Source organism: Streptomyces sp. NPDC001450, assembly GCF_053597295.1.
Genome location: NZ_JBSFHY010000007.1, coordinates 56,931 through 112,852, shown reverse-complemented (window position 1 = coordinate 112,852; position 55,922 = coordinate 56,931). Strand labels below are relative to the sequence as shown.

The 55,922-nt window shown below is 70.2% G+C and carries 53 protein-coding genes and 2 pseudogenes (2 of these 55 cut by a window edge); 21 read left to right on the top strand and 34 right to left on the bottom strand.

Translation table 11 applies throughout. The features are described 5' to 3' along the window. The 3 genes in view from ACWC5O_RS09705 to ACWC5O_RS09695 are tightly spaced (at most 43 nt apart) and all read left to right on the top strand, a layout consistent with a single transcriptional unit that may run on beyond the window. On the top strand, positions 1 to 1,142 hold the 3' portion of the coding sequence (locus tag ACWC5O_RS09705; RefSeq protein ID WP_450581002.1) for a magnesium transporter MgtE N-terminal domain-containing protein. 163 nt of this gene lie to the left of the window's left edge; the window shows 1,142 of its 1,305 coding nt (coding positions 164–1,305); its start codon lies beyond the left edge, outside the window; it ends in the stop codon at positions 1,140 to 1,142. Continuing rightward, on the top strand, positions 1,132 to 1,734 hold the full coding sequence (locus tag ACWC5O_RS09700; RefSeq protein ID WP_450581003.1) for a DUF1003 domain-containing protein: 603 nt from the start codon (positions 1,132 to 1,134) through the stop codon (positions 1,732 to 1,734). The genes ACWC5O_RS09705 and ACWC5O_RS09700 overlap by 11 nt, the downstream gene beginning before the upstream one ends. A gap of 43 nt (positions 1,735 to 1,777) precedes the next feature. Beyond that, positions 1,778 to 2,911 (top strand): Mrp/NBP35 family ATP-binding protein, encoded by a 1,134-nt coding sequence (locus ACWC5O_RS09695; RefSeq protein WP_450581004.1) that lies wholly within the window; start codon positions 1,778 to 1,780, stop codon positions 2,909 to 2,911. A gap of 350 nt (positions 2,912 to 3,261) precedes the next feature. Here ACWC5O_RS09695 and ACWC5O_RS09690 read toward each other — a convergent pair whose 3' ends face one another. Then, a complete protein-coding gene (locus tag ACWC5O_RS09690; RefSeq protein ID WP_450581005.1) occupies positions 3,262 to 3,726 on the bottom strand; it encodes a hypothetical protein in 465 nt (154 codons plus the stop codon). Between the two features lie 169 nt (positions 3,727 to 3,895). Between ACWC5O_RS09690 and ACWC5O_RS09685 the strand changes: the two genes are divergently transcribed. Next, a complete protein-coding gene (locus ACWC5O_RS09685) occupies positions 3,896 to 4,036 on the top strand; it encodes a DUF6185 family protein (RefSeq protein ID WP_450780952.1) in 141 nt (46 codons plus the stop codon). A 65-nt stretch (positions 4,037 to 4,101) separates the two neighbouring features. Here ACWC5O_RS09685 and ACWC5O_RS09680 read toward each other — a convergent pair whose 3' ends face one another. The 5 genes from ACWC5O_RS09680 to sigE form a co-directional block, all read right to left on the bottom strand. Beyond that, positions 4,102 to 4,773, bottom strand: coding sequence for a hypothetical protein (locus tag ACWC5O_RS09680; protein ID WP_450581006.1), 672 nt, complete (start codon positions 4,771 to 4,773; stop codon positions 4,102 to 4,104). A 222-nt stretch (positions 4,774 to 4,995) separates the two neighbouring features. Next, positions 4,996 to 5,436, bottom strand: coding sequence for a sec-independent translocase (locus ACWC5O_RS09675; protein WP_450581007.1), 441 nt, complete (start codon positions 5,434 to 5,436; stop codon positions 4,996 to 4,998). A gap of 86 nt (positions 5,437 to 5,522) precedes the next feature. Further along, complete coding sequence (locus ACWC5O_RS09670) at positions 5,523 to 7,424, bottom strand: trypsin-like peptidase domain-containing protein (RefSeq protein ID WP_450581008.1); 1,902 nt, start codon at positions 7,422 to 7,424, stop codon at positions 5,523 to 5,525. Between the two features lie 451 nt (positions 7,425 to 7,875). Then, positions 7,876 to 8,844 carry an anti-sigma factor family protein gene (locus tag ACWC5O_RS09665; RefSeq protein ID WP_450581009.1) on the bottom strand — a complete coding sequence of 323 codons (969 nt, stop codon included), beginning with the start codon at positions 8,842 to 8,844 and terminating at the stop codon, positions 7,876 to 7,878. Beyond that, positions 8,841 to 9,557: an RNA polymerase sigma factor SigE gene (gene sigE, locus ACWC5O_RS09660; protein WP_145884486.1), complete on the bottom strand. Its 717-nt coding sequence runs from the start codon at positions 9,555 to 9,557 to the stop codon at positions 8,841 to 8,843. The genes ACWC5O_RS09665 and sigE overlap by 4 nt, the downstream gene beginning before the upstream one ends. A gap of 234 nt (positions 9,558 to 9,791) precedes the next feature. Here sigE and ACWC5O_RS09655 point away from each other — a divergent pair, with 234 nt between their 5' ends. Continuing rightward, entirely contained in the window at positions 9,792 to 10,490 is a 699-nt protein-coding gene (locus ACWC5O_RS09655) for an O-methyltransferase (RefSeq protein ID WP_386578307.1), read from the top strand. Positions 10,491 to 10,577: 87 nt separating this feature from the next. Here ACWC5O_RS09655 and ACWC5O_RS09650 read toward each other — a convergent pair whose 3' ends face one another. Next, the gene (locus ACWC5O_RS09650) at positions 10,578 to 10,745 is read right to left on the bottom strand and encodes a DUF3117 domain-containing protein (protein WP_018544333.1); all 168 of its coding nucleotides are present in this window, start codon (positions 10,743 to 10,745) and stop codon (positions 10,578 to 10,580) included. Positions 10,746 to 11,119: 374 nt separating this feature from the next. Here ACWC5O_RS09650 and chcB point away from each other — a divergent pair, with 374 nt between their 5' ends. Further along, positions 11,120 to 11,923, top strand: a complete 804-nt coding sequence (chcB, locus tag ACWC5O_RS09645; RefSeq protein ID WP_450581010.1) for a 2-cyclohexenylcarbonyl CoA isomerase — start codon at positions 11,120 to 11,122, stop codon at positions 11,921 to 11,923. 232 nt (positions 11,924 to 12,155) lie between these two features. On the opposite strand, the gene ACWC5O_RS09640 is transcribed toward chcB, so the two are convergent. Further along, positions 12,156 to 12,752, bottom strand: a complete 597-nt coding sequence (locus ACWC5O_RS09640) for a DNA-3-methyladenine glycosylase I (protein ID WP_450581011.1) — start codon at positions 12,750 to 12,752, stop codon at positions 12,156 to 12,158. Further along, positions 12,749 to 13,102 (bottom strand): DivIVA domain-containing protein, encoded by a 354-nt coding sequence (locus ACWC5O_RS09635; protein ID WP_450581012.1) that lies wholly within the window; start codon positions 13,100 to 13,102, stop codon positions 12,749 to 12,751. Before ACWC5O_RS09635 ends, ACWC5O_RS09640 begins: the two co-directional genes overlap by 4 nt. 138 nt (positions 13,103 to 13,240) lie before the next feature. Here ACWC5O_RS09635 and folP point away from each other — a divergent pair, with 138 nt between their 5' ends. Next, positions 13,241 to 14,101, top strand: coding sequence for a dihydropteroate synthase (gene folP, locus ACWC5O_RS09630; RefSeq protein ID WP_450581013.1), 861 nt, complete (start codon positions 13,241 to 13,243; stop codon positions 14,099 to 14,101). 32 nt (positions 14,102 to 14,133) lie between these two features. Here folP and ACWC5O_RS09625 read toward each other — a convergent pair whose 3' ends face one another. Then, positions 14,134 to 14,892: an LOG family protein gene (locus ACWC5O_RS09625; protein ID WP_450581014.1), complete on the bottom strand. Its 759-nt coding sequence runs from the start codon at positions 14,890 to 14,892 to the stop codon at positions 14,134 to 14,136. Positions 14,893 to 14,996: 104 nt separating this feature from the next. Further along, the gene (gene dapE, locus ACWC5O_RS09620) at positions 14,997 to 16,076 is read right to left on the bottom strand and encodes a succinyl-diaminopimelate desuccinylase (RefSeq protein ID WP_450581015.1); all 1,080 of its coding nucleotides are present in this window, start codon (positions 16,074 to 16,076) and stop codon (positions 14,997 to 14,999) included. 167 nt (positions 16,077 to 16,243) lie between these two features. Between dapE and ACWC5O_RS09615 the strand changes: the two genes are divergently transcribed. Beyond that, a complete protein-coding gene (locus tag ACWC5O_RS09615; RefSeq protein ID WP_450581016.1) occupies positions 16,244 to 17,236 on the top strand; it encodes a heavy metal transporter in 993 nt (330 codons plus the stop codon). Between the two features lie 276 nt (positions 17,237 to 17,512). Continuing rightward, a complete protein-coding gene (locus ACWC5O_RS09610; RefSeq protein WP_450581017.1) occupies positions 17,513 to 17,995 on the top strand; it encodes an ATP-binding protein in 483 nt (160 codons plus the stop codon). 100 nt (positions 17,996 to 18,095) lie between these two features. Here the strand turns inward: ACWC5O_RS09610 and ACWC5O_RS09605 are convergent, their stop codons facing one another. Both ACWC5O_RS09605 and fdxA read right to left on the bottom strand, forming a co-directional pair. Next, complete coding sequence (locus tag ACWC5O_RS09605; RefSeq protein WP_450581018.1) at positions 18,096 to 19,193, bottom strand: bifunctional succinyldiaminopimelate transaminase/glutamate-prephenate aminotransferase; 1,098 nt, start codon at positions 19,191 to 19,193, stop codon at positions 18,096 to 18,098. A 158-nt stretch (positions 19,194 to 19,351) separates the two neighbouring features. Further along, positions 19,352 to 19,669 (bottom strand): ferredoxin, encoded by a 318-nt coding sequence (fdxA, locus tag ACWC5O_RS09600; RefSeq protein ID WP_010047804.1) that lies wholly within the window; start codon positions 19,667 to 19,669, stop codon positions 19,352 to 19,354. A 140-nt stretch (positions 19,670 to 19,809) separates the two neighbouring features. Here fdxA and ACWC5O_RS09595 point away from each other — a divergent pair, with 140 nt between their 5' ends. After that, positions 19,810 to 20,898: a GNAT family N-acetyltransferase gene (locus ACWC5O_RS09595; RefSeq protein ID WP_450581019.1), complete on the top strand. Its 1,089-nt coding sequence runs from the start codon at positions 19,810 to 19,812 to the stop codon at positions 20,896 to 20,898. A gap of 29 nt (positions 20,899 to 20,927) precedes the next feature. Next, entirely contained in the window at positions 20,928 to 21,794 is an 867-nt protein-coding gene (locus ACWC5O_RS09590; RefSeq protein ID WP_450581020.1) for a transglutaminase family protein, read from the top strand. A 3-nt stretch (positions 21,795 to 21,797) separates the two neighbouring features. On the opposite strand, the gene ACWC5O_RS09585 is transcribed toward ACWC5O_RS09590, so the two are convergent. The 10 genes and pseudogenes from ACWC5O_RS09585 to ACWC5O_RS09540 all read right to left on the bottom strand — a co-directional run bounded on the left by ACWC5O_RS09585 (position 21,798) and on the right by ACWC5O_RS09540 (position 30,678). Continuing rightward, the gene (locus ACWC5O_RS09585) at positions 21,798 to 22,412 is read right to left on the bottom strand and encodes a response regulator (protein WP_450581021.1); all 615 of its coding nucleotides are present in this window, start codon (positions 22,410 to 22,412) and stop codon (positions 21,798 to 21,800) included. Further along, positions 22,409 to 23,602 carry a sensor histidine kinase gene (locus ACWC5O_RS09580; protein ID WP_450581022.1) on the bottom strand — a complete coding sequence of 398 codons (1,194 nt, stop codon included), beginning with the start codon at positions 23,600 to 23,602 and terminating at the stop codon, positions 22,409 to 22,411. Before ACWC5O_RS09580 ends, ACWC5O_RS09585 begins: the two co-directional genes overlap by 4 nt. Continuing rightward, positions 23,599 to 24,339 (bottom strand): ABC transporter permease, encoded by a 741-nt coding sequence (locus tag ACWC5O_RS09575; RefSeq protein ID WP_450581023.1) that lies wholly within the window; start codon positions 24,337 to 24,339, stop codon positions 23,599 to 23,601. The genes ACWC5O_RS09580 and ACWC5O_RS09575 overlap by 4 nt, the downstream gene beginning before the upstream one ends. Further along, positions 24,336 to 25,289 carry an ABC transporter ATP-binding protein gene (locus ACWC5O_RS09570; RefSeq protein ID WP_450581024.1) on the bottom strand — a complete coding sequence of 318 codons (954 nt, stop codon included), beginning with the start codon at positions 25,287 to 25,289 and terminating at the stop codon, positions 24,336 to 24,338. The genes ACWC5O_RS09575 and ACWC5O_RS09570 overlap by 4 nt, the downstream gene beginning before the upstream one ends. Positions 25,290 to 25,442: 153 nt before the next feature. After that, a complete protein-coding gene (locus ACWC5O_RS09565) occupies positions 25,443 to 27,716 on the bottom strand; it encodes a hypothetical protein (RefSeq protein WP_450581025.1) in 2,274 nt (757 codons plus the stop codon). A gap of 155 nt (positions 27,717 to 27,871) precedes the next feature. Beyond that, complete coding sequence (locus tag ACWC5O_RS09560) at positions 27,872 to 28,288, bottom strand: DUF6113 family protein (RefSeq protein ID WP_450581026.1); 417 nt, start codon at positions 28,286 to 28,288, stop codon at positions 27,872 to 27,874. Further along, positions 28,285 to 29,145 (bottom strand): N-acetyl-1-D-myo-inositol-2-amino-2-deoxy-alpha-D-glucopyranoside deacetylase, encoded by an 861-nt coding sequence (gene mshB / locus ACWC5O_RS09555; protein WP_450581027.1) that lies wholly within the window; start codon positions 29,143 to 29,145, stop codon positions 28,285 to 28,287. The genes ACWC5O_RS09560 and mshB overlap by 4 nt, the downstream gene beginning before the upstream one ends. 9 nt (positions 29,146 to 29,154) lie before the next feature. Beyond that, complete coding sequence (locus ACWC5O_RS09550) at positions 29,155 to 29,763, bottom strand: Uma2 family endonuclease (RefSeq protein WP_450581028.1); 609 nt, start codon at positions 29,761 to 29,763, stop codon at positions 29,155 to 29,157. A gap of 52 nt (positions 29,764 to 29,815) precedes the next feature. Further along, a pseudogene (locus tag ACWC5O_RS09545) lies at positions 29,816 to 29,983 on the bottom strand (helix-turn-helix domain-containing protein); the annotation flags it as partial. Positions 29,984 to 30,483: 500 nt separating this feature from the next. Further along, positions 30,484 to 30,678, bottom strand: coding sequence for a hypothetical protein (locus ACWC5O_RS09540; protein WP_030346161.1), 195 nt, complete (start codon positions 30,676 to 30,678; stop codon positions 30,484 to 30,486). Positions 30,679 to 30,879: 201 nt separating this feature from the next. On the opposite strand from ACWC5O_RS09540, the gene ACWC5O_RS09535 reads away from it, so the two are divergent. Next, positions 30,880 to 33,009, top strand: coding sequence for an alpha/beta fold hydrolase (locus ACWC5O_RS09535; RefSeq protein ID WP_450581029.1), 2,130 nt, complete (start codon positions 30,880 to 30,882; stop codon positions 33,007 to 33,009). A gap of 110 nt (positions 33,010 to 33,119) precedes the next feature. Here the strand turns inward: ACWC5O_RS09535 and ACWC5O_RS09530 are convergent, their stop codons facing one another. The 5 genes from ACWC5O_RS09530 to ACWC5O_RS09510 are packed head-to-tail and all read right to left on the bottom strand — an operon-like array spanning position 33,120 to position 38,695. Further along, a complete protein-coding gene (locus tag ACWC5O_RS09530) occupies positions 33,120 to 34,178 on the bottom strand; it encodes an ABC transporter ATP-binding protein (protein ID WP_450581030.1) in 1,059 nt (352 codons plus the stop codon). Beyond that, positions 34,171 to 35,145: an ABC transporter ATP-binding protein gene (locus ACWC5O_RS09525; RefSeq protein ID WP_450581031.1), complete on the bottom strand. Its 975-nt coding sequence runs from the start codon at positions 35,143 to 35,145 to the stop codon at positions 34,171 to 34,173. Before ACWC5O_RS09525 ends, ACWC5O_RS09530 begins: the two co-directional genes overlap by 8 nt. Before the next feature lie 6 nt (positions 35,146 to 35,151). Next, positions 35,152 to 36,144, bottom strand: coding sequence for an ABC transporter permease (locus ACWC5O_RS09520; protein ID WP_450581032.1), 993 nt, complete (start codon positions 36,142 to 36,144; stop codon positions 35,152 to 35,154). Continuing rightward, the gene (locus tag ACWC5O_RS09515) at positions 36,137 to 37,060 is read right to left on the bottom strand and encodes an ABC transporter permease (protein WP_450581033.1); all 924 of its coding nucleotides are present in this window, start codon (positions 37,058 to 37,060) and stop codon (positions 36,137 to 36,139) included. Before ACWC5O_RS09515 ends, ACWC5O_RS09520 begins: the two co-directional genes overlap by 8 nt. Positions 37,061 to 37,066: 6 nt before the next feature. Further along, positions 37,067 to 38,695 (bottom strand): peptide ABC transporter substrate-binding protein, encoded by a 1,629-nt coding sequence (locus ACWC5O_RS09510; protein WP_450581034.1) that lies wholly within the window; start codon positions 38,693 to 38,695, stop codon positions 37,067 to 37,069. A gap of 512 nt (positions 38,696 to 39,207) precedes the next feature. On the opposite strand from ACWC5O_RS09510, the gene ACWC5O_RS09505 reads away from it, so the two are divergent. The 9 genes and pseudogenes from ACWC5O_RS09505 (at position 39,208) to ACWC5O_RS09465 (ending at position 48,262) form a co-directional block, all read left to right on the top strand. Beyond that, positions 39,208 to 40,197 (top strand): ABC transporter permease, encoded by a 990-nt coding sequence (locus tag ACWC5O_RS09505; RefSeq protein WP_450581035.1) that lies wholly within the window; start codon positions 39,208 to 39,210, stop codon positions 40,195 to 40,197. Positions 40,198 to 40,278: 81 nt separating this feature from the next. Further along, positions 40,279 to 42,036, top strand: a complete 1,758-nt coding sequence (locus ACWC5O_RS09500; RefSeq protein ID WP_450581036.1) for an ABC transporter substrate-binding protein — start codon at positions 40,279 to 40,281, stop codon at positions 42,034 to 42,036. Between the two features lie 99 nt (positions 42,037 to 42,135). Further along, a complete protein-coding gene (locus ACWC5O_RS09495) occupies positions 42,136 to 43,116 on the top strand; it encodes an ABC transporter permease (RefSeq protein ID WP_450581037.1) in 981 nt (326 codons plus the stop codon). 46 nt (positions 43,117 to 43,162) lie between these two features. Beyond that, positions 43,163 to 44,200, top strand: coding sequence for an ABC transporter ATP-binding protein (locus ACWC5O_RS09490; RefSeq protein WP_450581038.1), 1,038 nt, complete (start codon positions 43,163 to 43,165; stop codon positions 44,198 to 44,200). A gap of 26 nt (positions 44,201 to 44,226) precedes the next feature. Further along, positions 44,227 to 45,270 carry an ABC transporter ATP-binding protein gene (locus ACWC5O_RS09485; RefSeq protein WP_450581039.1) on the top strand — a complete coding sequence of 348 codons (1,044 nt, stop codon included), beginning with the start codon at positions 44,227 to 44,229 and terminating at the stop codon, positions 45,268 to 45,270. 144 nt (positions 45,271 to 45,414) lie between these two features. Continuing rightward, positions 45,415 to 45,895 (top strand): annotated as a pseudogene (locus ACWC5O_RS09480) (transposase); the annotation flags it as partial. Between the two features lie 120 nt (positions 45,896 to 46,015). After that, positions 46,016 to 46,546 (top strand): GNAT family N-acetyltransferase, encoded by a 531-nt coding sequence (locus ACWC5O_RS09475; RefSeq protein WP_450581040.1) that lies wholly within the window; start codon positions 46,016 to 46,018, stop codon positions 46,544 to 46,546. Between the two features lie 313 nt (positions 46,547 to 46,859). Beyond that, positions 46,860 to 47,075 carry a hypothetical protein gene (locus ACWC5O_RS09470; RefSeq protein WP_450780947.1) on the top strand — a complete coding sequence of 72 codons (216 nt, stop codon included), beginning with the start codon at positions 46,860 to 46,862 and terminating at the stop codon, positions 47,073 to 47,075. A gap of 365 nt (positions 47,076 to 47,440) precedes the next feature. After that, positions 47,441 to 48,262 (top strand): AfsR/SARP family transcriptional regulator, encoded by an 822-nt coding sequence (locus ACWC5O_RS09465; RefSeq protein ID WP_450581041.1) that lies wholly within the window; start codon positions 47,441 to 47,443, stop codon positions 48,260 to 48,262. Here the strand turns inward: ACWC5O_RS09465 and ACWC5O_RS09460 are convergent. The 6 genes from ACWC5O_RS09460 to ACWC5O_RS09435 form a co-directional block, all read right to left on the bottom strand. After that, positions 48,257 to 51,634 carry an AfsR/SARP family transcriptional regulator gene (locus ACWC5O_RS09460; protein ID WP_450581042.1) on the bottom strand — a complete coding sequence of 1,126 codons (3,378 nt, stop codon included), beginning with the start codon at positions 51,632 to 51,634 and terminating at the stop codon, positions 48,257 to 48,259. The genes ACWC5O_RS09465 and ACWC5O_RS09460 overlap by 6 nt on opposite strands. A 46-nt stretch (positions 51,635 to 51,680) precedes the next feature. Further along, positions 51,681 to 52,895: a hypothetical protein gene (locus tag ACWC5O_RS09455; RefSeq protein WP_450581043.1), complete on the bottom strand. Its 1,215-nt coding sequence runs from the start codon at positions 52,893 to 52,895 to the stop codon at positions 51,681 to 51,683. A 13-nt stretch (positions 52,896 to 52,908) separates the two neighbouring features. Next, positions 52,909 to 53,982 (bottom strand): HesA/MoeB/ThiF family protein, encoded by a 1,074-nt coding sequence (locus tag ACWC5O_RS09450; protein ID WP_450581044.1) that lies wholly within the window; start codon positions 53,980 to 53,982, stop codon positions 52,909 to 52,911. A 61-nt stretch (positions 53,983 to 54,043) separates the two neighbouring features. After that, positions 54,044 to 54,184: a hypothetical protein gene (locus ACWC5O_RS09445; protein ID WP_450581045.1), complete on the bottom strand. Its 141-nt coding sequence runs from the start codon at positions 54,182 to 54,184 to the stop codon at positions 54,044 to 54,046. Positions 54,185 to 54,259: 75 nt separating this feature from the next. Then, entirely contained in the window at positions 54,260 to 54,718 is a 459-nt protein-coding gene (locus ACWC5O_RS09440; protein ID WP_450581046.1) for a S26 family signal peptidase, read from the bottom strand. Then, positions 54,715 to 55,922, bottom strand: the 3' portion of a protein-coding gene (locus tag ACWC5O_RS09435) for an ABC transporter ATP-binding protein (protein ID WP_450581047.1). 694 nt of this gene lie beyond the right edge of the window; only the last 1,208 of its 1,902 coding nucleotides appear in the window; its start codon lies beyond the right edge, outside the window; the stop codon is at positions 54,715 to 54,717. Before ACWC5O_RS09435 ends, ACWC5O_RS09440 begins: the two co-directional genes overlap by 4 nt.

The window sequence follows — 55,922 nt, the reverse complement described above, 5'->3', positions numbered from 1 at the left end:
GGCGCCGTATCTTCCTGCCCATGACCCGGGTCACCGGCATCGAGTCCGGGCAGGTCATCACCACCGGCGTGCTCAACGTCCGCCGCTTCGAGCAGCGGCCCACCGAGCGGCTGGTCTTCGGGGAGCTGCTGGACCGGCGGGTGACGCTGGTGGAGACCGGCGAGGAGGTCACCGTCCTCGACGTGTCCGTGCAGCAGCTGCCCGCCCGCCGGGACTGGGAGGTCGACCGGGTCTTCGTCCGGAAGGGGAAGAAGGGCGGCGCCTTCCGGCGGGCGAAGGGCGAGACGCTGACCGTGGAGTGGTCGGCCGTCACCGGCTTCTCCCTGGAGGAGCACGGGCAGGGCGCGGAGAGCCTGCTCGCCACCTTCGAGCAGCTGCGCCCCGCCGACCTCGCCAACGTCCTGCACCACCTCTCCGCCAAGCGGCGGGCCGAGGTCGCCGCCGCCCTGGACGACGACCGTCTCGCCGACGTCCTGGAGGAGCTGCCCGAGGACGACCAGATCGAGATCCTCGGCAAGCTGAAGGAGGAGCGCGCGGCCGACGTCCTGGAGGCCATGGACCCCGACGACGCGGCCGACCTGCTCTCCGAACTCCCGGAGGAGGACAAGGAGCGGCTGCTGAGTCTGATGCAGCCCGCCGACGCGGCCGAGATGCGGCGCCTGATGTCGTACGAGGAGCACACCGCGGGCGGTCTGATGACCACCGAGCCGATCGTGCTGCGCCCGGACGCCACCGTCGCCGACGCGCTCGCCCGGGTCCGCAACCCCGACCTCTCCCCCGCCCTGGCCGCCCAGGTCTACGTCTGCCGGCCGCCCGACGAGACCCCGACCGGCAAGTACCTGGGCACCGTGCACTTCCAGCGGCTGTTGCGCGACCCCCCGTACACCCTGGTCAGCTCGCTGGTCGACGACGATCTGCAGCCCCTGGACCCCGACGCCACGCTGCCGGTCATCGCCGGGTTCTTCGCGACGTACGACATGGTCGCCGCGCCCGTGGTGGACGAGTCCGGTTCGCTGCTCGGGGCGGTGACCGTGGACGACGTGCTCGACCACATGCTGCCCGACGACTGGCGGGAGACGGAGTTCCATCTGAACGAGGAGAACGGGGCGGCGAGCGAGGGGGCGGGTGCACATGGCTCCTGAGCGTGAGAGCACCCGCGAGCGCACCCCGGTGGGCGCCACGGCCGCCACCCGGCCCCGCGCGCCCCGCCTGGACCAGCCGCGCCCGCCCCGGCGCCGGATCCTGCCCGAGTGGGACCCGGAGGCCTTCGGACGGCTGTCGGAGAAGATCGCCCGTTTCCTGGGCACGGGGCGCTTCATCGTCTGGATGACGGTAGTCATCATCCTGTGGGTGGTGTGGAACATCTTCGCGCCGGCCGCCCTGCGCTTCGACAACTACCCGTTCATCTTCCTGACCCTGATGCTGTCCCTGCAGGCCTCCTACGCGGCCCCGCTGATCCTGCTCGCGCAGAACAGGCAGGACGACCGCGACCGGGTCAACCTCGAACAGGACCGGAAGCAGAACGAGCGGTCCATCGCCGACACCGAATACCTGACCCGGGAGGTCGCGGCGCTCCGCATGGGCCTGGGCGAGGTGGCCACCCGCGACTGGATCCGCTCCGAGCTGCAGGACCTGGTCAAGGAGGTGGAGGAGCGACGACGCCACGACGGGCATGTCGTATTCCCGGCAGAACGGGCAGAACGGTCACCTGGACGTGACGCAGACGACCGCTGAGGGGCTACCCGGAGGCCCCTCGGCGCGCCGTACCATCGTCCTTATGGCTACGGAAGACGCGGTGCGCGAGGCACTGGCGACGGTGAACGACCCCGAGATCAACCGACCCATCACCGAACTGGGGATGGTCAAATCGGTGGAGATCGGCGCGGACGGAGCGGTCGCGGTGACCGTCTACCTGACCGTCTCCGGCTGCCCCATGCGCGACACGATCACCCAGCGGGTGACCGAGGCGGTCTCCCGCGTCGAGGGCGTCACCCGGGTCGACGTCACGCTGGACGTGATGAGCGACGAGCAGCGCAAGGAGCTGGCGGCGGCCCTGCGCGGCGGCCAGACCGAGCGCGAGGTCCCCTTCGCCAAGCCGGGCAACCTCACCCGGGTCTACGCGGTCGCCTCCGGCAAGGGCGGCGTCGGCAAGTCCTCGGTGACGGTCAACCTGGCGGCGGCGATGGCCGCCGACGGCCTCAAGGTGGGCGTGGTCGACGCCGACATCTACGGCCACTCGGTGCCGCGCATGCTGGGCGCGGACGGCCGTCCGACCCAGGTCGAGAACATGATCATGCCGCCGTCCGCGAACGGCGTGAAGGTCATCTCCATCGGCATGTTCACCCCGGGCAACGCCCCGGTCGTCTGGCGCGGCCCGATGCTCCACCGCGCACTGCAGCAGTTCCTCGCGGACGTCTACTGGGGCGACCTCGACGTCCTGCTCCTGGACCTCCCGCCCGGCACCGGTGACATCGCGATCTCCGTCGCCCAGCTCATCCCGAACGCCGAGATCCTGGTCGTGACGACGCCTCAGCAGGCCGCCGCCGAAGTGGCCGAACGGGCCGGCGCCATCGCCGTGCAGACCCACCAGAAGATCGTCGGCGTGGTCGAGAACATGTCCGGCCTGCCCTGCCCGCACTGCGGCGAGATGGTCGACGTCTTCGGCACGGGCGGCGGCCAGCTGGTGGCGGACGGCCTGACCCGCGCCACGGGCGCGACGGTCCCCGTCCTCGGCAGCATCCCCATCGACGTCCGCCTCCGCGAGGGCGGCGACGAGGGCAAGCCGGTCGTCCTGACGGACCCGGAGTCCCCGGCGGGCGCGGCGCTGCGGGCGATCGCGGGGAAGCTCGGGGGACGGCAGCGGGGGCTGTCGGGGCTGTCGCTGGGGATCACTCCGAAGAACAAGTTCTGAAATCGCACGCCTGCGATCTGCGGCTCCGTCATTGGTCAACCTTCTGACCAGCGGCGGAGCCGTCGACGTTTGTCAGCGTTGGTTGTCGTTGAGCGCCCCCGCACGGCCCAGAGACGGCCCGAGCGGGGGGTGTCGTGGCGTGCCCCTCAATGCGAACTATGGGCGGGCTGGTCGTTGAAGTCTGCTGGGCTGGCCACTTGGGCATCTGGGACCAATACCAGTCGACTACGGTCGCGGTGGTTGCTGTACTCCGCTGCTGTACAGCCGCAACTGAATCAGCGTAGGGAGCCCAAGAGGTCGTATGCCTGTCATCCGTTGGCCTCGGACGGCCCAACGGCGGCCCGAGGGATTCAGGAGTCGTTGCCGAAGCGCTCGCGGAGATCGCCTGTGACCGCGGACATGACGGTAACGCCCTGTTGGGGAGACAGCTCAGAGATCGGGCGCTCGACCTGTGGGTCGTAGCCTTCCATGCCGGTCTCGTGTTCGATCATCGCCGCCAGTGCGTACACCAGGCTCAGAATGCGTTCCGCCTCGTCGCCCGCGTGCCAATACGGAACCGTGATCGCTACTTCGTCAATGAAGACTGAGGCCTGGATGCCGGTGGCGTGGTGCGTCAGCTCGCACGATTCGCCGTTCTCAAAGAGTTCGATCTCACCCAGCAAGCCACGGGCCCGTGGAACGATGCGGTCCCACGCTTCGATGAGCTCAGGCAGCACCAGTCCCTCGACCTCTTCGTTCTGGTCCTCCAGCTCTTCGAGAGCTTCGTCCCAGGACTGGTCTGGGCGCCGGTTAAGGAAGTAGATGTCGTAGCTCACGGCGGAATCGTAGAGCTCCGGACCTGTGGTGTCCCCGGCAGGCAGGCACTGAGGTCGGCGGCTCAATGGGCGAGTCAAGTGGGACACGGTCTTGAAAACCGTCGTGGCGCGAGTCACCGTGGGTTCAAATCCCACACCCACCGCACACGTGAACGACCCCTGACGAGGTATCTCGGTCAGGGGCCGTTCATATGAGCGTTCGTTACTGCTGTCGATCTACCAGATGCGGGGCCTGTCCGGTCAGGTCGCCTGGCTTCTGGTCCAGGTCACGGCTGCCGTGACGATCTGGTACCAATTGACCCGCGGATAAGACGCGCGACCGGGTCCAGAGGCCTTGCGACGCCTGGACCCGGAACGCTGGAGCAGCGCGCTGGGTCAGGCGTACGTCGAGATGTCCTTGATCATGGCGAAGCCGAGACCGTAGGCGCTCATTCCTCTGCCGTACGCACCCACGTGCACCCCCTCGTGCGTGGAACCCGCGAGGACCCACCCGAACTCGGACTCCTGGTAGTGGAAGGGCATGGGCACCCCGTCCACCGGAAGGGACAGGGTGGACCACTCGGGTCCGTCGAGGTCATCGGCCAGGGCCCATGCCGTCTCCGTCTGCTGCTCCAGCCAGTCGTCCCGCAGGCTGTGGTCCATCTGGCCGGGCCACGTGAACGACAGCAGCCCCACGCCCGCCAGCCACGCCGCCGAGGACACCGACGTCGCCTCCAGCAGGCCCGTACCGTCGGCGCTCCGCCGGGACGGGTTCGCCGCCACGGTCACCACGACCGCGAACTTCTCCCTGGGCTCGTCCGTGGACGCGGCAACGTGCTCGTTGCGGACCGAGGGCTCGTCACCGTGGCCGATCGACCCGTGTTCGACGGCACCGTCGGCCGCCGTGCCGACCTGCATCAGCCAGCGGGGCCCCGTGAACGCCTCGTCGAGGCCGTACCACGGGAAGGGCGCCTGCAGGTAGCCTTCGACCGTACGCCAGGCGGAGGGGAGTTGCTGTCCGCCCTCCGCGGCCGGCGCCTGCGCGCCCACCCGACTCGTCGTCTCCATCTCCCGGACGCCTCCTCGCTCTCGTCGGACCGGGGTGGCCCGCCCCCCTTCGGGCGTACTGTCCGGTCCGCACAACAACTCGGCAGCATATCCACACCGCTGAGAGCAGCAGGGAAAGCGCCCGGCGCGTGGGTCGCGCAGAAGACCTGTTCGCGCCGTGTGCGGCGGGTGCGCGCTATGAAACGCGTCACGTCCGCCGCCCGGTGCGCGTGTCGGGTCGGGTCAGGTGGCGTCCGCGTCGAACGGCGGACGGTCGTCCTTGCCGGCGTCCTCGGGCTTCTTGGTCATGTCGATGTGCCCGGAGGACGAGGAGGAGGAAGACGAGGACGAGGCTTCGCTCTCGCGGCTGTGTACGGCGTCCGTGACCTCGGCCATCTCCTTCTTCAGGTCGAAGCCGTTGCGGATCTCCTTCAGCCCCAGGTCGTCGTTGTCCAGCTGCTTGCGGATGAACGTCTTGGGGTTGAGGTCCTCGAACTCGAAGTCCTTGAACTCCGGACCGAGTTCGGCGCGGATGTCGTGCTTCGCGCTCTCCGAGAACTCGCGGATCTTCCGGACCGTGCGCGTCACGTCCTGGATGACCTTCGGGAGCTTGTCGGGACCGAAGACGAGCACAGCGAGCACGATGATCGTCACCAGCTCGAGTGGTCCTATGTCATTGAACACCTGACGCTCCCATTGCGATGTTCTCGGTCGCTCAACGGTACCCGGCGTAGCTGTCAGACCGGTACCGTCCCGAGGTGAGACTTCTGTCAGTTCTGGTCCGAAGCGCCCAGCACGAGTGAGACCTCCCTTGTGCCGCCGTGTTCGACCGTCAGACGCAGCCCGTCGCCCGGCCGGTGGGCCCGGATCTTGACGATCAGTTCCTTGCCCGAGTGGACGCGCTGTCCGTCGACCTCGGTGATGACGTCGCCCGCGCGCAGGCCGGCCCGGTCGCCGGGACCGCCCTTGGCTACGGCGGGCCCGCCGCCCCGGGCCTTGGTGTCGATACGGGCGCCGTCGCCGGTGTAGCCCATGTCGAGGGTGACGCCGATGACGGGGTGGGCGGCATGGCCGTCGTTGATCAGTTCCTCGGCGACCCGCCGGGCCTGGTTGATGGGGATGGCGAAGCCGAGGCCGATGGAGCCGGCCTGTCCGGTCCCGGAGTCGGTGCCGTCGTCGGCGGAGCGGATGGCGGAGTTGATGCCGATGACGCGGGCCCGGGAGTCGAGGAGTGGGCCGCCGGAGTTGCCCGGGTTGATGGGGGCGTCGGTCTGCAGCGCATCGACGTACGACACGTCACTGCCGTCGCCCTTCTCCCCGCCGGCCGTGATGGGCCGCTCCTTGGCGCTGATGATGCCGGAGGTGACGGTGTTGGCCAGGTCGAAGGGGGCGCCGATGGCGACGACCGGGTCGCCGACCTGCACGTTGTCCGAGTTGCCGAGGGGCATGGGGGTGAGCCCGTGGACGCCGCTGACCTGGACGACGGCCAGGTCGTATCCGCTGTCGCGGCCCACGACCTTCCCCTTGGCGGTGGCGCCGCTGCTGAACGTCACGGATATCTCGCCGCCGGACGCGGCGGGCTGGACGACATGGTTGTTGGTGAGGATGTGGCCGCGGGCGTCTAGCACGAAGCCGGTGCCGGTGCCCGCCTCGTCGGCCCCGCGTACGTGCAGGGTGACGACGCTGGGCAGCGCCCGGGCGGCGATCCCGGCGACGCTGTCCGGCGCCCGTCCGGCGGGCACCTCTCCGGCCTGCGGCAGCTGTACGTCGCCCACGCCCTCGCGCTCGACATAGGCGCCGGCGATCCCGCCGATGCCGCTGGAGACGACGGCGACCAGCAGCGTCCACCCGAGGAGGATCCGCTTGCCCCGCTTGTGCCGCTGCTGCTTGGTGAGCACCGCCGCACCGGCCTGCTGCAAGGGTCCGTGCACGAGGGGCTGCTGCCCGGCGGCGGACGCGGCCCAGGGGTCGTAGCGCTGCCAGGGTCCGGCGGCGGCCGGTTCCGGCGGAACTGCAGCCGCCGCCTCCGGTGCGGCCGCGGCACCGGGATCGGGCAGCTCCCCCGGCGCACGCACCGACGGCGCGCCCGGCGCGGGCACTGAGGCATCCATCGACGGGGGCGCACCCGGGTCCGCGGGGGCGGGCGAGACCGCAGCCATGTGCCCCGGCGCGGGCGGCACGGCCTGCGCCGGTACCTGTGCGGGCTGGGGTGCCTGCGGAGTGGCCTGTGCTCGGACAGCGGGTGCCTGTGGAAATCCCTGTCCCTGCGAAACGGCCGGCCCCTGTGGAGATCCCTCTCCCTGTGGGGCTGCGGGGACGTGCGGAGCGGCTGGTGGCTGCGGGACTGTCGGCGCCTGCGGAGCGGACGGAGCCTGTGCAGCCGCTTGTGGCTGCGTAACCGCCGGTGCCGGCATCCCCTGCGTCGCCGTCACCACCGGGTGCTGGACCGGTGGTGCGGGTGCCCAGGGGCCAGGCTGGCCGTAGGGCGGGGTGCTGTAGGGGTCGGGGTCGTGCAGGGGCTTGGGGCGCTCGGCGGGCGGTACGACGACGGGGTCCGACCCGGCCGACTCTGCCCCGGTCGGCTCCGCCCCGGTGGGCTCTGCCGTGGCCGGCGCTGCCTCGGCCAGCTCTGCCCCGGTGGGCTCCACCCTGGCCGACTCTGCCCCGGTCATCTCAGCCGCGGCCGACTCTGACGTGGCCGACTCTGACGCGGCCGTCGCCGAATCCGTCACCACCGGCTCAGCCACCACCGGCTCAGCCGCAACGGGCACAGCCTCGCCAGGCTCAGCCGCAACGCTCGCGGACCCGCCAGGCTCAGCCGCGCCGCTCGCGGCGCCGCCCGCCCCCGTGCCACCCGGTGCGACCACCGCAGGCTTCGCCAGTTCGAAGTCGCCGTCGGCGGGCCTCGCCGGTGCTTCTCCCGCCGGCGTCTGCTCCCCGTGTTCCCCCTGCTCCCCCGGCGGGACGGACGTCGGGTTCCCCTCGTTCATGCTCTCCCCACGGCTGGCCGCGGCCGCGCGTGTCGGCGGTGGCCACGGAACGTCGACTCCGTGCCCGGGTCAGCGCCGCGGGCACGGCTTCACAGGATTCAACCAGGTTCGACGGCCGCGGCGAAGAGGCAGGTCAGGGCGCCTGATGGGAGGGGGAGGCGGAGGGAGCGGAGGGGGTGTCGAGGACGGGGGCGGACAGCGGGCCGGGGCCGGTCACGTGGGGCGGTTCGGACCCGGAGGTCAGGGAGGACGGGGTGATCTCGCTCAGCGGGCGTATCAGCGGGGAGACCGCGGCCGCGCCCGCCATCACCGGGGCGGTCAGGTCGTGCACGGCGTCCTGGACCTGTCCTGAGGCCGGGGCAGGCACTCCGGGCACCAGCGGCGCTGACATGGAGGTCGGTGCCGCCGAGGTCTGGCCGAGCAGGCTGCTGCCCTGGGCGAGCAGCGGTCCCACCGCGCGACGGCGCTGGGAGTCGGGCGTCGCCGCGCCCGTGCCCGCCGAACGCGTCGGGGCCACGTTGCCGCTGCCGGAGCCGCTGCGGGTGTCCGCGGTCATGTCGCCGGGGATGGCGGTGGTCACGCCGCCGAGGGCGAGCGCGGCCAGCGACACCGCACCGGCGGCGGCGAACGCGAACCGCAGCCCGCGCGAGGCGGAGCGGTCGGCGTCCGGGCGGCCGACGGGATGGATACGGAAGCCGCGCCCCTCGGGGGCGACGGAATGAACGGAGGAAGCGGGGACGTAGCCGAACTCGAAGCGCTCGCCGCGTCTCGTGCCGAAGACGCCGGCGTCGGGGCCACGCCCGAAGAGGCCGCCCTCGGGCGCCGGCGTGCCGTCGCCGTCGGTGTCACCGCCCCCGGGAAGGCCCTGGAGGCGGGCCAGGAAGCTCTCGGAGGGCGGCGGCGGGGCCGCCTGTGCGAAGACGTTCTTCAGGCGTCGCTGGGCGTCCGCCTCCGCCTTGCACCGGGCGCAGGTGGCCAGGTGGGCGAGGACGCGCTCACGCGACTCATGACCGAGCTCTCCGTCCACCAGGGCGGAGAGCCGGTCTCCCAGGTGCTGCTCGGCGAAGTGCGCCGGCGCAGGTTTCGGTCGAGATCCGCTCACGCCGTCGCGCCCCCTCCCCCCAGAGCGGGGACACGGGCCACAAAGGAGCGCCGCTCGGCCTTCCTCGCCTCGGGCGAGCGGTGGGCGAGGGCCTTGCGGAGCTGGGAGCGGCCGCGGTGGATACGGGAACGGACCGTGCCGAGCTTCACGCCGAGGGTCGCGGCGATCTCCTCGTACGACAGTCCTTCGATGTCGCACAGGACGACCGCGGCGCGGAACTCGGGCGCGAGGGTGTCCAGGGCCTGCTGGACGTCCGCGTCGAAGTGGGCGTCGTTGAAGACCTGCTGCGGGGTGGGCTCACGGCTGGGCAGGCGCTCGGCCGCGTCCTCGCCGAGGGCGTCGAAGCGGATGCGCTGCTTACGCCGGACCATGTCCAGGAAGAGGTTGGTGGTGATGCGGTGCAGCCAGCCCTCGAAGGTGCCCGGCGAGTACGTCGACAGGGAACGGAAGACGCGGACGAAGACCTCCTGGGTGAGGTCCTCGGCGTCGTGCTGGTTGCCCGTGAGGCGGTACGCCAGTCGGTAGACCCGGCCGCTGTGCGTGCTGACGATCTCCTCCCACGTGGGCGGAGTCCAAGCCTGCCCGTCCGCGTCGGTGGAAAAGGTCGCGGTCTGGGTCTCGCCCGCGGCGAAGCCGGCGGTGTGGCTGTGGTCAGCGGCGGTGTCGGTCACGGATTTCGGCCTGCCCGCCGACCCGAGGAAGCGCCGCAGCACTCCTCCCCGGTCCCCGGGCGCAGCCGCACCTCCCCTGTCGGCTCTGGTGGTGTCCACTGGAGCCCCTACCATAGCCACCTCGCCCGTTAGCTCCGGATAAGCGGTTTTACGAGAATTTGATACGCGCTGATACGGCTCATACGGCTGCGTCAGCATGTGCTCGGCGTCCTGATCCACCTCTTACCCCCCGTCGCGTCCCGGGCCACCGGCTCACCCCTTTAAACGCCCAGTCCCATCTGCGGGTTCCCGGCACCAACGGATACAGTCACGCCGAGGCAACCACGGGGACAGGAGAGGGTCATTACCGGCAACCGGCAGACGAGCTGGGCGTTCGCCGACGCCTTTGTCGCCGAGGACGAAGCGCTGCGCTGGGCCCGGGACCGGGCCCGGGAGGCAGGGCTGCGCTCGGTGTCGCCCGGCACGGGCGCCGCGCTGGGCATGCTCGCCGCCTCCGTGGACGCGAAGGCGGTCGCGGAGATCGGCACCGGCTGCGGGGTGTCCGGAATCCACCTGCTGCACGGCATGCGCCCCGACGGGGTGCTCACCACGGTCGACCCGGAGCCGGAGCACCAGCAGTTCGCCCGCCAGGCCTTCCGCGCCTGCGGCTTCGCCAGCAACCGGGCCCGGTTCATCCCCGGCCGGGCCCTGGACGTGCTGCCCCGGCTCGCGGACGCCGGCTACGACCTCGTGTTCTGCGACGGGGACCGGCTGGAGTACTCGGACTACCTCGCTGAATCGTTGCGCCTGCTGCGTCCGGGGGGCCTGGTCGTGTTCGAGGGCATATTCGCCAACGGCCGTACGGTCGACTCGGGACCGCAGCCGACAGAGGTGCTGCGGCTGCGGGAGCTGCTGCGCACGGTGCGGGAGAGCCAGGAGCTGGTGACGTCGCTGCTGCCGGTGGGCGACGGCCTGCTGTGCGCCGTCAAGCGGTGACGGGCGGGACGCGGGCGCCCGGGAACGCGGCTGCCCCGGCACCGCTTGCGATGCCGGGGCAGCCGGTGGTGCAGGATCGCGGGCGCGTCAGACGACGACCTTCTTGAGGGCGTCGCCGAGCGCCTCGGCCTCGTCAGGGGTCAGCTCAACGACGAGTCGACCGCCGCCTTCGAGCGGAACGCGCATGACGATGCCCCGCCCCTCCTTGGTCACCTCGAGCGGGCCATCACCCGTCCGCGGCTTCATGGCCGCCATGCTCGTTCCCCTTCCTGAAACCAGCTCATCGTCTGCCGACGGCCCCGGGAGGGCACGCGCGGTCCGGAGCGGACACGCGACACCGGCATCGAACACATTGCTTCCAAGCCATTATCCCGCATCTCAGGACCCGATGACCAACATCAGTCGGCATCGCTTGGGCAACGCGCGCGAGCAAAACCACTCAATTCGGGGATGTGGCTGCGATACTGCGCCACCCCGCGGACGCCCTCGGTGCGACTCCACTCCGGTTTTCTTTGACACAGGTCACACGTCCGGTCCGGCCCTTGGACGGCGATCTCCGCCATGCTGTCCTTCAGACAGGGACGTACTGAGCGGTACGTCACCAGCGAGGACACCGGAGGGGATGCGCCATGGCCGACACCGTGCTCTACGAGGTGAGCGACGGACTCGCGACGATCACGCTGAACCGCCCCGAGGCGATGAACGCGCTGAACGTCGCGACGAAGGTCGCCCTCCGGGAGGCGGCGGAATCCGCGGCCGGGGACACCGCCGTACGGGCGATCCTGCTGACCGCGGCCGGCGACCGGGCGTTCTGCGTGGGCCAGGACCTGAAGGAGCACATCGGGCTGCTGGTGGCGGACCGTGAGACCGGGTCCGGGCAGACGATGAGCACGGTCAAGGAGCACTACAACCCGATCGTGAAGGCGCTGACCGGGGCGCCGAAGCCGGTCGTCGCCGCGGTGAACGGGGTCGCGGCCGGGGCGGGCTTCGGCTTCGCGCTCGCCGCGGACTACCGCGTGGTGGCCGAGACGGCGGCCTTCAACACCTCCTTCGCGGGCGTCGCGCTGACCGCGGACTCCGGCATCTCCTGGACGCTGCCGCGGGTGGTCGGCCCGGGCCGCGCCTCCGACCTGCTGCTCTTCCCGCGCAGCATCAGCGCCCAGGACGCGCTGGAGCTGGGCATCGCCAACCGCCTGGTGCCGGCCGCCGAGCTGCGGGCCGAGGGCGAGAAGGTGGCCCGGGCCCTGGCCGAGGGCCCGACCGTGGCCTACGCGGCGATCAAGGAGGCGATGGCCTACGGCATGACGCACTCCCTCGCCGAGACCCTGGAGAAGGAGGACGAGCTGCAGACGCGGGCGGGCCGGTCCGAGGACCACACGATCGCCGTGCAGGCCTTCGTGAACAAGGAGAAGCCGAAGTACCTGGGCCGCTGAGGTCCCCCAGCAGCCAGTGCCTCGACAGGCAGCCTCAGTTGCCTGCCGGGGCACTGGGTCCTGTCGTCGAACTCCCGTCGTCCGCCCGAAGGGCGGGCCGCGCGGCGTCAGGTGCGTGCTCTCGGCGTGCCGGGCCCTGACCCTCGTACTGGATGTACTTGGGTCGGGGCCCGGTGCGGCGAGAGAGTGCGTGCATGGCGTCGCGCGGCAGACGGGAGTTCGACGACAGGGCCTAGCAGGCGGGTTGGCCGGTGCGGCTCACGCACGCTTCCAGGTGGTCGTTCACCAGCCCGCACGCCTGCATCAGCGCGTACGCCGTCGTCGGGCCGACGAATCTGAGGCCGCGCTTCTTCAGCGCCTTCGACAGGGCCGTGGACTCCGGGGTGACCGCGGGGACGTCGGCGAGGGTCTTCGGGGCCCGGCGGGCAGCCGGGTCGGGGGCGTGGGACCAGATGAACTCGTCCAGCTCGCCCTCCGCCCAGTCGGCGAGCAGGCGCGCGTTGGCGAGCGTCGCGTCGATCTTGGCGCGGTTGCGGATGATGCCCGGGTCGGCCAGCAGCCGCTCGCGGTCCTCGTCCGTGAACGCGGCGACCTTCTCGATCCGGAAGCCCGCGAAGGCCGTACGGAAGCCCGGGCGGCGGCGCAGGATCGTGATCCAGGACAGGCCCGACTGGAAGGCCTCCAGACTGATCCGCTCGAAGAGGGCGTCGTCGCCGTGGACCGGGCGGCCCCACTCCTCGTCGTGGTACGACACGTAGTCCTCGGTGGACAGCGCCCACGGGCAGCGCAGCGCGCCGTCGGGCCCGGCGAGGGCGGCCCCGTCGCTCATCGCTGCTCCTCCTGGCCCGGCCGCTCCAGGCGGGCGTGCGCGGCGGCGGCTCTGGCGCCGGCCAGCGCGGACTGCAGCTCGGCGATACGGGCGTCCCGCTCGGCGAGTTCGGCGGCGAGGCGGGCGAGGACGTCGTCGACGTCCGCCATGCGGTAGCCGCGCGGGACGAGCGGGAAGCGCACGTTCTCGATGTCCGCCCTGCCGATCGGGCGGTCCGGGGGCAGCGGGTCCTGCAGCCGCTCCGGGGCTGCCTCCGGGAGCGGTGCGCTCTCACCGCCGCCCACCACGGCGAGTGTCACCGCGGCCACCACGACGGCGAGGGCGACGACCAGGAACAAGAACATAACCATCGCTGAGGTCCCCACGCTCCTTGCGCCCGACGCTGTGCCGGAAGCTGTATCTGTCAGGCTCCGATCGTGCCATGCGAGTCTGACAGCTAGGGTCGCAGGCGGCCGTACTGCGGGACGTACTAGGAGAGGTCACAGCGGATGCTCAGGCTGGGCAAGCGGGAATTCGGGCCCCACGAGCCGGTGATCATGGCGATCGTGAACCGGACGCCGGACTCCTTCTACGACCAGGGGGCCACGTTCCGCGACGAGCCGGCGCTCGCGCGGGTGGAGCAGGCGGTGGCCGAGGGTGCCGCGATCATCGACATCGGCGGGGTGAAGGCCGGGCCGGGCGAGGAGGTCACGGCCGAGGAGGAGGCCCGGCGGACGGTCGGGTTCGTCGCGGAGGTACGGCGTCGCTTCCCGGACGTGATCATCAGCGTGGACACCTGGCGGGCCGAGGTCGGCGAGGCGGTGTGCGAGGCGGGGGCGGACCTGCTGAACGACGCGTGGGGCGGGGTCGATCCGGGGCTCGCGGAGGTTGCCGCGCGGTACGGGGCGGGGCTGGTGTGCACGCATGCGGGAGGGGTCCAGCCGCGGACCCGGCCGCATCGGGTGACGTACGACGACGTCATGGACGACATCCTGAAGGTGACCGTGGGGCTGGCCGAGCGGGCCGTTTCGCTGGGGGTGCCTCGGGAGTCGGTGCTGATCGATCCCGGGCACGACTTCGGGAAGAACACGCGGCACAGTCTTGAGGCGACGCGGCGGCTGGACGAGATGGTCGCCACGGGGTGGCCGGTGCTGGTGTCTCTGTCCAACAAGGACTTCGTGGGCGAGACGTTGGACCGGCCGGTGAAGGAGCGGTTGATCGGCACGCTGGCGACCACGGCGGTGTCGGCGTGGCTCGGCGCGCAGGTGTACCGGGTCCACGAGGTCGCCGAGACCCGCCAGGTACTCGAGATGGTGGCGTCGATCGCCGGCCACCGGGCCCCCGCGGTCGCCAGACGAGGTTTGGCCTGACCCCCCGGGGGCGCCGCCCCCGGGGGGTGGGTTCAGCGGGCTGCCTCCTTCGAGACCAGGGCTACCGCTTCTTCGACCTCGTCCGTCACGTGGAACAGGAGCAGATCCTTCTCGGCGGCCTTGCCCTGGGCCACCAGGGTGTTCTGCAGCCAGGTCACCAGGCCGCCCCAGTACTCGCTGCCGAAGAGGACGATCGGGAAGCGGGTGACCTTCTGCGTCTGGACGAGGGTGAGGGCCTCGAAGAGTTCGTCGAGGGTGCCGAGGCCGCCCGGGAGGACGACGAAACCCTGCGCGTACTTGACGAACATCATCTTGCGGACGAAGAAGTAGCGGAAGTTGAGGCCGATGTCGACGTAGGGGTTGAGCCCCTGCTCGAAGGGCAGCTCGATGCCGAGGCCCACCGAGATGCCGCCCGCCTCCAGCGCACCCTTGTTGGCCGCCTCCATCGCCCCGGGGCCACCGCCCGTGATCACGGCCCAGCCGGCCTCGACCAGCCCTCGGCCCAGCCGCACCCCGGCGTCGTACTCGGACGAGTCCACCGCCGTACGGGCGGAGCCGAACACGCTGATGGCGGGGGGTAGTTCGGCCAGCGTGCCGAAGCCCTCGATGAACTCCGACTGGATCCGCAGGACCCGCCACGGGTCGGTGTGCACCCAGTCGGAGGGCCCGCCCGCGTCCAGCAGCCGCTGGTCGGTCGTACTCGCCGTGACCTGGCTGCGCCGTCGGAGGACCGGGCCGAGCCGTTGCTCGTCCGGCGGCTGCTTCTTCCCCTCGGGGTTTCCGGTAGCCATGTGCGCTCCCTCCGCTTGCCGGTAGTTCGATCTCAGACTAGATCTACGCGGGTTACGGAGGGGGGACGTATGCGTGTCCGCCATGAAGCGGCGTGCGGGAACCTCTACGCCGTGAGCCAGGTGCGCAGCCGTTCCTCGCCCGCCAGGATCTTGGCCACCTCGACCCGCTCGTCGCGCTTGTGCGCCAAGTGCGGGTTGCCGGGACCGTAGTTGACGGCCGGAACGCCGAGCGCGGAGAAGCGGGACACGTCCGTCCAGCCGTACTTGGGCTGCGGGGTGCCGCCCACCGCCTCGATGAAGGCGGCCGCGGCCGGGTGGGAGAGACCGGGCAGCGCGCCGGGGCTGTGGTCGTCGATGACGAACTCCGCCACGCCGCAGTCCGCGAACACCTCGCGGACGTGCGCGATCGCCTCCTCCTCGGTGCGGTCGGGGGCGTAGCGGAAGTTGACGCTCACCACGCACTCGTCCGGGATGACGTTGCCCGCGACTCCGCCGGTGACGCGGACCGCGTTCAGGCCCTCGCGGTACTCCAGGCCGTCGATGACCGGGTAGCGGGGCTGGTAGGAGGCCAGCCGGGCCAGGATCGGGGCCGCCGCGTGGATGGCGTTGGAGCCCATCCAGCTGCGCGCCGAGTGGGCTCGCTCGCCGGTGGTCTTCAGCAGGACCCGCAGCGTGCCCTGGCAGCCGCCCTCGACCTGGCCGTCGGAGGGCTCCAGGAGGACCGCGAAGTCGCCCTGCAGCCAGTCCGGGTGGGCCTCGGCGACGTGCTTGAGGCCGTTGCGTTCGGCGGCGACCTCCTCGTTGTCGTAGAACACGAAGGTCAGGTCCCGGTTGGGGGCGGGGACCGTGGCCGCGATCCGCAGCTGCACCGCCACGCCGGACTTCATGTCGCAGGTGCCGCAGCCCCAGAGCACGCCGTCCTCGTCCAGCCGGGACGGCACGTTGTCCGCGATGGGCACGGTGTCGATGTGGCCGGCCAGGATGACCCGCTCCGCACGGCCCAGGTTCGTCCGGGCGATCACGTTGTTGCCGTACCGGTCGACGGTGAGGTGCGGCAGGGCGCGCAGGGCGGTCTCGATCACGTCCGCGAGGGGCTTCTCGGCACCGCTCTCGGAGGGGAAGTCCACGAGTTGTGCGGTGAGCGCGGCGGCGTCCAGCGTGAGGTCAAGCGAGGTGTCGGCCATGGTCCCGACCCTAGGGGGTGTCTTCTGGATCAGGCCAGCGACGCAGGATCCGGCACGCACATCTGCCGCGTTGCCGTCGGTCCCCGACGCTCCGCGCCGGGTCCGGTGTGCGCTGCGCTCGGTGGACCCGGCGTGAGGGGCGGGGAGGGCTCCAGTACCTTGTACGCGTGCCAGAGCCGTCCCCCACTCGCCCCAAGCGCCGCGGCCGCCTCGTCCGTATCGGTGCGGCCCTGTTGGTCCTGTCCGGCGTCGCCGCCTATCTCGTGGTGCAGTACGTCACCGGAGGCCCGGGCGCGAGAGGCTGCCGGGTGGTCTCCGGCACGGGTGACGGGGCCTCCTACGAGTTCACGCCCGAGCAGGCGGTGAACGCGGCGACGATCGCCGCGGTCGGCACCGGGCGGGGCATGCCCGAGCGGGCGGTGACCATCGCGCTGGCGACCGCCATCCAGGAGTCGGGGCTGCGCAACATCCGGCACGGCGACCGGGATTCCCTGGGCCTGTTCCAGCAGCGGCCCTCGCAGGGCTGGGGCACCGAGCAGCAGGTCATGGACCCGGCGTACGCGGCGGGCATCTTCTACGCGCACCTGGCCAGGGTGCCCGACTACGCCGGCCTGCCGCTGACGGTGGCCGCGCAGCGGGTGCAGCGCAGCGGCTATCCGGAGGCGTACGCCAAGCACGAGCCGGACGCCACGCTGCTGGCGGCCGCGCTGACCGGGCACTCGGCGGCCACGCTGACCTGCGACGGGCGCCCGGAGCGCGCCGCCGAGGCGACCGGGCCCGACGCGGTACGGGCCGCGCTGGTGCGGGACTTCGGGCGGGACGCGCTGCAGGAGACCGGGGCGGAGGTGGGCGGTACGGAGGTTCCGTCGCCCTCACCGTCCCCGAGTGTGACCGCTACGGCGCACGGCCGGACCGTGACCGTGCCGGTGCCCGAGGGCCGCAGGACGGACGCCGGCGGGCGCGACGAGCGGGAGCGGGGCTGGCAGCTGGCGCACTGGGCGGTGGCCAACTCCTCGTCGCTGCACATCCAGCGGGTGGCGTACGCGGGGCGGGAGTGGACCGCCGGGAGCAACGGCGGCCAGTGGCGCACGGCCGGCACGCAGGGGACCGCGGGGGCGGAGAAGTCCGCGGGGGCGGTCCGGATCGTCACCGGACAGTAGTGCGGGGGCTCACTCGGCCGGGTTGTGCGGCTTCGGGGTGGGCGTGTTTTCCCGCGGATTTCGGCGTGGATTCGGGATCCCTTGGAAATCAAGGGCTGTAAGGATTCTGCGGGATCGCACGGCGGCGCCCTTTGCCCGTTTTTATCCACAAACGATAATGCGATGCGTTATCCATTCTTTACCTTTGGCGTCCGCAACCTTCGTCGGCTTCGAGCGGTAGTCACGGCGTCCGAGTCCGGACACATTCACCGTTCTCCACCCGTCGAATGGAGCATCATGTCCCTCCCCCTGACCCGCCGGATCGCCCGTGCCGCGCTGCTCGTCGCAGCGGGAGCGGCCGCCGGGGTAGGTGCGGCCGGCTCTGCCAGCGCGGCCACGAACCTGCCGGCGGCGCCCGCGAACCTCGGCGGTGTGACCGCCCTGGACGGGGCACACGTCGGCGACACCGTCGACGGTGCGGCGCAGAACGTCACCGATCTGGCGGGTAACGCGGGCGGCAAGGCGGTCAAGCAGGCGGTGCCGGCCGCGGGCAAGACCGGCGGTGGTGCCGTCAAGAAGACGACGCCTGCGGTGCAGAAGGCCGCGGGGGACGCGGCCCGGACCGCGGGGGGTGCCCTCGGGGACACCGCGTCCAGCGTGACGAAGGGTGGGCTGCCGGCGGACTCGCTCACCAAGGGTGGGCTGCCGACGTCGTCCCTGCCGACGAAGGGTCTGCCGACGTCGTCCCTGCCGACGAAGGGTCTGCCGCTGGGCGGCTGAGCGCCTGGCTTTGACGGCCGACGGGGTCCAGGGGTTCCTGGGCCCCGTCGGTTTTCGCGTGCCTACGTCGGCCGGGGCCGGGCCGCTGCGGCTGCGGCGGTTACGCCGTCAGGCGTTCCACCGCCGCGCGGACCCTCTCGTCCGTTGCCGTGAGGGCCACTCGTACGAACTTCTCGCCGGCCTCGCCGTAGAAGTCGCCCGGGGCCACCAGGATGCCGAGGCCGGCCAGGTGGGACACCGTGGTCCAGCAGGACTCGTCCCGGGTCGCCCAGAGGTAGAGGCTGGCCTCGCTGTGTTCGATGCGGAAGCCGTGGTTCAGGAGGGCTTCGCGCAGGAGGGCGCGGCGGGACGCGTAGCGCTCGCGCTGGACGCGGACGTGCTCGTCGTCGCCCAGGGCCGCCACCACCGCCGCCTGCGTCGGCGCAGAGGTCATCATGCCGCCGTGCTTGCGGATCTCCAGGAGGGGCCCCAGGACGGCCGGGTCACCGGCCACGAAGGCGGCGCGGTAGCCGGCCAGGTTGGAGCGCTTGGAGAGGGAGTGGACGGCGAGGACGCCGTCGTAGGAGCCGCCGTTGACGTCGGGGTGCAGGACCGAGACCGGGTCGGCCTCCCAGCCCAGCTCCAGGTAGCACTCGTCGGAGACGAGCAGGACGCCGTGTTCGCGGGCCCAGGCGACGATGCCGGTCAGCTCGTCCTTGGAGAGGACCTTGCCGGTGGGGTTGGAGGGCGAGTTCAGCCAGAGGAGCTTCAGGTTCGCCGGGTCCAGGTCGCGCGGGTCGTCGTAGACCTCGTACGCGGCGCGGGCCAGGCGGGCGCCGACCTCGTACGTCGGGTAGGCCAGGCGCGGGTAGGCCACCTTGTCGCCGGGGCCGAGGCCCAGCTGGGTCGGCAGCCAGGCGACGAGTTCCTTGGAGCCGAGGACCGGCAGGACGTGGCGGTGGGTGACCTCGCGGGCGCCCAGGCGGCGCTCCAGCCAGCCGGTGATCGCGTCACGCAGCGCGGGGGTGCCCCAGACCGTCGGGTAGCCCGGCGAGTCGGCCGCGTCGACCAGAGCCTTCTGGATCAGTTCGGGGACCGGGTCGACCGGGGTGCCGACGGACAGGTCGACGATGCCGTCCGGGTGCGCGGCGGCCGTCTTCTTGTACGGCTCGAGCTTGTCCCAGGGGAACGTCGGAAGGCGGTCGGAGACTGCGGACACGGATCTTGCTCGCTTTCGTCGGTACGGCAAACGCCTCGGTCCCGCACGGCGCGATCTGGGCGATCGGGCCGTACGGGCCGAGGCGATGGGGGTCCCCTGCTCGAGCGAAGCCGAGAGCTTGGGGGAGGATGGCGGGCCGTCGGCCGCTCAAACGGTCACTAGGCCTGCGGCGGCAGCGCGGCGATGAAGGGGTGGTCGCGCTCGATCAGCCCCAGCTTGCTGGCACCGCCGGGAGAGCCCAGCTCGTCGAAGAACTCGACGTTCGCCTTGTAGTAGTCCTTCCACTCCTCCGGAGTGTCGTCCTCGTAGAAGATCGCCTCAACCGGGCAGACCGGCTCACAGGCACCACAGTCGACGCATTCGTCCGGGTGGATGTACAAGGACCGGGAGCCCTCGTAAATGCAGTCGACCGGGCACTCCTCGATGCACGCCTTGTCCTTCACGTCGACACAAGGCTGCGCGATGACGTAGGTCACGCTGTCGTTCCTCCTCGATAGGGCGCTGGCGGGCCTCCATAGGCTCCGCCGCCTGGCGCGCGGGAGCGCGGCGTCGTCGATGCCCGCCTCTAGTATCTCCGTTCCGGGGCATGATCCATACAGGAGGGGTGAACTGACCAGTGGAAATCTCGGCGATAGGGCGCTTCGAGGTCCGTATCACCGCTGCTGACGTGGGCAAACGTGTTTCCGTGCGGTGCTTGGGCGAGCCTGGGGTGACGCAGCAGAAGTTCACCGACACGGTGGGTGTTCTCACATCATGGGACGACGGCGTGCTCATGATCACACGGCGGGACGGGCGGAGCGTCCGGATCGCGGAGTCCGTGCTGGTCGCGGGCAAGGTCGTGCCGGCCGCGCCGGCCCGCCGCCGGGGTCCCGCCGCGAGCTACCCGGAGCTGGCGCGGATCGCCGCGCGCGCGTGGCGTCCGGTGGAGAGCGAGCGGCTCGGCGAGTGGGAGCTGCGGGCCGCCGGCGGGTATACGCGGCGGGCCAACAGTGTGCTGCCGCTCGGTGACCCCGGGCTTCCGCTCGACGCGGCGCTGGAGGCCGTACGACGCTGGTACCGCGAGCGCGGCCTGCCCGCCTACGTGCAGACCGCCACCGGCGCCGAGGGCACGCAGGAGCTGCTGTGCGCGGAGCTGGAGCGGCGCGGCTGGGTGCGGGAGGTGACCGCCGAGCTGTGGATCGGGGCGCTGGCGCCGGTCGCGGACCGGGCCGAAGGTGCCGGGGTGGTGCTGTCCCGGGAGGCGGACGAGGCGTGGCTCGCGCGGTATCAGCGCAAGGGAGTGAGCGAGGTGGCCCTGCGGGTGCTCGGGTGGGGGTCCCCCCGCTCGAGCGAAGCCGAGAGTGGGGGAGGCCCGTCGGTGTGGTTCGCGACGGTGCCCGGTGCGGCCGGGGAGCCGCCGGCGGCGATCGGGCGGTGTGTGGTGGACGGACGCTGGGCCGGTTTCGCCGCCGTCGAGGTCGATCCCGCCCTGCGACGGCAGGGGCTGGCGACCGAGGTGATGGCCGCGCTGGCCCGCCGCGCCCTGGACGAGGGCGCTTCGGCGGCCTGGCTCCAGGTGGAGGACGACAACGAGGCGGCCCGCGCCCTGTACGCCGGCCTCGGCTTCGCCGCGCACCATGCGTACCACCACTACCGGGCGCCGGAGGAGAGCGACGACGAGCCCCCTCACCCGGCGCCGAAGAACACTCGCGTCGATGGGTCGTAGGGATCGCTGTGGACGGGCATGAGCCAGGCATGCGGCACCGTTTCCTTCCGCCTCCGTATCCGCCCCCGCCGGAGCGGTCCGCCGAGGTGCGGCGGCGGTTCGGGGAGGAGGCGCGGTCCGAGCGGCCGGATCTGTCGGCGCTGTGTCTGCTGATCGGTGCCGAGGCGGACGGGACGCTGGACGAGGCCGGGATGGACGCGGCCCAGCTGGAGCTGGACCGGCTGGCCGGGCTGCTGCCCTACCGGCCGGGCGGGCCGCCGGCGTGGGCACAGGCGCTGTGCCGGCTGCTGGGCGAGCGCTACGAGTTCCACGGGACCCCGTCCGACTACCAGCGGCTGGAGTCCTCGCTGCTGCACGAGGTACTGCGGCGGCGGCGCGGGCTGCCGATCCTGCTGTCGGTGGTGTGGATGGAGGTGGCGAGACGGGCGGGCGCCCCGGTGTACGGGGTCGCGCTGCCCGGGCACTTCGTGGTCGGGTTCGGGACGGCGCAGGAGCAGGTGCTGGCCGATCCGTTCGACGGCGGAAAGGTGCTGACCGGGGCGGATGCCGAGCTGCTCGTGGTGGGGGCCACGGGGACGCCGCTGCAGCCGTCGATGCTGGTGCCCGCGACGCCTCTGGAGGTCGTGCAGCGGATCCTGAACAACATCCGGGCGTGGGCCTCCGCCCGGCCCGAGCGGTCGGACGTCGCGCTGCGGGCCGTGGAGTTGAGCCTGCTGCTGCCCGCGCATCCGGCTCGGCTGCGCTACGAGCGGGGTCAGCTGCTGGTGCAGCGGGGCGAGTTCGCGGCGGGGGCCGAGGAACTGGACACGTACGCCCACCTGATCGAGGTCGTCGACGAGTCGGCCGCCCGGCGGGTGCGGCAGCAGGCCCACACCGCCCGGGCGATGCTCAACTGAGCTTCAGAGCCAGCCCTTCTCGCGCGCGATCCGCACCGCCTCCGCCCGGTTCCGTACCGCGAGCTTCTGGATGGCCGTGGAGAGGTAGTTGCGGACCGTGCCCTGGGAGAGGTGGAGGGCCTGGGCCAGCTCCGCGTTGGTGGAGCCGTCGGCCGCGGCGCGGAGCACCTCCCGCTCCCGGTCGGTGAGGGGGTTGGCGCCCTCGGCCAGCGCGGCTGCGGCCAGGGTGGGATCGATGACCCGTTCCCCGGACAGCACCTTGCGGACCGCGTCGGCGAGTTGGGCGGCCGGTGCGTCCTTGACGAGGAACGCGTCGGCGCCCGCCTCCATGGCGCTGCGCAGATAGCCGGGGCGGCCGAAGGTGGTGAGGACGACGAGTTTGACCGCGGGGTACTCGCGGTGCACCCGGGCCGCCGCCTCGATGCCGGTGCAGCCGGGCATCTCGATGTCGAGCAGCGCGACGTCGACGCCGTGCGTGCCGACGGCCGCCAGAACCTCGTCCCCGCGCGCGACCTGGGCGACGACCTCGATGTCGTCCTCCAGGCCGAGAAGGGCGGCCAGCGCCTCGCGGACCATCGACTGGTCCTCGGCCAGCAGGACCTTGATCGTGCTCGTCATGCCCCGGATCCTACGTCCGCCGAGGCGGTCGCAGGCACCCGGGCGACCAGCCGGAACCCGTGCTTGACCCGGCCCGCCTCCAGCGTGCCGCCGGCCTTCTCCAGACGCTCGGTCAGGCCGGTCAGACCGTTGCCCGGGCCGTTGCCGGAACCGCCGGATCCGTTGTCCTCGACGCAGAGTTCGAGGACCGAGCCGTCCAGGGTCTGGCGGCGCAGGACCTGTACGACGCACCGGTCGGCGCCGCTGTGCCGGACCACGTTGGTGACCGCCTCGCGCAGCGCCCAGGCGAGGGCGGACTCGGCCTCCTCGGGAATGCCGTCGAGGTCAGGTTCCCCGGGCACCTCGGCCACCACCCCGGCGGCGGTCAGCGCGACCTGGGTGCCGGCGAGTTCGGCGGCGAGGCGGGGGCGGCGGTAGCCGGTGACGGCCTCGCGGACGTCGACCAGGGCCTGGCGGCTGACCTGTTCGATGTCGGCGACCTGCTGGGCGGCCTTGTCGGGATGGTCGGGCAGCATCCGGCCGGCCAGCTCGCTCTTCAGCGTGATCAGCGAGAGCGAGTGGCCCAGCAGGTCGTGCAGGTCGCGGGCGAGACGCAGCCGCTCCTCATTGGCGGCGAGCTGGGCGACGGTGGCCCGGGCCTTGCGCAACTCGATGGTGGTCCGCACCAGTTGGCCGACACCGGTCATCGCGAACCCGATCAGCACCACCAGGAGGAGCAGGCCGCGTGCCTCCTTCTCGCCGGAGTGCAGGCCGATGAGGTACATCACGGCACCCGACGCCGGGATCGCCCAGTAGGCCGCCCGCACCGGCAGGGTCGCCCCGCAGGCCACCGAGAGGTAGACGAAGAGTCCGAGCCAGGCGCTGCCGAGGGTGTAGGCCAGCACGGGGGCGAGGACGCCGAGGATCGCGCCCAGGGTGAGGACGAGGCGCGGGGAGAACGGCCGGCCGATGTTGCGGAAGACCAGCGTCAGATAGACCCCGACGAAGGCCGCGAGGCCGAGCGAGCCGGCCACGGTGGCGGCGGCGGAGTGTCCACCGTTGATCAGGTCGTCGACCGGCGAGCTGAGGAAGACCAGCCAGACACCGATCCACAACGTCTTGACCAGCAGCTCGCGCCGGTTGCGGGGCGGCCAGCCCACGGGCGCGTGCTTCGTGTCCGCCGCCGTCCGGTCTTCCGTCATCGTGCTCACGCCTTCAGCGTGTCCTTCCGGTACAGCCAGGCCGCGCCGCCCGCGAAGAGGACGAAGGAGACGACGAGGATGGCGATGTCCTGGGCTTCCGGGGCCTGGCTCTGTTCGATCGCCCGCCCCAGAGCAGCGTACGCGTGCGTGGGGAACCACTTGGCGATGTCCTGGAGCCACTGCGGGAAGGTGGTGGTCGGCATCCACAGGCCGCCCAGCATCGACATGCCGAAGTAGGTGATCATCGTGATCGGGCGGACCGCGTCCCCGCTGGCGAGGTAGCCGAGGGCGACGCCGAGCGCGGCGAAGACGAGGCTGCCGGCCCAGATGGCGCCGGTGAGGGCGAGCCACTGCCAGGCGTCGAGTCGTACGTCCTTCACGGCCGCGGCGACGACGAAGACGATGACGATCGACGGGAGGCTGACGACGGCCGCGCCGGCGGTCTTGGCGAGGACGTAGCCGCGCCCCGGGAGGGTGGTCAGCCGCAGCTGCCGTACCCAGCCGCTCTCGCGCTCCTTGGCGATGCGCTCGCTGTTGCCCATCAGGACGGCGGTGAGCGCGCCGAAGGAGGCCATGGAGACCATCATGTAGGTCGGCAGGGTGAGGCCCGAGCCGTCGATCTTCGTCTTGGAGTCGGCGTTGCCCGCGATGAGCAGGAACAGGGCGGAGGGGTAGATCACCGAGAAGAACAGGAACTTGCGGTTGCGCAGGGCGCGGGCGAGTTCGAGCTTGATCAGGCTGCTCATGACTGCTTGGCCTCCTCGGCCTCCGTGATGGCGACGAAGGCCTGCTCCAGGCCGAGGCCGGCGACTTCGAGGTTGCGGGGGTAGACGCCGAGGCCGTACAGGGCGTGGACGGTCGCGTCGGCGTCGGAGGACTGGATACGGACGGTGTGACCGGAACCCGCGGCGGAGCCGCTGTTGGACACAGTGACGGAGGTGAGGAAGGGCAGGCCGCGCAGGGCCGCCTCGTCGATGGTCCCCTCCAGGTCGAAGGAGACCCGGCGGGCGCCCGCCTTGGCCTTGATCTCGGCGGCGGTGCCGTCGGCGAGGAGGCGGCCGCGGTGCAGCACGAGCACGCGGTCGGCGATGGCGTCGGCCTCTTCGAGGTAGTGGGTGGCGAAGAGGACCGTACGGCCCTGGTCGGCCTGTTCCCGCATGGTGCCCCAGAAGGCCTGGCGGGCGGAGACGTCCATGCCGGTGGTCGGCTCGTCCAGGACGATCAGGTCGCTGTCGCCGGCGGTGGCGAGGGCGAAGCGGACGCGCTGGGCCTGGCCGCCGGAGAGCTTGTTGACCTTGCGGTCGGCGATCTGTGTGAGGCTCGCGCGGGCGAGGACGTCGGCGGCCTTGTACGGCTTCGGGTGCAGCGAGCAGGCCAGCTTCACCAGCTCGGCGACGGTGACCTCGTCCATCAGCCCGCCGCTCTGCAGCATGGCCCCGACCCGGCCGGCGACGATCGCCTCGCGCGGGCTGGTGCCGAACACGCTCACCGTGCCGCCGTCGGCCTGCTTGAGGCCGAGCAGCAGGTCGAGGGTGGTGGACTTGCCGGCCCCGTTCGGGCCGAGGAGGGCGACGGTCTCGCCCGGGTACAGCCGGAGCGAGAGCCCGTCGACGGCTCGTACGCTCCCGTACGTCTTGGTCACCTGGTCGAACCCGACCACCGGGGTGGTGGTGGCCGGTGCCGCTGTCGTTGTCATGCCCACCATGCTGGCCGTGGGGGCCCTGGACGCGGCAGTGTCGGCGGTCCCGAGTGCCGGATGACAGATGTCACGCAGTGCGGATGACACGTCACGCGGTTCGGGCGACACGCGCGCAGGGGGCGCCCGGCGGACGCCCCCTGTCGGCTCGCGCTAGCTCGGGTTCGTGGGAATGACCGCGACCCGGTTGGTCTTGCTCATCAGCGCCTGGCGCAGGGCGACGTAGACGTCCTGCGGCGTGACGGCCGTCTTCTTGCCGTTGGCCCGGGTGATCAGCACGCCGTCGAAGGCCTGGCCGTACAGCTGCTTCAGGGCCGCCAGGTCGGGCTTGTCGGTGAGCTTGCCGTCGGGCGTGGCCTCCACCCTCAGGAACTTCCACAGCGAGTTCTGCGGGCTCAACGGGACCGAGTGCGCCGCGTCCGTCTGCACCGTCACGCGGGCCGACATCGCCGGCTCGGCGAACGCCTTCATCTCCCGGTCGACCTCGGCGTTCGAGACCGTCGGCTGCTTGGTGGTCGTCGGCACGGACACCGGGGTCGCCGTGTCCGTCTCCACCAGCGTGCGGTACGCCTGTTCGACCGCCTGGGCCGACCGGGCCGCGTCGATGGCCTTGCCCGCCTTGCCGTAGACGGCCACGGCCTTGCCGGCCTGGAACTTGATGGTGCCGTCGGCGACCGCGCCGGAGCCGGAGCCGCCGCCGGCCTGCTGGAGCGCGGCCTGGAGCTTCTCCTCGTCGACCGGCATGACCGGCTCGACCACCCGCTTCTGACCGAAGAGGGAGCCGATCACGGAGACCGGGTTGTAGTCGCTCTTCGCGGCCTCGCTCACGGTGCTCTGGAAGTCGAACTGCAGGCCCGCGTTGTCCGGCGCCAGGGACACCGTCCGGCCGCCCACGGAGAGCTTCAGCGGCTTGTTCACCCGGCCGCCGAAGGCGTCGTCGAGCTTCCTGACGGCATCGTCGCGGGTGCCGCCGCCGATGTCGACACCGAGCACGGTGGTGCCCTTGGGCACGTCGGTGTGGTTCATCAGCAGGCCGGCGCCGTAGGCACCGCCCGCGAGGACGAACACGCCGACGCCGAGCAGCACGAGCTTGCTGCGGCCCTTCTTCTTCGGCTTGGCCTCGGCCTTGGGGCGCGGGGCCGGGTCGGGCAGCTTGGGGGCCGTGTGCGGCACCGGGCCGTCGGGGTGCGCGCCGGAGCCGAACGGGGCGTTCCCGGCGGACGGGACGACGGGGATGCCGCTGGTGACGGTGTGTCCGGAGACGTTGTCCGGGGCGCGGTAGCCGGGCACGCCCGGTTCGGGGGCCGGCTTCTGCGGGGTGAGGATCGCGGTGTCGTCGCTGAGGCCGCCGCCGGGTGCCGTGCCGGGGCCGGCGAGGGCACCCGGGGCGAGCGGGCCGCCGGGCAGCTGGTGGCTGCCGGTGTCGCCGTAGCCGCCCGGGCTGTCGAAGGACTCACCCAGATCCCTGTCGAAGTCGCTGAGCGAGCTCCGCGGAGCGGCCGGCGGGACGAACGGTCCGTCGCCGGTGACCGGTCCACCGGTCGGGCCCGCCGGGCCCTGCGGACCGCGGCCGCCCTGGCCGGTCGGCCCGTTGAAGCCACTGGGTCCGCCGGGGCCGCCGGACGCGCTCGCGCCAGGGGTGCCGCTGCCGTCGAATCCGCTCGCGCCGCCGCTCTCCGCGAAGTACGGCAGGTCGTCGCGGCTCGGTTCGCCGCCGGGCGCGCCGGGGCGGGAGCCGCCGCGCGGGCCCGCGGCCAGCACCTCGGTCACGTCGAAGGAGCCGGTGCCGCCGCCGTGCCCCGGGGCCACGGGGCCGCCGGTGGCGCTCGGCAGGCCCGAGCCGTTCGTACCGCCGGGGCGGGAACCGCCGGGCACGCTCATGGAGCCGACCACACCACCGGGGCGGCCGCCGCTGGGGCGAGCGCCGGCACCCGGTGCGCCCGAAGTGCCCGAACCGCTCGGCTTGCTCGGCGCGGCGGCGGAACCGCCGGGCATCCCGGACCCGTTCGTGCCGCCGGCGCCCGGACCGCCCTTGGGCGCGCCGGACTTGCGGGGCGCGAACCAGTCGCTGGCCTTCTCCTCGGCCTGCGGGGTGGGCTCGGCGGGGGGTTCGACGGTGCCGGTGGACTTCGCGGCGGCGGGGGCCGGCCGCGTGTCGGCGCCGGAGTCGTCCCCGGTGGTCTCGCCGTCGCCGACGGGCTTGCGCACGACGACCGGCGGGATGGGCCGGGATCCGGGGATGTTGATCCGGATCCGCGTCGTCAGCGTGGTCTCGGTCTTACGTTCCTCGGGCTGGGTGGCCGAACGGCCCGCGTCCGCGCCGACGTCGGAAACCATGGGGGTTCCGTACGGCGGCGTCCCCGAGGGGTATGCGGCTCCGCCGGACCCGTTGGGCCCGGAGGACGGAGTGTCAGTTTCACGACTCAAGGCAGGTTCTCCCGGTTGGCTCCGCCGCCCGTTACGACCTCAGCGGGCAGCTCGGCGGCGCGCACCACCATACTGGCCACGTCTGGCGCGTATCCCATGACCGCCGAGGAAACCCACACCGGACTCGCACGTGCGTCGCACGGCGAAGTGGTACGTCACTTGCCAAGTCGGGCGGGACCGTCGTGAGGTTGCCGTCCGGGGGCAAGGGTGGCGCAGATCACAGCCAGGGCCATGCCACCGAGCAGGAAGAGGTAGGAGCCGACTCCCGCGCCGAACAGGAAGTCGCCCTCGCGGCGGGTGGCGGTGAGCAGGACGACGGCGACGATCCAGCCGGCCACCGGCGCGACCGCCCCGGCCCGGCCGCCGAGCGCGTACGCCCCGCCGAGGAACAGCCCGGCGGCGCCCGCGAGGGCGAGCAGCAGCCCGCCCGGGAACCAGGCGGCCTGGACCAGGGTTCCGGCGAGCCCGACGATCGCACCGAGCAGCAACAGCCCGAGGTGGGCGGCCATCCGCCCGGCCGAGGGCCGCCGCATCGGCTGGGCCAGCATCGAGCCGCGTCCGGCGGTGCTCATGACGCCTCCTCGGTGGCGATGCCTGCGAACAGGTCGGTCTCCCCGGGCTGTGCCCGGCCGCGCACCAACTCGTAGTACTCGGTGGTGAACAGCGGCTGGGCGAGTTCGTTGGAGAGCGCGAAGTACGGCTCGGCCACGTCGATCTGGGTGACGTGGGCACGCATCGCGGCGGCCTTGGCGGCCGCGTGGGCGCTGCCGTCGATCGCGGTGGTGATCCGCTCGTCGTCGACCACGCCGGGTACGTCGGCCACGCTGCCGCTCTTCGCGAACGGGAGGTTCGGCAGCTCGTCCTCGAGGCGGGAGAATGCGGCCTCGGCGACGGAGCGCGGGACGCGGTTCCAGTAGACCTTCTCGATCCCGTGTCCCTGTTCGACCGCCAGGTCGACGGCCCGCATGGCCACGCGGTGGGCCTGGATGTGGTCCGGGTGGCCGTACCCGCCGTTGTCGTCGTACGCGACGAGGACCTGCGGGCGGACCTCCAGGATCACCTCGACGAGCGACCGGGCGGCGTCGTCCAGGTCGGCCTGCCAGAAGCAGGCGGGGTCCTCGTTGTCGGGAACGCCCATCATGCCGGAGTCGCCGTAGCGGCCCGCACCGCCGAGCAGCCGCAGGTCCGCGACGCCCAGCTCACGCAGGGCGGCGCTCAGCTCGTCGCGCCGGTGTGCGCCCAGCGCGGCGCCGGTCAGATGCCGCAGCTCGGGCGGGATGACCTCGCCCCGCTCCCCCAGGGTGCAGGTGACCACGGTCACATGGACACCCTCGGCCGCGTACCTGGCCATGGTCGCGCCGTTGTTGATCGACTCGTCGTCCGGGTGCGCGTGCACCAGCAGCAGACGCCGGGCGGGCAGTTCCGTCATGGGACCACCCTACGAGGCACTCGTCTCGTCCTTGTAGCGCGGCAGACCGTCCGTCGAGATCGTCCAGTCCGCGATGGTGACGTCCTCGCCGTAGACGAAGTCCTTGCGGGTGGCGTAGCGGGGGCCGTCGGGGGTGGGGTGGATGTCGGTGAGGACGGCGCCGGTGGCGGTGCGGGGGTCGAAGATGGCGTAGATAGGGATGCCGAGCAGCGGGTAGTCGCGCATCTTGCCGACCCAGTCGTTGTCCGGGTTGGAGCGGGAGACGATCTCGATGGCGGCGATGAGCGTACGGGGGTCGATAGAGCCCTCGACATCGAGATCAGTCCAGGCGATGACCATCACGTCAGGGTGTCGCATGATGCCCTCGGGCTCGTCTTCCACATCGGGCTTGCCGTTGTGAGCCAGCAGCTCGTCCGGCATCGCCTTCTCCAGACGGCGGCTGACGCGTGCGGCCGTGACCTCGTGGGGCCCTCCCGGCGACATCATGTCGTGGACGATCCCTTCCTTGGTGATCTCGAATTTCCCCGGGATGACGTCGTCCATCGACTGAACGACGTCTCGCATGGTCAGGTACAGGTGGGAGGCACCCTGCCGCGCGTTGTCCGGTGCGATGGTCATGGCGCTCGCTCCTCGTCTTCTGTGCCCAGGGGCAAGGATCGTCGCTCTCATGCTAGGCGGCCTCCAAGAGATCGGTTCGGCAGTCGCGGCAGCGGCCGGGTTCGGGCGCTCGGAAGGCGCGGTCGCAGCGGTCGCAGGTCTGGAGCGGGTGCCGTACGGGCGGCAGGGCGGCCGGTGCGCGGAACGGCGGTGGGGGCGGCAGCTGGGCGCGTGGCCGGTGTTCGCACGTGACCGTGGGGGCCGCCCGCTTCTTGGTCAGTGTCGTGCTTCCGCGAGCCGAGTAAAGGGCGCTCCAGCACGGGTGAGAAGCGAGCGAGCGGCCCGGGAAAGCGGGTGGTTCGACGGGGCTGGGCCCTTGGGTCCCCTGCGTTCGCACAGTCGGCTGTGGGGGCGCGCTCGCACCTCGCCGGCACGCCGGGCCGGCTCAGCGGTTTGCGGCCGGTGGTGGGCCTTCGGGGTGCCGCATCGCCCCTCCCACTCGGGGGTGATTGGCAGGAACGGGCCAGTGAGCGGTGGATCCGTTCCAGTCCTCCAGTAGGAGCATGGGCCTCGCCTTGCGGGGTCGTCTCGGCCCCTTGACCCAAATGCACCACTCACCCCATGAGCGGGGACGGAGGAGGTGCGTGCGGCACATGTGACGCATGAGGCCGCAACCCCCGACCAGCATCGCTCTGGGCCGGGTCCGACGCCGCCGGGCCGTACCCCAAGCCCTCAAGTTCCTCAGAACTTGATGCTGCCGATCATGCTGGCGACGTTCGTCGTCAGCTCACTGATCGTGGGGGCGACGGTCGAGGACGCGAGGTAGAAGCCGAGCAGCATGCAGACGACCGCATGACCGCCCTTCAGTCCTGACTTCTTGATCAGCAAGAAGACGATGATCGCCAGCAGCACCACCGCCGAAATCGAGAGTGCCACGGCGGCTCACCTCCAAAGATCCCAGGGACGCGGGGGGTACGGACTATGGGGGTTGTCACTCGGTTGTAGATCGGTAGAGCAATTCCATGCACACGCCAGCAGGTTCATACCCACTCAGCGGTAGTGATCATAACTATCCGTACTCGCGCATCGCTCGGCGCATGGCCGCACAAGGGGGCGCATGGCCAATATGGTCGGGGTATGACGACCGAGGCTGACTCCTTCCCCCGTCGACACGCCCGCACGCAGCGGTTCACGCTCGGCGCGCCGCGTGCGTTCACCGTGGCACCCGACGGCTCGCGTGTCGCGTTCCTGCGTTCGGGCTCCGGCACGGACCGGGCCAACTCCCTGTGGGTCCTCGATCCGACGGACGGCACCGAGCACCTGGCGGCCGATCCGTACGCCCTCCTGGAGGGCGCCTCGGAACAGCTCTCGCCCGAGGAGCGGGCGCGCCGGGAGCGCAGCAGGGAGGGCGGGGCCGGCATCGTCGGCTATGCCACCGACGCGGCCGTGGAGTTGGCGTCTTTCGCCTTGTCAGGGCGGCTTTTCACGGCCGAACTGCGGGCCGGTACGGCACGCGAACTCCGGGTCCCCGCACCGGTGATCGACCCGCGTCCATCGCCGGACGGGCGGCACATCGCGTACGTGACGCAGGGCGCGCTGCGGGTGACGCGCGCCGAGGGCGCGGACGACCGGGCGCTGGCCGAACCGGAGGCCGATCAGGTCACCTACGGACTCGCCGAGTTCATCGCGGCCGAGGAAATGGAACGTTCGCGCGGATTCTGGTGGGCGCCGGAGTCGGACCGGCTGCTGGTGGCGCGCGTGGACGACACGCCGGTGCGGCGGTGGTGGATCGCCGACCCGGCCCACCCGGACCGTGAGCCACAACACGTCGCGTACCCTGCGGCCGGGACGGAGAACGCGGACGTACGTCTGTTCGTGATCGACCTCGACGGCAGCCGCACGGAGGTCGTCTGGGATCGTGCGCGCCATCCGTATCTGGCGCGTGTGCACTGGTCAGAGGCGGGTGCGCCGCTGCTGCTGGTACAGGCGCGCGACCAGCGCAGCCAGGTGTTCCTGGCGGTGGATCCGGACTCGGGTTCGACCCGGATGGTGCACGCGGACGAAGATCCAACATGGCTGGATCTTTTCGCCGGAGTGCCCTGCTGGAGCCCTTCCGGGCAGCTTGTCCGCATCGCGGACGAGGGGGGTGCCCGGGTGCTGGCGGTGGGCGAACGGCCTTTGACCGGGCCGCAGTTGCACATCCGTGCGGTACTCGACGTGACGGCCGACGACGTGCTGGTTTCGGCGTCGGCGGGCAAGGAGGCGGAGACCCCGGAGACCGGCGAGGTTCACGTCTACCGGGTGAACGAACTCGGCGTGGAACGCGTGTCGCAGGAGCCCGGGGTGCACTCGGCGGTGCGCGCCGGAGGCGTGACGGTCCTGGTGTCCGCGACGCTCGACAGTCCGGGTACCCATGTCCAGGTGCTGCGTGACGCAAAACGAACGGCGACTGTCCGGTCCTGCGCCGAAGTTCCCGGTTTGTCACCTCGGGTGACCCTCACCGAGGGGGGCGCACGCCGAATTCCGTGCGCCGTGCTTATGCCTACGGACTACCCCGGCGACACTCCCCTGCCCGTCCTCCTGGATCCCTACGGCGGCCCGCACGGCCCGCGCGTGGTGGCCGCGCACAACGCGCATCTGACCTCGCAGTGGTTCGCCGACCAGGGCTTCGCGGTGATCGTCGCCGACGGCCGGGGCACGCCGGGCCGCTCGCCGGCCTGGGAGAAAGCGGTCCACCGCGACTTCACGCTCACCCTGGACGACCAGATCGAGGCCCTCCAGGACCTGGCCGAGCGCTACCCCCTCGACCTCTCCCGGGTGGCCGTCCGCGGCTGGTCCTACGGCGGCTACCTGGCCGCCCTCGCCGTCCTGCGCCGCCCAGACGTCATCCACGCGGGCATCGCGGGCGCCCCGGTCACGGACTGGCGCCTCTATGACACCCACTACACCGAGCGCTACCTCGGCAACCCGGTCGAGGACCCGGCGACGTACACGCGCAACTCCCTGGTCACCGACGAGGGTCTGTCCTCCCCCGCCGAACCGCACCGCCCCCTGATGATCATCCACGGCCTGGCCGACGACAACGTGGTGGCCGCCCACACCCTGCGCCTCTCCTCGGCCCTCCTCGCCGCGGGCCGCCCCCACGAGGTGCTCCCCCTGTCCGGCGTCACGCACATGACCCCCCAGGAACAGGTCGCGGAAAACCTGCTCCTGCTCCAGGTGGACTTCCTCCGGCGTTCGCTGGCACAACCGGGCAAACACGCATGAACTGCGTTTACACGCAGGCAACTTCACGGAAGCGGTACCGATATACGGACGCGCGAGGCTGAACAGCGTACGGCCGTGCGGGTGCCGTAAGCGGGCCGGGGATGCGCATGTCACCCCGGCCCGTTGCCGTTCGCCCCGGCCGCCTCCGGCGGGACCACCTGTTTCTCCTCCGCGAAGTGGCAGGCCGAGTCGTGGGCGGCGGGGCCGGACGTGCCGCGGAAGTCCTCGGGAACCGCCAGGAGCGGGACCTCCAGGGTGCAGCGCTCCCGGGCCTTCCAGCAGCGGGTGCGGAAGCGGCAGCCCGAGGGGATCTTCGTCGGGGAGGGGACGTCGCCGGTGAGGATGATCCGCTCACGGTGTTCACGGGCCTCGGGGTCGGGGACCGGGACGGCGGAGAGGAGCGCCTGGGTGTAGGGGTGGGTGGGGTGGTCGTAGATCTCGGCGTCCCTGCCGATCTCCACGATGCGGCCCAGGTACATGACCCCGACCCGGTCCGAGATGTGCCGGACGATCGACAGGTCGTGCGCGATGAAGACGTAGGCGAGGTCGAACTCCGCCTGGAGGCGGTCCATCAGGTTGATCACCTGGGCCTGGACCGAGACGTCCAGGGCGGAGACCGGCTCGTCGGCGACGATCACCTCGGGGCGCAGGGCCAACCCCCGGGCGATGCCGATGCGTTGGCGCTGGCCGCCGGAGAACTGGTGCGGGTAGCGGTTGATGTACTCGGGGTTGAGGCCGACCACGTCCAGCAGTTCCTGCACCCTGCGGCGGCGGTCGCCCTTGGGGGCGGCTTCGGGGTGGATCTCGTACGGCTCCCCGATGATGTCCCCGACCGTCATCCGGGGATTGAGGGAGGTGTACGGGTCCTGGAAGACCATCTGGATGTTGCGGCGCACCGCCTTCAGGGCCCGGCCGGACAGCCCGGTGACGTCCTCGCCCTTGAACCTGATCGAGCCCGCCGTCGGCCGCTCCAGGCCGCACAGCATCTTCGCCACCGTCGACTTGCCGCAGCCCGACTCCCCGACGATGCCGAGGGTCTCGCCCTTGGCGAGGGCGAAGTCGACGCCGTCGACCGCCTTCACCGCGCCGACCTGCTTCTTGAACAGGATCCCCCGCATCAGCGGGTAGTGCTTGACGAGGCCGCTGACCTCCAGGACCGGTTCAGCCATGCAGGCACTCCCTCCAGAAGTGGCAGGCGCTGCCGCGATCGCCGGAGACCTCGTACAGCGGCGGTACGTCCGTACGGCACACGTCCTGGGCCATCGGGCAGCGGGGGTGGAAGGCGCAGCCGGGCGGGATGTCCATGAGGTTCGGCGGCAGGCCCTTGATGGCGTACAGCTCCTGCCCCTTCTGGTCCAGGCGCGGGATGGAGTCCAGCAGGCCGCGGGTGTAGGGGTGGGCGGGCGCCTTGTAGATGTCGTGGACGGGGGCCGACTCGACGATCCTCCCCGCGTACATCACCGCGATCCGGTCGGCCACGTCCGCCACGACGCCCAGGTCGTGCGTGATCAGGATGAGGCCCATGCGGTACTCGCGCTGCAACTCCGCGAGCAGGTCCATGACCTGGGCCTGGACGGTGACGTCCAGGGCGGTGGTGGGCTCGTCGGCGATGATCAGGGCCGGCTCCAGCGCGAGGGCCATCGCGATCATGATGCGCTGGCGCATGCCGCCGGAGAACTGGTGCGGGTAGTCCCTGACCCGCTCCTCGGCGGCCGGGATGCGCACCCGGTCCATCAGCTCGACGGCCTTGGCCCGCGCGTCCTTCTTCGACATCCCCCGGTGCACGACGAACATCTCGCCGAGCTGGTCGCCCACGGACAGCACGGGGTTGAGCGCCGACAGCGCGTCCTGGAAGATCATCGCCATTCCGGCGCCCCGGATCCTCCGCCGCTCCTCCTCCTTCAGCTTCAGCAGGTCCTTGCCCTGGAAGAGGATCTCTCCCCCGGTGATCCGCCCGGGCGGCATGTCGAGGATGCCCATGACGGCCTGCGCGGTGACCGACTTGCCGGATCCGGACTCGCCGAGCACGGCGAGCGTCTCACCCGCGTCCACGCCGTAACTGACACCGTTGACGGCCTTGGCGACCCCGTCCCGGGTCCCGAACTCCACATGCAGGTCACGGACTTCGAGCAGCACGGCAGCTCACCTCAGCTTCGGGTCGAGGGCGTCGCGCACCGCGTCGCCGAGCATGATGAAGGCCAGGACCGTGAGGGCGAGGGCTCCCGAGGGCCAGAGCAGGGCGTGCGGGGCGTTGCGGATGTAGGGGGAGGCGGCGGAGATGTCGATGCCCCAGGACACGTTCGGCGGCTTCAGTCCGACGCCGAGGTAGGACAGGGTCGCCTCCAGCGTGATGTACGTGCCGAGCGCGATGGTCGCCACGACGATCACCGGCGCGACCGCGTTGGGCGCGATGTGCCGCATCAGGATGCGGGAGTTGGAGGCACCGAGGGAGCGGGCGGCCTGGACGTAGTCGTTCTGCTTGGCCGTGATGACCGAGCCGCGCGCGATGCGGGCGATCTGCGGCCAGCCGAGCAGCACCATGAACCCGATGACCGGCCAGACCGTGTTGCTGGTCACCACGGAGAGCAGGACGAGACCGCCGAGGACGACCGGGATGGCGAAGAAGATGTCGGTGACGCGGGACAGCACCGAGTCCCCGAGGCCGCCGAAGAAGCCCGCGAGCGCGCCGAGCACCGAGCCGAGGACGGCGACGCCGAGCGTGGCGCACACGCCCACCGTGACGGACGTACGAGCGCCGTAGACGGTCCGCGTGTAGACGTTGCAGCCCTGGCCGTCGTACCCGAAGGGAGCTCCCGGCTGCGAGCCCTGCTGGGCCTTGGACAGGTTGCATGTGAGGGGGCTGCCGGAGGCGATCGCCGAGGGCCACAGGGAGATGAAGACCAGGAAGAGGATCACCAGCCCCGAGATGATGAAGACGGGGTTGCGGCGCAGGTCGCGCCAGGCGTCGGACCAGAGGCTGCGGGGTTTGCCCGCCGGCCCCCCTGGTGCCCGTCCGCCGGAGGCGGCTGATGGTTGCGGCTCCAGCGTCTGCGCCTCGCTCGCCGCCAGGTCCATCCCGCCGCCCGCGCCGGTGGCCGCGATCGCGCGGTCGGGGTCGTACGGCTGCTCAGGCATAGCGGATCCTCGGGTCGAGTACGGCGTAGAGCAGGTCGACGAGCAGGTTGGCGATGAGGAAGACCAGGACGAGGATCGTCACGAAGCCGACCACGGTCTGGGTGTTCTGCCGGACGATGCCCTGGTAGAGCTGGTAGCCGACGCCGTGGATGTTGAAGATCCGCTCGGTGAGGATGGCGCCGCCCATCAGCGCGCCGATGTCGGCGCCGATGAACGTGACGACGGGGATGAGCGAGTTGCGCAGCAGGTGCCGGGTGACGACGCGGCGCCTGGGCAGGCCTTTGGCGATCGCCGTACGGACGTAGTCGGACCGCTTGTTCTCCGCGACGGAGGTACGGGTCAGCCGGGTGACGTAGGCGAGGGAGACGGACGCGAGGACGAGGCCGGGCACGATCAGCTCGGAGAAGGGGGCCTCCGGGGAGACGGACGGCTGGATCCAGCCCCACTGGACGCCGAGGAGGAGCTGGAGCAGCAGACCGGTGACGAAGACGGGCACGGAGATGACGACCAGGGTGCCGAGGAGCACACCCGTGTCGAGGGGCCGCCCGCGGCGCAGGCCCGAGAGCACGCCCAGGGTGATCCCGATGACGACCTCGAAGAGGATCGCGACGATCGTCAGCCGGATGGTCGGCGGGAACGCCGTCGCCATCAGTTCGGTGACGGGCTGGCCGTTGAAGGCGGTGCCGAAGTCGCCGGTGAAGAGGTTGCCCATGTAGGTCAGGTACTGCTGCCACAACGGCTTGTCGAGGCCGAACTCCTTCTTCAGCTGGGCGGCCGTCGCCGGGTCGCAGGCCCGCTCGCCGCACAGCCCGGCGATGGGGTCGCCCATCACGTTCACCATCAGGAAGATCAGCAGGGTGGCCCCGACGAAGACCGGGATCATCTGGAGCAGCCGCCGGACGACATAGCGCCCCATGGCGGCTCAGCCGACCTTGATCTCGTTGTAGACGGGGACGCTGAACGGGTTGAGCGCCACGTTGGACAGCCGCTGGGAGTAGCCCGCGCTGCCGTTCTGGTACCAGAGCGGGATGGCGGCCATGTTGTCCCGGACGACCGCCTCGGCCTTCTGGAAGGTGGAGACGGCCTTGGCGGTGTCCGTCTGGGCGTTGGCCTGGTCGACGAGCTGGTCGAAGTCCTTGTTGGACCACTTGCCGTCGTTGGAGGAGGCGTTGGTGTAGTAGAGCGGCTGGAGGAAGTTCTGGATGAGCGGGTAGTCCATCTGCCAGCCCGCCCGGAACGGGCCGCTCATCTTGTGCTGCCCGATCTGGTTGCGGAAGTCGGCGAAGGTGCCGACGGGGTTGCCCACGCAGGCCTTCTCGTTGCCGAGCGCGTTGTTGACGGAGTTGCACACGGCGTCGATCCACTCCTTGTGGGAGCCCGTGTCCGCGTTGTACGTGATCTTGACCTGGCCGCCGGGGAGCCCGCCGCCCTCCTGGACCAGTTTCTTGGCCTCGGTGGGGTCGTACGCGCAGGCCTTGCCGCACAGGCCGTCCTGGAAGCCGCCGGCCGTGCCGAGGACCGGGGAGGTCCAGTCGGTGGCGGGGGTGCGGGTCTTCTGGAAGATCGTGTCGGTGATCTGCTTGCGGTCGATCGCCATGGACAGACCGGTGCGGACCTTCTCCGAGCCCGCCTTGTTCCAGGCCGGGTCGTAGTACGGGAAGGCCAGAGTCTGGATGATGCCGGCGGGCGAATTGATGTACCGGCCGCCCAGGTCGCTCTTGACGTTCTTCAGCTGGGCTGCCGGGACGTCGTCGACGAGGTCGAGGTTGCCGGCCATCAGGTCGGTGTAGGCGGTGTTGCCGTCGGTGTAGACCTTCAGGGTCACACCGGCGTTCTGGGCCTTGTCCGGGCCCGGGTAGCCGTCCCACTTCTTCAGGGCCATCTGCGAGCCCTTCGTGTAGGACTCGATGGCGTAGGGCCCGTTGCCGACCGGCTTGCTCAGCCAGGCCGAGTGGTCGGTGAAGAACGACTGCGGCAGCGGGGCGAAGGCCGCGTAGCCGAGGGTGTCCGGGAAGCTGGAGAACTTCTGGTCGAGCTTGACGGTGAAGGTGAGGTCGTCCACGACCTTCAGACCCGACAGGGTTTCGGCGCTCTGCGACCCGCTGTCGGGGTGGACCTTGTCGTAGCCCTCGATGTAGCCGAAGAAGTAGGCGTTCTTCTGGTTGTTCTTCAGGCTCGCGCCGTAGTTCCAGGCGTCCACGAAGGACCTGGCGGTCACCTTCTCGCCGTTGGAGAAGGTCCAGCCGTCCTTCACCTTGATGGTGAAGTTCTGCGAGTCCTTGGTCTCGATGCTCTCGGCGAGCATGTCCTTGGCCTGGCCGGTCTTCGGGTCGTACCGCTTCAGACCCCGGAAGACCATGTCGAGGACCTTGCCGCCCTGCACCTCGTTGGTGTTGGAGGGCTCCAGCGGGTTCTGCGGGTCGCCCCAGGAGGAGCTGAGCACCCCGGCGGCGGTCCCGCCACTGGTGTCCGCGCCGCCCCCGCACGCCGCCGCGGCAAGCGCCACCGCCACCGCGCCGGCGGCCCGTCCGGCGTGCCTGGCTCCGCGCATGGGGGTACCTCCTCCGTGATCGCTCAACCAATACTGGTCAATATTGGCTTATATGCCACATAACGCATGCCTATCGTGCAATCGATGGACCTTGAGGGGTGTGCGTCACTCGAATGCAGGCAGGCTTCGGCGTGACCCGCGAGCGATCTTGAGCCAGGGCGCAATGGATCTCCGCGCAACGATGCTGAAACGTTGGATTGCGACGCGTCGATGTACGCATTTCGGCACACCGTCGTCCGCATATCGAACTTCTTGCCTGAATAGTCCAGTTAGTCCGATGTGAAGCACGAAATGATCACAACGCGCTACCCGCGTAGCTACGGAATGGTCAAGCCCGAGTAAAAAAGGTAAATAGACAACCAAGCCGACCCAGAATTTATTGACCTTGAATGAATTGCGTTGAAAAAGTCCGGCGTAGCCCGTAGGGGAGCGCCCTGCGGAGTCATCAGACCCTCCCTTGGGCCAGGAGCACCATGACCCCCCCAACTCCATCTGCGGCTGCCCCGCTTGAGGTGACCGACGAGAGCGTCGAGAAGTCGACCACTTCTGACGGCTCGAAGGGCAGTGAGAGTCGCTCGCCGGGCCGACTGGCCTGGAAGCGCTTCAAGCGCGACCGGACGGGCGTTATATCCGCCTACGTCGTGATCTTCTTCTTCGTGATCGCGATAGCAGCGCCGCTGATAGCGAAGCTGTACGGCAAGGACCCGTACACCACCTACGGGAGCCAGGACCCGAGCCTGTTCGATGCTTTCTCGTACCCGGCAGGCCCCAACGGCGGCATGAGCTCAGAGTTCTGGTTCGGCATCGAGCCGCAGCTCGGCCGCGACGTCTTCACGTTCCTGCTGTACGGCATCCGGACCTCGCTGGGCATCGCCGTGGCCGCCACGCTGGTCACTGTGGTCGTCGGTGTCGTGGTCGGCATCACGGCGGGCTACCTGGGCGGTAAGACCGACTACCTGGTCGGCCGGGTCATCGACATCCTGCTGTCGTTCCCGTCCACGCTGTTCTTCATCGCGTTCATGCCGGTCGTCTACGGCATCTTCGTCGCCCCCGACGACGACATCCCGACCTGGTTGCGCGCCATCGCCCTGATCGTGGTGCTGTCCACGTTCGGCTGGGCCTCCATCGCGCGTCTGCTGCGTGGTCAGGTACTGGGCCTGCGCGAGCGCGAGTTCGTCGAGGCGGCCAAGGTCACGGGTGCGTCTCCGATGCGCATCGTGTTCAAGGAGCTGCTGCCGAACCTGTGGACGCCGATCATCATCCAGTCCACGCTGTTGCTGCCGGCCCTCGTGACCACCGAGGCGGGCCTGTCCTTCCTCGGTGTCGGCATCATCGACCCGACCCCGGACTGGGGCGTCATGATCGCCCGAGGCGCCCAGTTCTACTCCCAGGACATCACCTTCATGCTCTTCCCGGGCATCTCGATGGTGATCTTCGTCGTCGCCTTCAACCTGCTCGGCGACTCCGTGCGCGACGCGCTCGACCCGAAGTCCAAGCGGTAGCAAGCCAGTTCCACCCGGCCCGGTTCGATGACGTCCGGCGGGTTCCGACCGTCCGAATTGACCCCAATAGGCAGGCTCAGCATGTCTTTTTCTCGTAGAAACTTCCTGATCGCCACCGGTGTGGCCGCGGCCTCCACGACCGTGCTGAGCGCCTGTAGCAGCGGTAGCAAGGGCTCGACCGACAAGAACGTCCCGTCGGTCAGCAAGGCCAAGACCATGAACATTCCGGTCGGCACCAAGGCCGACTCGACCGGTCCGGCCACCGAGGTCCCCGGTGCGGTCAAGGGCGGCACGATCTACTCGCTCGACCAGTTCGACATGGACCACCTGGACCCGGCCCAGGTCTACGTCGCGACCGAGGGCACCATCACCCGTCCGATCCTGCGTGGTCTGACCGGCTACAAGATCGACGAGAAGGGCGGCTGCACCCTCGTCGGTGACGTCGCCACCGACGCCGGCACCATGAAGAACGGCGGCAAGACCTGGTCGTTCACGATCAAGGACGGCATCAAGTGGGAGGACGGCGCCGACCTCTCCATGGACGACGTCCGCCACACCTTCGAGCGTCTCTTCGCCTCCTTCGTCACCGAGGGCCCGCGCTACGTCCAGCAGTGGCTCGTCGGCGGCGACAAGTACAAGGGCCCGTACGACGGCAAGCACATCGACTCGCTCGTGGTCTCCGGGAAGACCATCACCTTCCACCTCACTGAGCCGCGCACCGACTTCAACTACACGCTCGCTATGCCGGGCTACGGTCTCGTGAACAAGAAGCACGACACCAAGGAGAAGTACGACAAGCGCCCGTACGCGCTCGGCCCCTACAAGATCGGCGACCGCCAGATCGGCAAGTCGCTGACCTACGTGCGCAACGAGCACTGGGACCCGAAGACGGACTCGATCCGTAACGCCTACCCGGACAAGTTCGTCTTCCAGTTCGGCTTCGAGACGGTCGCCTCCACCGACCGCTACATCGCCGACAAGGGCAACGACCAGTACGCGATGTCGATCTTCAACGAGGTCGCCCCGGAGCGCACCGCCCAGGTCCTCACCAACGCCACGCTGAGGAAGCGCGTCCTCACCCAGGTCGACACGGTCACCTACTACTGGCCGATCAACACGACCCGCATCAAGGACGTCAAGGTCCGCCAAGCCATCAACTGGGCCTGGCCGCACCAGCAGCTGCAGACCATCCGCGGCGGCAAGGCCACCAGCGAGCTGGCCACCACCATCCTCAGCCCGGTCACCCCCGGCTATGAGAAGTTCGACCTGTACGGCACGGACAAGAAGCCCGGTGGCGACCCGGTCAAGGCCAAGGCCCTCCTGAAGGAGGCCGGCAAGGTCGGCCAGAAGCTGGTCATCGCCTACCAGCAGTCCGACAACGCGGTGAAGCAGGCTGTCGCGATCAAGAACGCGCTGGAGGCGGCCGGCTTCCAGGTCGTCAACAAGCAGGTCGACAAGTCGACCTTCTACACGCAGATCGGCAAGATCGACAATGAGTACGACCTGTTCGCCGCCGGCTGGAGCCCGGACTGGCCGAACGGTTACTCGGTCTTCTACCCCTGCTGGAGCGGCAAGAACATCGGCGACGGCCGCAGCAACTACGCCCAGCTGAACGACACGAGCGTCAACAAGGCGATCGACGCCGCCGCCAAGATCGCCGACGTCGACGCCGCCAACAAGGCCTGGGGCGCCGTCGACCGCCAGATCATGGAGCTGGCGCCGGTGGTCCCGGACTACCACTCCATCCGCAACTGGATGTACGGGTCGAAGGTCGGCAACGTCGTGTACGACGCCGGCAACACCTGCATCGCGCTCTGCAAGCTCTACGCGATGAAGTAAGCGCGCTCGACCCCTCGGGGGCGGCCACGACCCGGCCGCCCCCTCCGGCCCACCCCCCTGTCTCCCGGCGACGGCGCCCCGTCCGGAAAGTCACGCCCCATGGTCCACTTCCTTGTCCGCCGAGTTCTCGGCGCGCTGGCCATCCTGTTGGTCATCAGCGCCGTCACCTTCTGGCTCTTCTACGCGATCCCGCGTGACCCTGCCATGATGTCCTGCGGCAAGAACTGCACGCCCGACATGCTCAAGCAGGTCCGGCACAACCTGGGCATCGACCACCCGGTCCCGGTCCAGTACTGGTACTGGCTCAAGGGCATCTTCGTCGGGCGCAGTTACGGCGACTTCGGCAACTGCAACGCGCCCTGCCTCGGGTACTCGTTCGCCAACCGTGAGCCCGTCCTCGGCACGATCCTGGACCGGCTCCCGCTGACCCTCTCGCTCGCCTTCGGCTCGGCCGTCGTGTTCCTCGTCTTCGGTGTCGGCGCCGGCATGATCGCCGCGGTCAAGCAGGGCAAGTGGCAGGACAAGGTGGCCAGCTCGGGCTCGCTGATCGCCTCCTCGCTGCAGATCTACTTCGTCGGTTACATCGCGATGTACTTCCTCGTCGCGAAGCTCGACATCCTCGACAACCCGTCGTACACCCCCATCAGCGACGACCCCGTCCAGTGGGCCTCCGGTCTGCTGCTGCCGTGGCTGGTGCTGGCCCTGATCTGGACCGCCAACTACACCCGTATGTCGCGCTCCCAGCTGGTCGAGACACTGAGCGAGGACTACGTCCGTACGGCACGGGCCAAGGGACTCTCCCGGCGCACGGTGTTCTTCCGGTTCGCCTGGCGCGGCGCGATGGGACCGATCGTCACCATCTTCGGCATCGACCTCGCCACGCTCATCGGTGGCGCGATCATCACCGAGTCCGTCTTCAGCCTCCAGGGCGTCGGCCGGCTCGCGCTGAGGTCTGTGGAACAGAGCGACCTCCCCATGGTGCTCGGTGTGACCATGCTGTCCGCCGGCGCCATCGTGATCTTCAACATCATCGTGGACGCCGTCTACGCCCTCATCGACCCGCGGATCCGGCTCGCCTGACCTCCGCCCCACCCCCTACCCCTCGCATCACCCCAGGAGCGTCCCCGTGACGAGCACCGATCAGCAGCCGTTCCTCTCCATCAGGGACCTGAAGGTCCACTTCTCCACCGAGGACGGCATCGTCAAGGCCGTCGACGGACTCAGCTTCGACCTGGCCAAGGGCCAGACGCTCGGCATCGTGGGCGAGTCGGGCTCTGGCAAGTCCGTCACCAACCTGACGATCCTGGGCCTCCACGACCGCGCGCGTACGGCGATCGAGGGCGAGATCATCCTCGACGGCAAGGACCTGCTCACCTCCACCGAGAGAGAACTGGAGCAGCTCCGCGGCAACAAGATGTCCATGATCTTCCAGGACGCGCTGGCCTCGCTGTCGCCGTACCACACCATCGGCACGCAGATCGGCGAGACCTACCGCAAGCACACGGGCTGCTCCAAGGCCGAGGCCCGCAAGCGGGCCACCGAGATGCTGCGGCGGGTGGGCATCCCCCAGCCGGACATGCGGGTCGACGACTACCCGCACCAGTTCTCGGGGGGTATGCGCCAGCGCGCGATGATCGCCATGGCGCTGGTCTGCGACCCCGAGCTGCTGATCGCCGACGAGCCGACGACCGCGCTGGACGTGACGGTCCAGGCCCAGATCATGGACCTGCTCAAGGACCTCCAGCAGGAGTTCGGCACGGCCATCATCTTCATCACCCACGACCTCGGCGTCATCGCCGACATCGCGGACGACGTGCTGGTGATGTACGGCGGCCGGTGCGTGGAGCGCGGTACCAAGAAGGAGGTGCTGAGCACCCCGCAGCACCCCTACACGCTGGGCCTGCTCAACTCGATGCCGAGCCTGGACGGCCCGGTGGACGTGCCGCTGTCGCCGATCCCCGGGGCGCCGCCCTCGCTGCTGAACCCGCCCACCGGCTGCGGCTTCCACCCGCGCTGTTCCTTCGCGGAGAAGGTCGCGGACGGGAAGTGCTCCAGCGACCGTCCGGCACTCGAGCTGGTCGAGGGCCGCGGATCCGCCTGCCACCTCGCTCTGGAGCAGCGGCAGGAACTCTTCGCCGACTTCGCCGGAACCAGGCACAACTGACGGACATGAGACGGGACTTCACGACCATGAGCAACACGAACCCCCTCCTGGACGTCTCCGGGCTGACGAAGCACTTCCCGATCAAGGGCGGTTTCCCGATCCGGCGTACCGTCGGCGCGGTGCAGGCCGTGGACGGGCTGGACTTCCAGGTGGCCGAGGGTGAGAGCCTGGGCCTCGTCGGTGAATCGGGCTGCGGCAAGTCGACCACGGGCCGCCTGATCACCCGCCTGCTGGAGCCCACCGGCGGCAAGATCTCCTACCGCGGCCAGGACATCACGCACGCGAGCCGCAAGGAACTGGCGCCGATCCGCTCCGAGATCCAGATGATCTTCCAGGACCCGTATGCCTCGCTGAACCCGCGGCAGACGGTCGGCAAGATCGTCTCCAGCCCGATGGAGATCAACGGGATCAACCCGGCCGGCGGGCGCGAGAAGCGCGTCCGTGAGCTGCTGGAGATCGTCGGCCTCAACCCCGAACACTTCAACCGCTTCCCGCACGAGTTCTCCGGCGGACAGCGCCAGCGTATCGGGGTCGCCCGCGCGCTCGCCCTGGAGCCGAAGCTGATCGTCGCGGACGAGCCGGTCTCGGCCCTGGACGTCTCCATCCAGGCGCAGGTGGTGAACCTGCTGCAGAAGGTCCAGAAGGAACTGGGCATCGCGTTCGTCTTCATCGCTCATGACCTGGCGATCGTCCGGCACTTCTCGCAGCGCGTCGCGGTCATGTACCTCGGTAGGATCGTCGAGATCGCCGACCGCGAGGACCTGTACGGCAACCCGCGCCACCCGTACACGCGCGCCCTGCTGTCCGCCGTCCCCGAGGCCACGGTGGACGAGGAGCCGCGCGAGCGAATCCGTCTGATCGGCGACGTGCCCTCCCCGATCAACCCGCCCTCCGGCTGCCGTTTCCGCACCCGCTGCTGGAAGGCGACGGAGAAGTGCGCGACGGAGGCCCCGCCGCTGGTCCAGGTCGAGGGCAACAAGCCCGGTCACCTGACGGCCTGCCACTATCCTGAGACGGCGGACGCCGTTCCGGCCACTCGACTCTCCAAGGACCCCGAGGCGGCGGTCTGACACACCCCTTTTCGTCAGTCGCCCCTTGCGGGACGGACTTTCACCGGCCCATTGACCCGAGCCCATGACTGTTCCGTTCCAGGGAGCGAAGGCCCGCGCCTCCCCAGGCGCGGGCCTTCGCTGCTTCATGCCCGGGACCGCCGGCGCAAGCGGTTCTCCTCCAAGCTCCTCGCGCCGTGGTGCCGCAAGTCCCCGAAGGTCTCCGAGGTGCTTCCCCTGCTCTACCCGCACGGACTGTCGTCGGGGACTTCGTACCCACGCTGGAGCAGTCCATCGGTGGCACGGCCGGTCTGTCACCGGCGACCTTGACCCGGCTGACCCGGCAGTGGCAGGACGACCACGCCGCCTTCCAGCAGCGGGACCTGTCCGACCGCGACTTCGTCTACGTGTGGGCGGACGGCGTGCATCCCAAGGTGCGACTCGGGCAGGCGCACTCGTGCGTGTTGGTGCTGCTCGGGGTGCGGCTTGACGGCACCAAGGAACTGATCGCGCTCGCGGAGGCGCTGCGGCAGAGCACCGAGTCGTGGTCCGACCTGCTACACGACTGCCGCCGACGCGGCATGCGGGACCCCGAGCTGGTCATCGGCCGACGGCGCGATGGGCCTGTGGAAGGCCCGGTTCGAGCTCGTCGAGTCCGCCCAGGAACGCTGGCGCGCGATCACCGGAGCTCACCTGGTCACCCTGGTCCGCTCAGCGCGAAGTTCGAGAACGGGGTCCTGGCCGAGCGTTCTGAGAGGATCGCAGCATGACCGGCCAACGCCACGCCGCCACCGAATCCCACCGGCCCTTTGCTGAGCCGGTCCGGCTCGACCTGTCCGATCCGGACACCCTGCGTCATCTGTGGGACCTTCAGCGGGCCTCCTACGCGGTCGAAGCCCGGCTCATCGGCTTCGACGGCATCCCGCCCCTGCACGAGTCCCTTGAGCAATTGCGCGCATGTGACGAGTCCTTCCTCGGGGTTCGCGACGAGTTGAGACTTGTCGGAGCGGTCGCCTGGACCCGCTTGCCGAACGGTGCTCTGGACATCTGCCGCCTCGTGGTCCATCCCGTCGCGCATCGTCGCGGCGTCGCAACGGCGCTGCTCGACGCTCTGGACTCGATCGAGCCCGCGGAACTGACCGTCGTCTCCACCGGAACCGCCAACCTGCCTGCCGTCGCGCTCTATCGTCGGCGCGGATTCATACCTGTCGGCGAGCGCCAGGTCGCGCCCGGCGTCACGGTCACGCTGCTGGAACGCAAGAACGCATCAGCATCTCAGCCGATCCACAACTCTTGACAAGTACTGGTCCGGAGAGCGGAGGCAAAGTCCGCCGACCACCAGCCGACTGTTGCCGATACGGCGAATCGCCTTGATCACGGTTCTCTCCTGGCATCTGTTGGGGGGCAGCGCCTCCGCTCCCGCCTTCACAGCACCGCCGCGATGGCGGGTCCACGGCGAAAGCGCACAACACGAGCGGTCGTACCAGCGGATGGCCGAAGATGAATACCAAAGGCCTGAAAGGCAGCGGATAGCCCGCCATGCCACGCTGGTGCCGTCCCGGGCTTCCCGGGCTCTCGCTGGGACGCCCCCTCAGGGGAGGACCACTACCTTGCGCGTACTCCTCACCACCGCCAGGCGCGTCGCCGACCGGCTGCTCCCCCGGACGACAGCGGCAGCGGCCCCCGCGCCGGACTGCTGGGTCACCGTAAAGAGGCCGGACGACATGGTCGGCTACTGGAAGTGCTGCTACACCGGGGCCAAGTGCGAGATCGACTGTCGGCGGTTGCTTGAGCGGCGTCCCGCGGGTGCCCGCGATCGCCATTGAAAGGCGGTGGAAAGCCCGTCGCGCCATGCTGGTGGTACCACGGGTTCCCGTTCCGGAACCCCTCTCGGGAAAGGACCACCACGTTGCGCGCGTTCCTTCTCACCGCGGCCAGGCGTGTCACCGACCGGCTGCTCCCCCGCACGTCAGCGGCAGCGGCCTGCGCGCCGGACTGCTGGCACACGATACGGACCATAGCCGGCGTCCGGCACTATCAAAAGTGCTGCTACACCGGCACCGATTGCCACGTGTATTGCTTTGACGTCCCTTGGGGTTCGTGATTCCGACGCGATCGGGGCCGCACGCTCGCAATGGCTCCCATGCACGATCCATGCAGTACCCGAACACCGGCCCCACACAGTGGGCGCATGACCGGCACACACCATCGGGGGATCTGCATGAACGTTCAACTCCTCGGCTGCATCGAGCTGCGCACCGACCGCGGGGACCGGGTCTCGGCTTCCCCCGCGGTCGGGGCCCTGCTGGCCGCGCTGGCGTGGCCGCCCAACACATTCGTGGCCGATGAGGACGTCATCGACCGGGTCTGGGAGGAGATGCCGCCGACTCACCCACGCAACGCGCTCTACACGTTGGCGACCCGGCTGCGGAAGGCGCTCCAGGGCCTCGGCACCGGCGAGGTCGCGGGCGATGTGGTCCGGCGGCGAGGAGGGTACGTCCTGGTGATCGACGAAGGAGCCGTCGACACCTGCCGCTTCCGGGCACTCGTCCGGCAGGCCAGGGGTGCCGTCTGCCGGTCAGAGGACGAACAGGCGCTGAGCCTGTACGAAGAGGCGCTCTCCCTGTGGCACGGCGATCCGTTGTCCGGCATCCGGACGGGGTGGGCGGACGGAGTGCGCGTGACGCTCCGCCATGAATGGCGAACCGCACTGCTGAACGGCGCGGAAGTGGGGCTGCGACTGGACCGCCATGACGAGTACGTACCACAGCTCCATCAGCTGGCCGCCCTGCATCCCCTCGACGAGAGGGTTGCCGGGCTGCTGATGCTGGCCCTGTACCGGAGCGGACGCCAGGACGAGGCGCTGCGCTCCTTCCACCGGATCCGCACCGGACTGGTCGACGGACTCGGCGACGAACCCGGGCACGAGCTGCGCGCCCTGCACGAGCGCATCCTGCGCAGGGACGACCGCATCCGCACCGGCCGCCCGGTTCTGGACGCGCTGGCGTCATGAGCCGGCGGATCGCTCAGCAGTGACGTCATCGAAGTGGCGGGTCAGGTGCACCTGGAGGCGCAACTCCGCGTCGGTGGGAAGCTCCGGCCGAGGGCGTCGCCGTACTCCGGACGTGTGCCGCGCGCCCGGCGCGGTACCCCAGAACGCGGCCGTCCGGAGGTGGGCCGGGGTGCCTATGCCGGCGAACAGGGCTTCGGCCTCGTCCTGCACCGCCCGCGCGCGACGGAAGTCGCCGCTGGACTCGTGGACGGCTGCGCGGGCCATCAACGCCCGGGCACCTACGAGGCGTTGACCCGATCGCCCGGCGAATTCGGCAGCCTGGTCCGCAGAGTTCGAAGCCGCGTCAAGTTCCCCCGACTCCAGCAGGGCCACGGCGGCGACCGTACGGATGCGCGGCAGCGTGAGGACGTTCCCCTCCGCTGCCATGCCTGCGGCTCTGTCCAGGTGGGTCAGCGCGTCACTGTATCGCTCAACCGCACAGCTCAAGGCACCCCGCACGAAGAGGATTTCGACGACCCCTGTGATGTGGCCCGTCTCTTCGGCGATTTCCCTGGCCGTGTCGAGATACTTGGCCGCCTCGTCCACGTGTCTGCTCCGCAGTTTCACAGAGGCAAGGCCGACGAGGGAGTCCACCTGGCAATTCCGGTTGCCGACCTGCTGGGACAGATGGATCGCGTCTTCGTACGCCCGGATCGCACGGGCATCTTGGCCGGCGTCGCTCCGGACCCGCGCCAGCGTCTCCAGCGTCACTGCCTCCGCGTAGACCGAGCCCGAGTCCCGCGATGCGAGCAAGGACCTGCGCAACGCGTCCTTCGCCTCGTCGAACCTTGCCTGTTCCTGCAGCACCAGTGCCAGATTCACGAGGGCCATCGCGTGGACGTGGTCCCCTGCACCGTCGGTGAGCGCCAGTGCCTGGACGACCGCCTTCTCGGCTTCGGCGAGCCGCCCAAGGGTGCCGTAGAGGGAAGCCGTGTTGATCAGCATCATCTTCTCGGCCCTGGTCATGCCGAGGGTGCGGTAGATGGAGATGGCACGGTTGTAACAGGGCGGTGCCTTGTGCGGCTCGCCCAAGAGCTTGAGGGTCACTCCCTTACCTTGAAGACACTTTGCCTCCCCGTAGAGCCAACCGGCCCGGCGGGCCAGGAGTTCACCCGTTTCGTACTCTCCAAGTGCCTCTCTCAAGTCACCGTCCCTCCACCGGGCACCCCCCATCGAGATACACGCGGCGGCCTGACCGAGGGTGTCGCCTTCTCGTTCGGCCGCTCTACGGGCGAGACGTGCCAGCCGTATCCACTCGGAGAGCGGGCGCCGATGGTGGAGCAGATCCTGCAGGGCATCCACGAGCTGCCACGCATAGCGGGCGGGACCTTGCTCAGCCGCGTGCCCGATCGCTGCCGTGATGTCGTCCCATTCACCGTCGAACCAGTCGACGGCCTCTCCCTGTGTCTGAAAAACGCGCGGCGCCGAGCCATCGACGGCGGCCGGACGGCTGTGCGGGACATACATGCCGCTTGCGGCGGCCGCGTTGACGACGCTCTGCAGATAGTGGTCAAGGATGCGGTCGAGGGCCGCCCGTCTCTCCGCTTCGCCTTCCTCCACGAGCACGCGCTCCCTGGCGTACTCGTGCACGAGGTCGTGCCAGGTGGGCCGACCGTGCTCGGTGTCGCGCAGGAGATGGACGCGCTGGGCGAGGCCGAGGAGATCGGCTGCCCGGAACTCGTCCAGTCCCGCACCGGCCGCCGCCGCGGCGACCGAGCGCCCGGTGCCCGCCATCAGGCCGAGCGAACGGAACATCCGCTTCGCCTCGTCCGGCAGCGATTCGTACGACACGTCGAGCGCGCCCCGGACGGCGACGCTCTCCTCGCCTTCCACGTGCAGCCGCGCAAGCCGTCCGCGCTCCGCGAGGTCACGGACGTAGGCCGCAATGCTCCCGGGCCGGTCACCGACCCAAGAGCCGGCCACGCACAGGGCCAGCGGCAGGTGGTCGCAGAGTTCGACCAGGCGGGCGGCGGCCTCCGGGTCTGCTGCGACGGTCTCCGGACCCACCGCGGTGCCGAGCAGCTCCAGGGCCTCACCGCTGTCCAGCACATCGCAGACCACCCGGTGGGCCCCGTCCAGGGTCACCAGTCCGCTCAACTTGTGTCGGCTCGTCACCACGGTGAGCGATCCGCTGGAGGCGGGCAGAAGACGCCGTACAACGGACGCGTCGGCCACATCGTCGAGAACGACGAGCATCTGACGTTCCGCCAGAAGCGTTCGGTACAGCGCGGTCTGTGCCTCCAGGCTCAGCGGGATGTCACGCGGTGCGCTGCCCAGCCCCTGCAGCAGCAGCGGAAGAGCCTCCTCCGCTGTCATGGGCTCGGCGGCGTCGAACCCCCGCATGTCGAGGAAGAGCTGCCCGTCAGGGAAGCCGTTCGCAATGCGGTGCGCCCAGTGCATGGCGAGCGCCGTCTTCCCGGCCCCCGCCGGCCCCACGATCAGGGCGAGTTTCTCCGCGCTCAGCCGGGACGCGTCGAGCTGACGCAGTTCCGCGCTCCGTCCGACGAAGCGGTGAGGAGCACGAGGCAGTTGGCGCGGCACCCGCCTGTCCTGAGCGGCAGGAGGCGGCGCCGCCGTCGCGGCCGCTGCGGAGTCGCCGGTCAGCAGGCGCCGGTGCAGGGCCTCCAACTCGTCGGAGGGGTCGACACCGAGTTCGTCCACCATTCTTCGGCGCAACGCGGTGTAGACCGACAGGGCCTCGGAGGTCCGGCCGTCACGCTGCAGGGCGCGCATCAGCAGGGCGTGCGGGTGTTCCCGGAGCGGGTGCTCCGAGGTGAGACGGACCAGCTCCGCGATGGCGGCTGCACACCGGCCCAGCTCCAGATCGGCCTCCGCCCTGCCTTCCAGGGCCGCTATGTGCAGTTCGGTGAGGCGCCGGCGTTCCGCGTCCATCGTCGGCAGGTCGGGAAGGGGGTCACCCTGCCACAGGGAGACGGCACCGTCGTGGCAGCGGTACACCTCCGCCCACGCACCGCTCGCCGCGGCTCGCGCACCCTCCCTGACCAGGTCCTCGAAGACGAACACATCGACGTCGGAGGGGGCCACGCGCAGCACGTAGCCGGGCTTTTGGGTGGCCAGCAGGCCGGCACCGGCCGGACCCAGGGCGCGGCGCACCTCGGCGACCAGCGCCCGGACCCGGGCGGCCGATGCGCTGGGCAGGCGTTCGCCCCACAGCCCCTGGGCCAGCCGCTCGACCGACACGACACGCCCGGTGTGCAACAACAGCAGGGCGCACAGAGCCCGCTGTCGTCCGGTGAGGGCCACGGCGTCGCTCCCGTCGAGCCTGACATCGAGAGAGCCGAGCAGGCGGAACCGCGGCTGGGGGATGACCATCAGCAGAAAATAAACCAGCGTCATCCGGCAGGCAACGAAAGCCCTATCACCCCCCGGGGAGCCGTCTGCGCAGGATGTGCAGCGCCCGGCGTACGCGGCCCGCGTGCCGTTTCCACCACAGGCGGGCCCACAGGGTCTGCAGCGCGGCCAGAATCAGGACGGTGGTCAGCGCATCGAGTCGGGTCCACGCATCGGCGGGGCCCGCCAGGAGGCCGAGGGAGCGGTGAAACAGCGGCCAGGTCACCTCGGCGAGGATGCGGAGGCCGATGAAGACACAGGTTGCGGTGCCCATGACCATGCCCAGCACGTACACCTTCAGCCATCGCCGTTCGGCCGCGCGCAGGGAACGAAGGGGATCCTCGGAACGGCGTCCGCACAGACGTGCTACGACATGGCGCAGACAGCGTCCCGTGTCGCCGTACAGGTTCCGGCAGCCCGTCAGGTCCTGGATGACGAAGTACAGGTCCGTGCGCATGAACACCAGGCACTGGTTCGCCAGCGCGGTGATCAAGGTCATCGCGACCACGGGCAACAAGGCCCAGTTCGCCCCGAGGCAGCGAGCAAGCAGACAGCCGCCCCACACCATCGCGTCCACGGCGATCCCCGACAGGTAGACCGTGAGTCGTTCCCTCCGGCTCCTGAGCCAGATCCCTGACACCTCTGTCTGCGCCACCAGGAACTGCAGACGGGTGCCGAGGCGGATCCTCCCGGGCACACCCGCGGCACGGGCCGTCACGAGGTGAGCCATTTCGTGCAGGGCGATGAGGCACACAGCGACCGTGCACTGCACCAGCACCGTGAACGTGCCGTACTCGGTCCACAGAAGTTCATCCCAGGACGGCAGGGCCCATGGCCGCACCAGCACAGCCAGCAGAGCGGACACCGGGACGAGCAGAACGAAACCCTGCAGAACCGGGTTCATGACCCAGCGAACGTGATGCGGGCGCAACCACGGGAAGGAAACGACCGGCGCCGCCGCGAACCGCCGGTCGCCGATGGACGCCACCAGTCCGGCTGCCGCGAGCCGCTCCGTGAAGGCCCGGACGTCGATGTCACGGCCGGTGTCCGCACGCAGGCTGCGCCTCGTCTCCTCGACCGTGTTCCCCGAGGCCAGCAGCCGGACCGCAGCCATGCCGATCTCGGGGAGGGCGACGACCTGCTCACCGCCCTGCCTGCCGACGATCCACTCGCCTCTGTCACGGCGGAATTCCAGTGCGTGGAAGGCGACCTTCGGCGCGTGATCGTCCGTGGTCGATGTCACGGTCGATGCCCGGTCACGGATGGCACAGCGGGCACTCCGGTCGGGCCGGATGCCGTACGTCGACCAGGTGGTCGGGAGCGATCAGGTTGAGGCCTCGCACATACCCCGGTGCGCGCCTGCCCGTTCCCGTGAGCAGCGAGACCACCTCATGGGCGATGAGCTGTCCGGAGATTCCCGCGGCCGGGGCGAGCACACCGGTGCCCCCCAGGTCCGGGTGCCAGCCGGGCTTGAGCTTCGCCTCCTCCCCCGCTCCGACGCATTCGAAGCAGGGACCGTCGGGGCCGTACACGCCGACAGTCACCAGCGGGCCGTTGTATCCGGCGACCACCCAGGGAACGCCCCGTGCGGCACACACCCTGCTGGTCATCTTGGCGATGAGGTCGTTGCGCGGCTCGTCGGCGCACAGGGCGAAGACATCGCACTGCGAGACAAGTTCGGCAAGCGCGTCCTCGGTGGCCACCATTCGGATGTCGCAGGTGAACGAGCCCGCCGAGTTGACGGTACGCAGGCGCTCGACGGCGACCTGGGCCTTGGGCCTGCCGAGGTCGGCTTCGCCGTACAGGGCCTGCCGGGTCAGATTGGACACCTCGACGCAGTCCGGGTCGACGAGGTGCAGACGGCCGACTCCTACGGCAGCCAGCGCCCAGGCGGCGTGGCTGCCGGTGCCGCCGACACCCAGAACCACCACGCGCGCGTTCTTGAGCCGCAGTTGTGCCGCCCATGGATCGCTGTCGGGCCGCAGGTCGATACGCCGAAAGTAGGCGTGGTTGCGGCTGTATCGTTCCATCTCGTCGTCGGTGAGGCCCTCGGGGCGTCCGACGGCCGTGTCTTCGAGGTATCCGGAGTTCAGCAGAGACTTCACCAGCTCACGTGCGCCGCCGGTACCCAACCGGGGGTGACGCGCGGTCAGTTCCGCCTCGATCTGCTCGACCGGGGTGGCTCCGTCCATCAAGCTCAGTGCTTCCGAGACCCAGCCGTGCGGGTCGGTGATCTCCGCCGCGACTCCGTACAGTTCGCCGCCGATGCGGATGGTTCCGTCGTCGAACCGGTGGGCTGTGTGCTCGGGCTTCACCCGTGGATGTCTCACGACCGCCACGCTCCTTGAGAGCCGTGCCGGCGAGCCCGTGGCCCACCGGCACGGACCGGACTCATCTGACGATCGACTTGTTCTGGATGGTCTCGATCTTGTCGAGCAGACGGATCTCGAGGAACTCGGTCTGCCCCGTCGCCTCGGCGTCGCCGGGCACGATCGGTTCCTCGTCCTGCGTGACGTTCGTGTTGTCCTGCACGTTCCTTCTCCTTCTCTCCGTACATCTCTCCCGCGGATGCGGCAGTCCATGGACGACCGGCGCCACTCCTGCGCGTCACAGTCGTCGCCACACGGCGCCGAGGACCCTGTCGACTGGGAAAGGACCCATCTGGCGCGAGTCGAAACTGACGGACGCGTTGTCCCCGAGCAGCAGCAGATGCCCTGGCGGGACACGGTCGATCGCACCTGTCTCCGTCGACCAGGTGTCCCCCTCCGCGGCGACGACCCGCTTGACGAGCCATGGGCGCTCGGCGATGGGGCGCTGCCTGCTGCCCAGCCCGGCAGCGGGCAGGTCCCAGGCTCTGCGTTCCGTGCTCGGCTGTTCCACGACGACCACGCCGCCGCGTTCCGGCACGGTCCCGCGCCGCACGAGGACGCGGTCGCCCGGCCGGTAGGTGGGGAGCATGCTGTGTCCCACCACCGTGACCGACACGAGCCGCTTACGCAGGACCAGGAGCGCCACGGCGGCGAGGCCGACGCAGATCATCCCTGCCAGGAGGCCGACCCGGATCACAGCGCGGCGCCTTCCACTGGCGGCGACACCGGCTCCTCGGTATAGCCAGCTGCCTGGAGGGCGAAAAGGCGTGCATACGCGCCTTCGTATGCCATCAGCGTGGCGTGGTTCCCCTCTTCCACGATCCGCCCCTCTGACAGGACGACGATCCGGTCCGCCTCACGTACGGACCCGAGCCGGTGGGAGATGAGCAAGCTGGTCCGGCCCCGGTGGAACTCACTGATACGGGTGTGCACTTCGTACTCGGCCTCGGCGTCGAGCCCGGAGCTGGGTTCGTCCAGGATCAGGAAGTCGCGCCGTTCGCGTACCAGGGCGCGTGCCAGGGCCAGCCGTTGCAGCTGGCCGCCGGAGAGTAGGACACCCTCCGTCGCGGTGTCCTCCTCGAGGCCCGCGAAGAAGGTGCGAGTGACCAGGGTGTCGTATCCCTGCGCGAGGCTTGAGATCGTCCGGTGCACTCCCGCCCTCCGCGCCGCTTCGGTGACCCGGGAGGGATCGTTCAGTGCGGTCAGGTCGCCGAGGGCGATGTTCTCCCGCGCCGTGAGGTCGTAGTGCATGAAGTCCTGGAACACCGCACTGGTCCTGAGCCGCAGTTCATCTGGGTCGACTTCCCGGATGTCGACGCCGTCCCAGAGAATCGCGCCGCGTGTCGGGTCGTAGAACCGGCAGAGCAGCTTGACCAGAGTCGACTTGCCCGCTCCGTTCAGCCCGACCAGGGCGAGGCTCAGGCCATGGGGAATCTCCAGGTCGACGCCCTTGAGGATCCACGGCTGGTCCTCGGCGTAGCGGAACCAGACGTCACGGAGTTCGATCCCTTTGCGCAGAGCCGGCAGCGGGCGTGGCTCGGCGGCGCGCTCCAGGTCCGGCCCCGCGCAGCTCACCTCCTGGTAGTGCCCGAACAGGACCAGTGCCTGGTGTGTCTGGGCCAGGTTCGCAGCCAGTTGGGCGACCGATGACTGCACTCCTGCGACGGCCGCGATGAAGATAGCGATATCGCCCAGTGTGAGCGTCCCGGACAACGCGGCGTTGATCGCCCAGACCAGGCCGACACCGGAGACGAGCGCGGCGAGCAGGGCCAGGAGCGACTGGGTGGCGAGTTCGCGACGGTCGACGCGGCGTCTTTCGGCGTCCGCCGCCCGTCGTTCGTCCTGCATGCGCCCGAGCAGGAAGCGGCCCGTCCCGAACAGGCGCACCTCCTTGGCGGCGT

What these genes read in the sequence shown, in the direction of transcription:
- ACWC5O_RS09515 (WP_450581033.1), bottom strand. Translation starts at nt 37,060, where the DNA reads ATGGGGCGCTATGTCGTCCGGCGGCTGCTCCAGATGATCCCGGTCTTC.
- ACWC5O_RS09670 (WP_450581008.1), bottom strand. Translation starts at nt 7,424, where the DNA reads ATGACCGGGGCAGAGTCGGCCAGGGTGGAGCCCACCGGGGCAGAGCTG.
- folP (WP_450581013.1), top strand. Translation starts at nt 13,241, where the DNA reads ATGCTCAGGCTGGGCAAGCGGGAATTCGGGCCCCACGAGCCGGTGATC.
- ACWC5O_RS09625 (WP_450581014.1), bottom strand. Translation starts at nt 14,892, where the DNA reads ATGGCTACCGGAAACCCCGAGGGGAAGAAGCAGCCGCCGGACGAGCAA.
- ACWC5O_RS09510 (WP_450581034.1), bottom strand. Translation starts at nt 38,695, where the DNA reads ATGCGCGGAGCCAGGCACGCCGGACGGGCCGCCGGCGCGGTGGCGGTG.
- ACWC5O_RS09530 (WP_450581030.1), bottom strand. Translation starts at nt 34,178, where the DNA reads ATGGCTGAACCGGTCCTGGAGGTCAGCGGCCTCGTCAAGCACTACCCG.
- ACWC5O_RS09465 (WP_450581041.1), top strand. Translation starts at nt 47,441, where the DNA reads ATGACCGGCACACACCATCGGGGGATCTGCATGAACGTTCAACTCCTC.
- ACWC5O_RS09700 (WP_450581003.1), top strand. Translation starts at nt 1,132, where the DNA reads ATGGCTCCTGAGCGTGAGAGCACCCGCGAGCGCACCCCGGTGGGCGCC.
- ACWC5O_RS09640 (WP_450581011.1), bottom strand. Translation starts at nt 12,752, where the DNA reads ATGAGCGACGGGGCCGCCCTCGCCGGGCCCGACGGCGCGCTGCGCTGC.
- ACWC5O_RS09575 (WP_450581023.1), bottom strand. Translation starts at nt 24,339, where the DNA reads ATGAGCAGCCTGATCAAGCTCGAACTCGCCCGCGCCCTGCGCAACCGC.
- mshB (WP_450581027.1), bottom strand. Translation starts at nt 29,145, where the DNA reads ATGACGGAACTGCCCGCCCGGCGTCTGCTGCTGGTGCACGCGCACCCG.
- ACWC5O_RS09590 (WP_450581020.1), top strand. Translation starts at nt 20,928, where the DNA reads ATGCGGCACCGTTTCCTTCCGCCTCCGTATCCGCCCCCGCCGGAGCGG.
- ACWC5O_RS09695 (WP_450581004.1), top strand. Translation starts at nt 1,778, where the DNA reads ATGGCTACGGAAGACGCGGTGCGCGAGGCACTGGCGACGGTGAACGAC.
- ACWC5O_RS09610 (WP_450581017.1), top strand. Translation starts at nt 17,513, where the DNA reads ATGTCCCTCCCCCTGACCCGCCGGATCGCCCGTGCCGCGCTGCTCGTC.
- ACWC5O_RS09680 (WP_450581006.1), bottom strand. Translation starts at nt 4,773, where the DNA reads ATGGAGACGACGAGTCGGGTGGGCGCGCAGGCGCCGGCCGCGGAGGGC.
- ACWC5O_RS09500 (WP_450581036.1), top strand. Translation starts at nt 40,279, where the DNA reads ATGTCTTTTTCTCGTAGAAACTTCCTGATCGCCACCGGTGTGGCCGCG.
- chcB (WP_450581010.1), top strand. Translation starts at nt 11,120, where the DNA reads ATGGCCGACACCGTGCTCTACGAGGTGAGCGACGGACTCGCGACGATC.
- ACWC5O_RS09475 (WP_450581040.1), top strand. Translation starts at nt 46,016, where the DNA reads ATGACCGGCCAACGCCACGCCGCCACCGAATCCCACCGGCCCTTTGCT.
- ACWC5O_RS09635 (WP_450581012.1), bottom strand. Translation starts at nt 13,102, where the DNA reads ATGGTTATGTTCTTGTTCCTGGTCGTCGCCCTCGCCGTCGTGGTGGCC.
- ACWC5O_RS09550 (WP_450581028.1), bottom strand. Translation starts at nt 29,763, where the DNA reads ATGACCATCGCACCGGACAACGCGCGGCAGGGTGCCTCCCACCTGTAC.
- ACWC5O_RS09585 (WP_450581021.1), bottom strand. Translation starts at nt 22,412, where the DNA reads ATGACGAGCACGATCAAGGTCCTGCTGGCCGAGGACCAGTCGATGGTC.
- ACWC5O_RS09650 (WP_018544333.1), bottom strand. Translation starts at nt 10,745, where the DNA reads ATGGCGGCCATGAAGCCGCGGACGGGTGATGGCCCGCTCGAGGTGACC.
- ACWC5O_RS09485 (WP_450581039.1), top strand. Translation starts at nt 44,227, where the DNA reads ATGAGCAACACGAACCCCCTCCTGGACGTCTCCGGGCTGACGAAGCAC.
- ACWC5O_RS09560 (WP_450581026.1), bottom strand. Translation starts at nt 28,288, where the DNA reads ATGAGCACCGCCGGACGCGGCTCGATGCTGGCCCAGCCGATGCGGCGG.
- ACWC5O_RS09520 (WP_450581032.1), bottom strand. Translation starts at nt 36,144, where the DNA reads ATGCCTGAGCAGCCGTACGACCCCGACCGCGCGATCGCGGCCACCGGC.
- ACWC5O_RS09535 (WP_450581029.1), top strand. Translation starts at nt 30,880, where the DNA reads ATGACGACCGAGGCTGACTCCTTCCCCCGTCGACACGCCCGCACGCAG.
- dapE (WP_450581015.1), bottom strand. Translation starts at nt 16,076, where the DNA reads ATGGCCGACACCTCGCTTGACCTCACGCTGGACGCCGCCGCGCTCACC.
- ACWC5O_RS09495 (WP_450581037.1), top strand. Translation starts at nt 42,136, where the DNA reads ATGGTCCACTTCCTTGTCCGCCGAGTTCTCGGCGCGCTGGCCATCCTG.
- ACWC5O_RS09570 (WP_450581024.1), bottom strand. Translation starts at nt 25,289, where the DNA reads ATGACAACGACAGCGGCACCGGCCACCACCACCCCGGTGGTCGGGTTC.
- ACWC5O_RS09460 (WP_450581042.1), bottom strand. Translation starts at nt 51,634, where the DNA reads ATGGTCATCCCCCAGCCGCGGTTCCGCCTGCTCGGCTCTCTCGATGTC.